Raw genomic sequence first — 57,671 nt, 5'->3', positions numbered from 1 at the left:
CAACTATCTTATTATCTCGGAATTTTTGGAAAGTTTGCTTTTAGCAAACCACAACATATTACGCCTAAAAATCTTCCAATTTCTGTAATTGTATGTGCAAAAAATGAAGAAGAGAATGTAAAAAAATTCATTCCTCTTTTGGCACAACAAAATTATCCAGATTTTGAAATCGTCTTAATTGATGATGCATCAAGCGATGAAACTCTTGAAGTTTTTGAAGAATTTGAAAAAGAATTCTCCAATATCCGTTTAGTAAAAGTGGAGAATAACGAAGCTTTTTGGGGAAATAAAAAATACGCTTTAACACTTGGAATCAAGGCAGCAAAAAAAGATTATTTATTATTTACAGATGCCGATTGTTACCCAACTTCTAAAGACTGGATTACAGCAATGTCTTCGCAGTTTACAATGAACAGAACAATTGTTTTAGGTTACGGCGGTTATGAAAAAGTAGAACGTTCGTTTTTAAATAAAGTCATTCGTTTTGAAACTGTTTTAACGGCTCTTCAATATTTTTCATGGGCAAAAGCGGGACTTCCATACATGGGAGTTGGCCGAAATTTGGCCTACAAAAAAGAAGAGTTTTTTAATGTAAATGGTTTTATTGATCACATTCAGATTCGTTCTGGCGATGATGATTTGTTTATCAATCAAGCAGCAAATAAAACAAATACGACTATTTCTTATACACCTGAAAGCTTTACGTATTCAAAACCCAAAAGAACTTTCAGAGAATGGTTTACACAAAAAAGAAGACATGTTTCTACTGCAGAACATTACAAGTTTTTTGACAAGATGCAGTTAGGATTGTTTTTCCTTTCACAATTATTTTTCTTTTTATTAGTTATCATTCTACTTGCTTTTCAATTTCAATGGATTGCAGTATTGGCAATTTTAGCAACACGTTACACCGTAGTTTGGACCGTAATTGGATGTTCTGCAGGAAAACTGAAAGAAAATGACCTTAAAATATGGTTTCCAGTTGTTGAGATAGCGCTTATATTAACGCAAATTAATATCTTTATAACTAATATCTTTTCAAAACCAGTATATTGGAAATAAATTCTAAAATAGAAAAAGCAAAAAAAGGCGATCAGATCGCCTTTACTTTTTTATTAGATCATTATTGGAATGAGGTGTACGCTTTTATGCTCAAACGAACCGAGAACGAGACTACCGCAGAAGATGTTACCATAGAAACTTTTTCTAAAGCTTTTGACAAAATAGCTTCTTACAATCCTGAATTTCAATTCAATACTTGGCTTATTGCGATTGCAAAAAATGTCTATATAGATTTACTCCGCAAAAAGAAAACCAATCTTTTTATAGAAATCACAGACAATGAAGATCAACAGGCTTACAATATAGCCGACCCTACTCCCTCTGCAGAAGATGCATTAATTAAAGAACAGAACCTTTCCCGTCTGCTTTTATGCATTAAAGAACTAAAACCCCATTATCAGGAAGTAATTCAACTTCGTTATTTCCAAGAAATGTCTTATCAGGAAATTGCCGTTAAGATTGATGAGCCTTTGAGCAGTGTAAAAGTTAAACTTTTACGTGCAAAAAAATTATTGGCAGAAATCATCGAACGTAACAGATAATTTACTATCTTTAAACAAAGAAAAATATACTATTCGTATTTTTATTCTTAAAAATCTATTATTATCACATACTAAAACTGCAATTTTCTCGTTGTAGCTCCAAACCTAAACCTTTTCTGCGTATGAATTAAAGTTACTTAACCTTAAAACCCAAAAATTATGTCTAAATTGAACATTTATGAAAACAAATGGAACGATCTTGTTTTCGAAAACAGAAACAAAGAGTATGGTGCTTATCAATTACGCCAAGAAAACCCTAGAACTACGGTTAATGCACTCTTTATGGGTTTATTGTTAATAACGGCTCTGGGAAGCATACCTGTATTGATTAGTAAATTTAAGCCACAAACTGTAGATCCAGCAACGGAAATTCCTACTTTTGATGACGAACACGTTGTAACACCTTACAATCCAACAACTGTAACGCCACCACCACCTGCTCCACCAGCACCTGTCGTTGAACAGACTGCAGCTACGAAAACGGAGTCAACACAGTTAGTTAATCCTGTAATCACAACTGCAGAAAATGCCGTAGAGAAAATTGCAGTAAACACAGACAATGCTCCTGTAGTAGAAAGTGTTCAAAGAACAGGAACTCCTAATGGCTCAACAACAGCTCCAGGAGGCGGAGGAAACGGAAGCATAGTTTCTGCAGCGCCATCAACAGGCGAACCAGTTTCTACAGCTATTTTAGACAAACTTCCTGAATATCCAGGCGGAATTGGTGAGTTCTACAAATATGTTGGAAACAATTTCCGCAGACCAGAACTGGACATGGAAAAAACATTAAGAGTTTATCTTTCTTTTGTTGTTGAAAAAGACGGATCTATCACTGACATTATTGTTTTAAATGATCCTGGTTATGGAATGGGAAAAGAAGCGATCAGAGTTTTAAAATCTGTAAAAGCAAAATGGAGTCCTGGAATTCTTGACGGAAAAGCAGTACGTACAGCATATAAACTTCCAATTACAATCAAAACGGAAGTGGAATAATTAAAAAAAGCAGAACTTAGGTTCTGCTTTTTTTATGGAATAAATCACACCTTAATTTTTCTTAATCTCTTAATGATTAGAAATAAATTTTATTCTCTATTTTATTTACTTTTACTCCTTCAAAACACCAATTACTTTAACCAACAAAAAATAAAATAATGGGAATATTTTCAGCTCTTATGGGCAATGCAGGTTCTGTAAGTCAGGAAGATTTACTTAAAAAATACGGACAGCTTCTAACTACAAATGAAGAAATCGAAATGGGTTTTAAACTTATTCGCGATACATTTATCTTCACCAATAAAAGATTGATTTTAGTTGATGTACAAGGAATTACAGGAAGCAAAACCGAATACAAATCGATTGCTTACAAAAACATCACAAGATTTAGCGTAGAAACAGCCGGCACTTTTGATCTTGATGCCGAATTGAAAATTTGGATTTCAAGTGAACAGCAACCTAGTATTGTAAAACAGTTTAACAAATCGGTTAATGTTTACGAAGTACAGAAAGTTTTAGCTTTTCACGTTTTAGGATAAAAACAAAACCCGGCATTTGCCGGGTTTCTTATTACAGTAAAAACTACTATTATTTCTTTTTTGCAGTAGTTGTTTTCTTTGTAGTTGTCGCTTTTTTAGTTGTAGTTGCTGCTGGAGCTGTATTTACAATTTTTTGCTGCACATAAACTTTATAAACTCCATCTTTTTCAGCTCTCTTTTTAGCATCATCAGCTCTTTTCTTAGAATCTGGGTGAGAACTCATCATTTGATCAATAAATGAGGCTTGAGATCCTTCACTCATCTTAGCTAAAATTCTAAAAGCAGATTCTTCAGCATTCACATTATAACCATTTTTCTTCATAAAATTATAAGCAAATAAATCGGCTTCAGATTCTTGTTTGCGACTGTATTTACTATCAATAATAGCACTTCCAATTTTTCCAAGCTGGCTGTCAGTAACAGATGCCACAGTAGCAGATTGTGAAGCTGCACCATCCATCAAAGCTTCTTTTTGATAAGCTGCTCTAATTGCATCTCTCGAATCATTATTCACAACGTGTCCAATTTCGTGTCCAATTACAGCAATTAACTCGTTATCATCCATAATATCCATTAATCCAGAATATACACGAACACTTCCGTCTGCTGTTGCAAACGCATTTACTTCTTTAATTTTATACACTTTATAATTTAAAGTAAATCCGTCAGTAGTAGCATGTTTTCCAAAAACTCGGTTCAACCTTAAAGTATAACCATCAGTTGGTCCAGCAATTTCATGTTCTGCATCTAGTTTATCAACTGCTTCTTTAGATAATTTAGCGGCATCTGCATTGCTAAAAGTAAAACCTGTCACTCCTTTTTGAACTGCCCCTATTGCTTTATCTCCAAAATTAATTTGAGCAGTCATTTTAGTTAATCCAAATGCTGCAAATAAAAGCCCTGCTATTATAAATTTCTTTTTCATGTTTTTTACAATTACAATTTAACAACAAATGTAAATAACAAAAATGCTATTTCATTTCACAAAAAGTTTGTTTTTTCAACAATTAAAGATATAAAAATTAAGTCAATGGCGAATAGTTTGATAATCAAAAAAAACGGCAGATCCTTTAGATCTGCCGTTTTCAAATTATATCTAAAAATTATTTCTTTTTTGCTGTAGTCTTTTTCGCTGGAGTAGTTTTGGTGGTTTTAGTAGCTGGAGCAGTGTTTACTATTTTCTGCTGTTCGTAAGCTTTATACAAACCGTCTTTTGTGGCTCTCTTTTTAGCTTCTTCAGCTCTTTTACCAGAATCGGGGTGCGAACTCATCATCTTAGTCATAAAAGAAGAATCTGCTCCTTCACTTAATTTTTGCAAAATCCTAAAAGCCGATTCTACAGCGTTAACATCGTAACCATTTTTTTTCATGAAGTTATAAGAATACAAATCAGCCTCAGATTCTTGTTTTCTACTGTGTTTACTGTCTATCATCGCACTTCCTATAGCGCCCAATTGAGAATTTGTAATTGCTTCCACTTTTCCTGATTGAGATGAAGCAGCATCCATTAATGCTTCTTTTTTATAAGCAGCTTTAATGGCATCTCTTGTATCATGATTAACAACGTGACCAATTTCATGACCAATAACAGCCAGCAATTCATTATCGTCCATAATATCCATTAAACCTGCAAATACACGAACACTTCCGTCTGCACAAGCAAAAGCATTAATATCTTTTACTAAATAAACCTTGTAATTTAACGTAACTCCTTCGCTTGTAGCATGTTTTCCAAACACACGATTTAAACGAATAGCATAACCATCAGTTGGTCCTGCAACGGGATTATTCGCATCCATTTCTTCAATCGCTTTTTTTGCCAAAGCAGCTGCATCTGCATCGCTAAATGTAAACCCTGAAACTCCTTTTCCTAGAGCTCCCATTGCCTTGTCTGAAAGTATTTGCGCATTTACTCCAGTAAGACCAAAAATCATAAATAAAACTCCTAAGACAATAAATCTTCTTTTCATATTTTAAACAATTAAGTGAATGACAAAATTAATTTTGAACGAATTTTAAGATGTCACTGAAAGTCAAATTTGTAACAGATTAGGTCTGAAATACGAAAAGTAAACGAAAAGTAAATTTAGCCCTCAAAATGAACTACATTCCGTATCTTTGTACTTTGATTATTAATATATGGAAACATCCGCTGCTAATATAACTACTGCAAAACCTAAATGGTTAAAAGTAAAACTGCCAATTGGACAAAAATATACTGAACTAAGAGGTTTGGTTGATAAATATAGTTTAAATACAATTTGTACTTCGGGAAGCTGCCCTAATATGGGAGAATGCTGGGGTGAAGGAACTGCAACTTTCATGATTTTAGGAAATGTCTGTACACGTTCTTGTGGTTTCTGTGGTGTAAAAACCGGAAGACCAGAAACAGTAGATTGGGACGAACCTGAAAAAGTAGCTCGCTCTATTAAAATCATGAATATCAAACACGCTGTTATTACAAGTGTGGACAGAGATGACTTAAAAGATGGAGGTTCTATTATTTGGATGGAAACTGTAAGAGCTATCCGTAGAATGAACCCTACTACTACTCTTGAAACTTTAATTCCGGATTTTCAAGGAATTGAAAGAAACTTAGATCGTATTGTAGAAGCAAATCCTGAAGTGGTTTCTCATAACATGGAAACTGTGAGACGTTTGACTCGCGAAGTTCGTATTCAGGCTAAATATGACAGAAGTTTAGAAGTGCTTCGTTATTTAAAAGAAAAAGGCATTAACAGAACCAAATCAGGAATTATGTTGGGTCTTGGAGAAACAGAAGAAGAAGTTTTTCAGACTATGACTGATTTAAGAAATGCCAATGTAGATGTTGTAACTATTGGTCAATATTTACAACCATCAAAAAAACATCTTCCTGTAAAAGAATTTATTACTCCTGAACAATTTGCCCGTTATGAAAAATTCGGACTTGATTTAGGTTTTAGACATGTAGAAAGCGGACCATTAGTTCGTTCTTCATACAAAGCACAAAAACATATTTTATAAAAAAAGTTTAACTGTTTAATCGGTAAATTGTTTAACCGTATCATCGATTAAACGATTTACCGGTTTACCGATTAAACAAATAACCAAAAAATTGAAAACAAGAATTGCCATTAATGGATTTGGAAGAATTGGAAGAAATTTATTTCGCTTACTTTTAAATCATCCTGATATCGAAGTTGTTGCTATAAATGACATTGCCGATAACAAAACCATGTCACATTTAATCAAATACGACAGTATTCATGGCGTTTTGCCTTTTGAAGTAAGTCATGACGAAAATAGTATTATTGTAGACGGAAGGCATTTTTTCTTTTTTCATGAAAAAAACATTTTAGATATCGATTGGAAATCGCATTCGATTGACATTGTTATCGAATCGACAGGGAAATACAAAACGCATGAAGAGTTAAACAGACATCTGGAAGCAGGTGCAAAAAAAGTAATTCTTTCTGCCCCGTCTGAAGTAGACACTATAAAAACTGTAGTTCTGGGAGTAAACGAGACTATTTTAGATGGAAATGAAGATATCGTTTCTAATGCAAGTTGCACCACAAATAATGCTGCTCCGATGATTAAAATTATCGAAGAATTGTGTGGTATTGAGCAAGCTTACATTACAACAATACATTCTTTCACCACAGATCAAAGTCTTCACGACCAGCCACATAAGGATTTACGCCGTGCAAGAGGTGCAAGTCAGTCAATTGTTCCAACAACTACTGGCGCAGCTAAGGCATTAACAAAAATTTTTCCTAAATTGCACAACAAAATGGGAGGTTGCGGAATAAGAGTTCCTGTTCCCGACGGTTCATTAACCGACATTACCTTCAATGTTAAACGTGCTGTTAGCATTGAAGAAATAAATAAAGCATTTAAAGAAGCCTCAAAAACAAATTTAAAAGGAATATTAGATTATACCGAAGATCCAATTGTCTCGGTAGATGTAATTGGCAATACACATTCTTGTTTGTTTGATGCACAACTTACTTCGGTTATCGATAAAATGGTAAAAGTAGTTGGCTGGTACGATAACGAGATTGGCTATTCATCAAGATTGATCGATTTAATTTTACTAATAAGAAAAAAATAAGATTCATTGTAAAAGCATTGCCATACATGAAATACTGTCTTTTTATTGTTGTTTGTTTTCTTAACTCGTTTTTGTATTCTCAAACCAAAAAGAATACAGATAGCGTTGCCTATTACAACAAACTAGCCAACAGTAATCTTGACAGTAAAAAGTATGGTCAGGCAGCTGCTTACACACAGAAATCAATCAGTTTTTGCGAAGTTCATGGCCAAAAAGAAAATGCTGCAAATCAGACCTTGAAACTGGGTAAAATTTTTTACAACCAAGGAAAGTTTGAAGAGGCACTAAAGAATTTCCACAAAACCGTTTCTTTATACGATTCATTAAAACCAAGCTGTATAAAGGCTTTGGCTTTATATTATATCGGTGTAGCCAATACTGCTAAAGGCGACTATAAAACAGCTGATGTTTATTACACAAAAGCTCAGAATTTACTAAAAGAGCTCAATATTACTGATCATGTTGAAGCTCTTAGTTACCAAAAAGCATTAGCACAAAAGAAGAATAATGATCTTGCATTGGCTGCAAAAACTTTCAAGAGCATCACTCAAAAACCAAACAATCCGGGCATTATAAGAACAAAAGTAGATTCTTACTATCAACTTGGATTGATTGAAACACAACTTCAAAGAAACGATTCTGCTATAATTTATTTTGACAAAGCACTGGAATACAACGAAAAAAGCAATGACTTACCCAAAAAGTCAAAGATTGTTTTAGCCATAAGTCAATACTATAAAGCCAATAAAAATTATGATATGGCTTATTCTTTTTTAGATGAGCATTATCAGCTTGAAAATTATCTTTTAAGATTAAAAAATGCTAAAGTTGATTTAAATGAATTCGAAAAATTCAAAAAAAATCAATCTTTAAACAATACTATCAAAAGAGAAAGCGAAGAAAAAATCCAGCTTAAAACCTATCGTTATTCTAAGTTAGTCAGCATTTTAGCTATTGCTTTAATTTCGATTTTATCTCTTTTGAGTTTAGCTTTATACAAAAACAATATTATTAGAAACCAAAACAACTTATTGCTTCGCGAAAAAAATAAGGAACTGATTTTAGCCAAAAACAAAGCCGAAAAAGCTTCAAAAGCAAGATCCGAATTTTTGTCAACCGTAAGCCATGAGTTGCGAACTCCATTAAATGCTATTAATGGAATCACCCATATTTTACTTGAAGATAATCCGAAGAAAAAACAACTAAAATATCTGGAATCTTTGAAGTTTTCAGGAAATTATCTGACCACTTTTATCAACGAAATCTTAGAAATCAATAAAATTGATTCAACCAAAGTTGAGGTAGAAACGATCAGCTTTAACCTGAAAGAACTTTTATTCAATATTCAGAGTTCATTAAAGGAACTAGCTACCGCTAATAAAAATTATTTCAATTTAGAAATAGACAAATCGATTCCAGACAGTTTAATGGGAGATCCGACAAAACTATCTCAAATTATCCTGAACCTAATCAACAACGCTTTAAAATTCACTCAAAACGGACATGTAAGCGTTATTGCTAAACTTTACTCTCAGGAAGACGACACGGCTACGATTTACTTTGAAATTGTAGATACGGGAATCGGAATTCCAGAAGACAAACTTCAAACTGTTTTTGAAAGTTTCTCACAGGGATCTATTGAAGTAAACCGAAAATACGGAGGAACCGGACTTGGTCTTACCATTGTAAAAAAACTTATCGAACTATTAGGAGGCGAAATAAAACTAAAAAGCGAAGTGGGTAAAGGCTCTACTTTTACCTTCAAATTAAATTTTAAAATTAACAACGAACCATTGGAAGTAGTAGAAGAAGTAAAACCTTATAGTGACACACAATTGAAACACAAATCTATTTTACTGATTGAGGACAATAAAATCAATCAAATGATAACCAGAAAAATGCTTGAAAACAAAAACATTAACTGTGAAATCATAGATAATGGAGAAGATGCTGTGGAGCTTTTAAAAGTCAAACGTTTTGATATGGTTTTAATGGATGTTCACCTTCCAGGCATCAACGGAACAACGGCTACCAAATTGATTCGCGAATTTGATAAGACAACTCCGATTATCGCTTTGACCGCTATTTCGCTTGACGAAAACCGCGATATGCTTCTTTCTTTCGGAATGGATGATGTTATTACTAAACCATTTGTTCCAGACGAATTCTATACCACTATTGCTAAATTTTTTGATTAATTTCCTAAGATTCTAAGTTTGATTTTACATACTCTAAAATTGTAGCATCAAAGTTTTGCTGGTGATTGATGAATGTACTTTTTATTGGAAGATAATACAATTGAGAAACAAGTTTAGAATCTTTTAAACGGACATAATCTTTTTCGGTTGTAATTATTTTTCTTCCGTTTGCTTTATTTTGGATGGCATCTAAATCAGCGTCCGAAAAATGATGATGGTCCGGAAACGTTAAACATTCATCATTATCATTTTTTAAATAATCGAAAAATGGCTTAGGCTTTGCAATTCCAGCCAAAAGCACTTTAGATTCTGATTTAATTTCACTGACAGCCATTTTTTCTGAAACACCAAAAATCACTTCATCGTAATCTATAAAAGTAAAAAAGATTTGCTGTGAACAATTCAACTTTAATTTTAGTCGAATTTCAGCTTGTTCTTCGTCAGATAAAACATTGGGACATTTGGTCACTACAACAATATTGGCTCTTTCTGCTCCGCTTCTACTTTCTCTTAGATTTCCAGTCGGAAGCATAAAATCATCTGCATATAAATCACCATAAGAAGTTAGCAGAATATAAAAACCAGCTTTTACTTTGCGGTGCTGAAAGGCATCATCTAGCAAGATAATTTCTGGCTTTTCATTTTGAGAAAGTAATTGTTGAATTCCGTTTGTACGATTGGCATCCACTGCCACCATCACATTTGGAAATTTTTGATAAAACTGAAAGGGTTCATCTCCCAAAATTTCGGCATTCGAATTTTGATCAGCCAAAACAAAACCTTTTGACTTTCTTTTGTAACCTCGGCTTAATGTTGCTACTTTATATTTATCAGATAATAATCTAATTAGATATTCTATTTGAGGTGTTTTCCCAGTTCCGCCAACACTAAGATTTCCCACAGCAATTACAGGAACATCAAATGAAGTCGATTTAAGAATTCCTTTATCAAAAAGAAAATTTCGGATTGAAGTAATGAATCCGTATAAAATGGCGAAAGGGAAAAATAATTTTCGAAGTAAGTTCATTGTTTTAATTTATTCAGAACATTAGATTTGATTAAAAACTGCATCCGTATCGTCCAGTTTTAGAAACAATTCCTATAGCATTTGTAGTTTCAATCCATCTTTTGGGAGTTAGCGAAAAGCTATTAGAACCCGCCATATTTTTAATTCCATCGAATTCGATGGAATTAAATTTTGGGTTATTAAATTTTTCCCAAAGACCAATGAATTCAATTGTGCTCCTATTTCGCATCCAGTTTTGCAGAATATAATCACTTCGCTTGCTATCTCGTTGTCTTGCAATATCAGTAAGAGACATGAAATCTTCTTTGTTGTTCTCATAAACCCCAACATCAATACCCTGAACATTTATTTTCTTATTCTTAGCCATACCATCATATTCATTTTACGAAAGTATAATTTTTTTCGTTAATTTGTTTTAGGTTTCAGTACAAGTCAAAGAACTTGAAGCATAAAATTTTAAACTTGAAACAAAAAAAATGAAAATCAAAAATATTACATCAGTTTTAGAAGAAATGGCGCCTCTTGCCTATGCAGAAGATTTTGATAATGTCGGACTTTTAGTAGGAGATTCAGAAACAGATTGTACTGGAGTTTTAGTCTGCCATGATGCTTTGGAAAATGTAATTGACGAAGCTATCACCAAAAACTGCAATCTTGTGGTTTGTTTCCACCCTATATTATTTTCAGGGATCAAAAAAATTACCGGTAAAAATTATGTAGAACGCGCAATTTTAAAAGCCATTAAAAATGATATTGCCATTTATGCCGTTCATACTGCACTTGACAACCATTCACAAGGAGTAAATAAAATTTTCTGTGATGCTTTAGGTTTGACAAATACCAAAGTTTTGATTCCGAAACAAAATTTCATTCAAAAATTAGTCACTTTTACTGTTCCAGATAATGCGGATAAAGTTCGAAATGCACTTTTTGAAGCTGGAGCTGGAACTATTGGAAACTATGATAATTGCAGTTTCAATACGCAAGGCTTTTTTACTTTTCAAGGAAACGAGGACAGCAATCCTGTAATTGGAGAAAAAGGAAAATTACATACAGGAGAAGAAATCAAAATCGAAGTTGTTTTCGAAAAACATCTTCAATCCCGCATTTTAAAAGCACTTTTTGCTAATCATATTTATGAAGAAGTCGCTTATGAAATTTACGATTTGAAAAATGCGCACCAGAATATTGGTTTAGGAATGGTTGGAGAATTCGAAAATGAAATGGATGAAAAAGATTTTCTTCATTTGGTAAAAGAAAAAATGATTGCCGACGGAATTCGTCATTCTGCATTTTTAGGAAAGAAAATTAAAAAAGTAGCTGTTTTGGGAGGTTCAGGAAGTTTTGCGATAAAAAACGCAATTCAGTCTGGAGCCGATGCTTTTTTGACGGCAGATTTGAAGTATCACCAGTTTTATGAAGCTGAAAACAAGCTAGTTTTGGCAGATATTGGTCATTTTGAGAGCGAACGCTATACAAAAAATTATATTGTTGATTTTCTTCGAAAAAAAATTCTTAATTTTGCAATCATTTTATCGGAAGAAAATACAAATCCAGTTAAGTACTTATAGAATATGACGAATACGAAAGAATTAAGTGTTGAGGACAAGTTAAGAGCAATATACGATTTACAGCTTATTGACTCTAGAATTGACGAAATCAGAAACGTTAGAGGAGAACTTCCTTTAGAGGTTGAAGATTTAGAAGATGAAGTTGCAGGTTTGAGCACTCGTTCAGAGAAACTGAAAGGTGAACTTGAAGTGATTGAGGAGCAAATCAAAGCAAAGAAAATTGCTATTGAGGAGCATAAAGAAGTGATCAAAAAGTACACAAAACAACAAGAATCAGTACGTAACAACAGAGAATTTAATTCTTTGACTAAAGAAGTTGAATTTCAAGAATTAGAAATTCAATTGGCTGAAAAGCAAATCAAAGAAATGAAAGCTTCTATCGAGCACAAAAAAGAAGTTATTTCTAACTTAAAAGAAAAACTTGATGCTAAAAGCTCTCATTTAAAACATAAAAAATCTGAATTGGATGCTATTATGGCCGAAACTCAAAAAGAAGAAATCTTCTTATCTGAGAAATCTGCTGAATATGCTGCACAAATCGAAGACAGATTATTAGCTGCTTACAACAGAATCAGAAGCAGTGTTCGTAACGGATTAGCTGTAGTTTCTATCGAAAGAGGAGCTTCTGCTGGATCTTTCTTTACAATTCCACCACAAACTCAGGTTGAAATTGCTTCAAGAAAGAAAATCATCACTGATGAGCACTCTGGAAGAATCTTAGTTGATACGCAATTAGCTGAAGAAGAAAAAGAAAAAATGGAACAATTGTTCTCAAAATTCTAATAAACGGTCCCGATTAAATCGGGACTTTTTTTTTGCTCTATTTTTTGCCACAGATTAAAAAGATTAACACAGATTAAATTATGCTTTTGCTGAATAAAATCTTTTTAATCCTTTTAATCTGTGGCAAAACATTTTTTACCTTTAGAAAAAAATTAAGTTTTGAAAATTAAAAAAGGAATCCGTTTTATCACATTAAAATCGGTTGGATCATACATAAACTTCTTGAGTTATGTTCGTCCGCAAAAAGCGATGGAACTTTCATATGCACTTTTTAGTCAGCCAAGAGTGGGAAGATTACAAAAAGAAACGCTTCCTAAAGTTTTAAAAAATACAGAAACAGAAACTTTTCATCATAACGAACATCATTTTCAAACCTACATTTGGAAGGGAAATGAAACCAAAATTCTATTGGTTCACGGCTGGGAAAGCAATGCTGCACGTTGGAAAAAAACGCTACCACATCTACAAAAATCTGGAAGCACTATTATCGCACTTGACGCTCCTGCACACGGACAAAGTAGCGGAAAAGAATTTAACGTACCGCTTTATGCCGAATTTATTAATAAAGCAGTAGAAAAGTATCAACCAGAAATTATCATCGGACACTCCATTGGTGGCGCTGCTTGCGTTTATCATCAATATTTATTTCCGAATACGAGCATTAATAAAATGGTGATTTTAGGAGCTCCTTCAGATTTAAAAACTTTGATTGATAATTACATTTCAATGTTAAGTCTCAACAGAAAAATGCTGCCTCTTCTGGAAAATAAATTCGTAAATCGTTTCAATTTTAAACTGGCAGATTTTTCCGGACAGAAATTTGCATCTGAATTTACAATTCCCGGATTGGTTGCTCATGACACTTCTGATAAAATTGTAGCTTTCGCTGAAGGAAAAAAAATAGCCAGTAACTGGAAAAACAGTCAATTCATAGAAACCAGTGGCCTAGGTCACGGAATGCATGACGATGATTTGTATGATAAAGTGATTGAGTTTCTTTTTAACGAGCAAAGCTCTTAGATACAAAGTGGCAAAGTTTCAAAGAGACAAAGTTTTTCACATTTCACACATAACTTATAACTTATAACTCAAAAAGATGATAGCCGTAATTTTTGAAGTAATTCCGAACGAAGGAAAAAAAGAAGAATATCTGGATATTGCCGCAAGCTTGAAACCAGAATTAAATCATATTGACGGATTTATTTCTATTGAACGTTTTCAGAGTTTAAGTGATTCTGGAAAAATTTTGTCTTTGTCTTTTTGGAGAGATGAGGAAAGCATTCAGCAATGGCGAAATCTTGAAATGCATCGCCTAGCTCAACAAAAAGGTAGAAATGGTATTTTTAGAGATTATCATTTAAGAATAGCTACTGTAGTTCGCGATTATGGAATGTTTGAAAGAAAAGAAACACCAGAAGATAGTATTGATTTTCATCATTCTTAAATTAGGGACAAAGTTACAAAGGAACAGAGGGACAAAGTTTTCCTAAAAATCTAAAATCTGAAATCTAAAATCTTTTTTTGCCTACTTTTGCAGTATGGAAGAAAATTTAAAACGTCTTAATAAATTTATTGGAGAAACAGGATATTGTTCTCGTCGTGAGGCTGATAAATTAATTGAAGAAGGACGCGTAACAATAAATGGCACTGTTCCGGAAATGGGAACCAAAGTTTCGCCAAATGACGAAGTGCGAATTGACGGAAAATTAATCGTTGAGAAAAACGAAAAATTGATTTATTTAGCATTCAACAAACCGGTTGGAATTGAGTGTACGACTAATTTAGAAGTTCAAAATAATATTGTTGATTATATCAATTATCCAAAACGTATTTTTCCAATCGGAAGGTTGGACAAAGCCAGTGAGGGATTAATTTTTATGACGAATGATGGTGATATTGTAAACAAAATTCTTCGCGCAAGAAACAATCACGAAAAAGAATATACAGTTACTGTAAACAAACCCATTACAGAACGATTTATTCAAAGAATGGGAAATGGGGTTCCGATTTTGGATACTGTTACCAAGAAATGTAAGGTTGAACAAATCAGTAAATATACTTTCAAGATTATTCTAACACAGGGATTAAACCGCCAGATTAGAAGAATGTCTGAATATTTGGGTTATGAAGTTACAGCTCTAAAACGTATCCGAATTATCAATATTTCTCTGGATGTTCCTATTGGAAGATATCGAGATTTAACCGATGCCGAAATAAAAGAACTAAATCAGCTAATTGAGCCTTCTAGTAAAACAGAAGAAGCCAGTCTTCCTAAAGTAGAAAGTCCAAATAAAACTTCAAGTAGAAGAACTCCATTTATTTCAAAGAATGACCCGAGGTTTAAAAAAAGAAATCAATAAAAAAAGTCCCATTTCGTGTAAATGGGACTTTTTTTTATCATTTATTTTTCATGATTTAAAAACTCGTAGTACAAAGCTTTAGATAAAAAACTACTGTTCTGATAATTTAAAATCAATTCTTCTCTCACAGATTCTGCGTATTTCCCGTCTAAATTGTTTTTCTTTAGATATGCTCTTCGGGCATCATCATTAAAATTTAATCCGCTTAAAAAAACAGGCTCTACTCCTTTGTTTACAGAAATATTGTAGTTGGTAATTAAACTTCCCCAGTTTACATAACTGCACAGAATAATTGTTCCGTAGAAATACCAAACCATTTGATTGAAAAGAAAAGCATTTGTTTTCTGTTTTTGGATTTTTTGAAAAGAAACCATCAAACCAATGATTGCTAAAATTAGAAAAGCATAAACTCCAAGTCGTTTATAGGTTAAGCCATAAAAAGAAACATATTCTGTATTTTTAATCATTGTACTTATAATCAAAACTACATTTAAAACCAACCAAACTTTTGCCAGTTTCTTCAAAGTTGTTGCTTTTTCATCAAAATTAAACCCTCCTTTAAAGTAAAACAAAATTACACCAACAGCCATCAAGATTGAAAAAATTACAGCATTTACACGTTCATGTGTATCTGAACTCAGATTCGCTTTTTCTACAACCTCAAAAAACTGTTCGTAATTGTATGTTCCAATAAAAACCAAAAGCATAATATTGAGTAGAAACAATGTGATTTCACCGCTTTTTCTTTCGAAATCCAAATCTAGAAATGAAAAAGTACTTTGATTTTTTAATTCAGAAATATTACTAAAATCATTACTTAACTTCGGATTGTATTCATAGCAAGTATCTGGAACCCAATAATTCCAAAAACTAAACGAAATATAAAATCCTAAAATAGATATTCCTATTAACTGTGGCATATTTAGATCTAATTCATAATCGGTAAATAATGAAGAAAAATGATTGCTTCCAAAAGAATAAACGATAAAAAACAATCCCAGGAATACCAACGGAATAACTACAAAAGCAACCAGTTTTTTAGCAAAATCATTGTGAATTTTTCGCTCTGGAAGCCACTGATTAAAAATAAATATTCTACCCACTGAAGCAAATCCGTTTAAGATTATTAAAGGAAAAACCTGAATGATTTTGAGTTCACCGTCTTGTGTTTTGAATTGTAAAAACAAAATTGATAAAGCCAAAGCAAAGAATGATGCAGCATCTCCGTACCAAGCAAAGGCAAAACAAGACAAAATAGAGGTCATTACAAGAACCAAATGTGATCTGTCGACAAACTTCTCCTGAAAGAAATAACTAATCAGGAGCGTAAGAACTACACCGAAAATAGAAATATTGATTCCAACAGATTCGTTGTAAAAAAGCAGTAAAAAAACCGCTGTACAGGCTAAAATAATTTGATGTTTTTTCATTGTTTTAAATTTAAAAGTACTTTGTAATTCAAAGTTTTTAGATAAAAAAAAGCGTTATTAGGATTTCATTAATTTTTCAAGGTACGATAAATGTTCTTTAAAAGCTGCACGCCCCAAATCGGTTACTTGATAAGAAGTTTTTGGTTTTTTGCCAACGAATTCTTTCTTAACTTCAATGTATGCGGCTTTTTCAAGCGCAGAGGAATGACTTGCTAAATTACCGTCGGTGATATTTAAAAGCGTTTTCATCTCGGTAAAATCTACCCAGTCGTTAACCATCAGAATAGACATAATTCCTAATCTGACACGGCTTTCAAAATCTTTATTTAGTTTATCAATAATTCCCATAGGGTTATTTGTATTTTTTGAACATCACTAATCCGTATACGATATGTAGGACTCCGAATCCTAAAATCCAGAAAATCAAACCATATCCTATATTAAAAAGTGCAATACATCCTAAAATCAGTTCCGAGAAACCTAGATATTTTATATCAGAAAATGTATATTTTTCAGCGTTTACAACTGCAAGTCCATAAAAAATTAATGTCGCTGGCGCCACAAAACCAAAGTTTCCATAGTACATTAAAGCCAGACAAAATATTCCGCCAGTTATTAGTGGCACTGCCAAATGAAAAAGCATTTTTTTTGTTGCAGAAGTCCAAATTGGCAAATTGTATTTTCGGCTTTTTCTAACAGTAAAAAAAGCAGCGAATACTAATGCAACCACCATGATTATGATTCCGATCCAGAATAATTCTGAAACCAGATTGGTCGAATATAACCTATGTTCATCGTTTAGGTAATCCATTCCATTTGCTTTGAAAAGCTCGTAAACATAGATTCCGCCAATTAAAGCCGAAAGACCCGCGAAAACTCCTGAAAGTCCGCTTAATGATATAAATCTTGAAGAGCGCTCCATCATGGAACGAATATGTGCTAAATCTTCTTGGTGCTTTTGATTCATAATTAAAGTACTTTGCATTACAAAGTTATTATTTATTTTGAATTGACAAATAAAAAAATGAAAAATTATTTTATTGATTTTGATTCCTGCAAGGTTTTCAAAACCTTGTAGGTATAAAGTGTCTTTTTGAGCAAAAATAGAAATATGCTTCTTTTTATATAATATACCTACAAGGTTCTGAAAACCTTGCAGGAGTGACAAGATCTTGTGAGTGCGTGAGGGATAGGAGCTGGCTACCGAAGTAGCGCGGATAGCCCGACCGTGTTTTACGAATGGCGCGCATAAGCGTAAAGATTGGTGCGCCATTTGTAAAACACGGTCACGCCCAAAACATAAAAACGAAAAAGCCTATTCTTAATGAACAGGCTTTTATTATTTTAGAACCATCTTCTACGTTTGAATAAAAATACGCCGAAAGAGGATAGTAGTATAGAAATTAAAAGTAGAATCCAAATTCCGTATTTGCTTTCTTCTAAACCGTTTGGGACGTTCATTCCGTACAAACTGGCGATTAATGTCGGGATCATTAAAATGATGGAAATCGATGTCATCTGTTTCATAATATTGTTCATATTATTAGAGATTACAGAGGCGTAGGCATCCATCATTCCAGTTAAGATGTTGTTGTAAATATTGGCCGTGTCTTGCGCCTGATTTAACTCGATTTCGACATCTTCTAACAATTCTGGGTCGTAATTGGCTTTGTGCGCTTTTAAGTTTTTTATTCTTTGAAATAAAACGTCATTGGCTTTTAAAGAAGTGATGAAGAATACAAAACATTTTTCAATTTGAAGCAAGGCTTGTAATTCTTCATTTTTGATTGATTTCTCTAAGTTATCTTCGGCCAATTTGATTTTGTGGTTGATTTGTTTCAAATATTTCAAATACCAAACGCTTGATGACAAAAGTAATCGTAATACTAAATTGAAATTATCTTCGATTTCGATGTTTTTGCGTCGTGAATACGATACAAAATCGGCAATGATTTCTGTTTTATAAAAACTGATGGTGACGCAGATATCGTCTTTAAAAATGATTCCGAGCGGAACGGTATGAAAAGGGATTTTGACATCGCCACTTTTTATCGGGATGCGCATGATAATTAATGTCCAGCCGTCTTCGATTTCGATACGAGGTCTTTCGTCAATATCCTCAATATCATTGTAGAACGCTTCGGGAATTTGAAGCTCTTCTAATAAGTACTTTTTATCTGTTTCTGTTGGAGATTCGATGTGAATCCAGCAATTTGAAGTCCATTTTTGGATTTCTACCAATCCGTTGTTGTTTGTGTAAAAGGCTTTCATTTCAAAATACAGGGTTTTATCGCAGCATTTTGAAATTCAAAAGCTGCTTTAATTAAATACTAACGAATAATAATAATCGTCCATTTGGAGAAGTGTTATTTTTTAAGTGCTGCAAAAGTATCCTTTATTTTTAAGAACCAAAACTTTAATCTATTAATTATATATTAAAACAGCACTTTGTGGAAATTCTAAACACATAGAAACATAGCTTTTGAAACTTTAGAAAAGGCGTTTCTCTTTTTTTAAACAAACAGAACTGAAAATATTTTTTGTTATGTGAAATAAATTTGTGTTAGAAATTTTACGCTAATTGCATAAAAAAAGCCTGCTCAATCGAACAGGCTTTGAAATATATTTTTGAAGCGATTTATTTGTTTCTTGCGCTTCTCATTTTTCTTGCTAAAAGTGTATTTTTAAGCAACATTGCAATTGTCATTGGCCCTACTCCACCTGGAACTGGTGTAATGAAAGCTGCTTTTTTACTTACTCCGTCAAAGTCAACATCACCTTTAATTACATAACCTTTTGGATTTGATGCATCATCAACACGCGTAATTCCAACGTCGATTACTGTTACTCCTTCTTTTACCATATCAGCTTTTAAGAATTCTGGAACTCCTAAAGCCGTGATAATGATATCTGCGTTTTTAGTGAATTCTGCTAAATCTTTAGTTCTGCTATGAGTTAATGTAACTGTAGAATCTCCAGGATTTCCTTTACGGCTCATTAAAATACTCATCGGACGACCAACGATGTGGCTTCTTCCGATAACTACGGTATGTTTTCCTGATGTTTCTACTTTGTAACGCTCTAACAATTGCATAATTCCGAATGGCGTTGCTGGAATAAATGTTTCCATCTCCAAAGCCATTCTACCAAAGTTTGTTGGGTGAAATCCGTCAACGTCTTTATCAGGATCGATTGCCAAAAGAATTTTTTCTTCGTCAATATGTTTTGGCAAAGGCAACTGAACGATGTATCCGTCAAGATTATCATCTTCATTCAATTCTTTGATTTTTGCTAAAAGCTCGTCTTCTGTGATCGTTTCTGGTAAAGCAACTAAAGTTGAATCGAAACCAATTTCTTGACATGATTTTACTTTACTTCCCACGTAAGTTAAACTTGCTCCATTATTCCCAACTAAAACTGCTGCCAAATGAGGTACTTTTCCTCCAGCTGCTTTTATAGCTTGAACTTCTGCTGCGATTTCGTTTTTAATGTCGTTAGATGTTTTTTTACCGTCTAGTATTTGCATTTTATCGTGTTGTTTCAGGTTTTGATTTTGTTTGCTTCGCCTGTTCGGCTAAAGCCTCGAGTCAAGTTTCAGGTTGAAAACGAAACTCTTGATATATTAAGTGAAAAAGTTTCAAGTTTTGGTCTCTTAACTTGAAACCTTAAACTTGAAACTCTTTTTATTATTTTGGCATTCCGCCTGGCATACCGCCCGGCATTCCTTTCATACCTCCCATCATTTTCATCAGGTTTTTTCCGCCTGGACCTTGCATCATCTTCATCATTTTGCTCATTTGGTCAAATTGCTTCATCAGCTGATTTACTTGCTCGACTTTAGTTCCCGAACCTTTTGCGATTCTGGCTTTTCTTTTTACGTCAATAATGGCTGGTTTACTTCTTTCTCCTGGAGTCATCGAGTGAATGATGGCTTCGATATGTTTGAAAGCATCATCTTCGATTTCTACATCTTTCATGGCTTTTGAAGCTCCTGGTATCATTCCAACCAAGTCTTTCATATTACCCATTTTCTTTACTTGCTGAATCTGCGTTAAAAAGTCGTCAAAACCGAATTCGTTTTTAGCGATTTTCTTTTGAAGTTTTCTTGCTTCTTCTTCATCAAATTGTTCTTGAGCTCTTTCAACAAGAGACACAACGTCTCCCATTCCTAAGATACGCTCAGCCATACGATCTGGGTAGAAAATGTCAATTGCTTCCATTTTCTCTCCTGTACCTACAAATTTGATTGGTTTGTTAACCACAGATTTGATAGAAAGTGCAGCTCCACCACGAGTATCACCATCTAATTTCGTTAAAATAACTCCATCAAAATTCAAGATATCGTTGAAAGCTTTTGCCGTATTTACAGCATCTTGTCCTGTCATAGAATCGACAACGAACAATGTTTCTTGTGGCTGAATTGCTTTGTGTACACGAGCAATTTCGTCCATCATTTCCTGATCTACTGCCAAACGTCCAGCTGTATCGACAATTACAACATTGAATCCGTTTGATTTGGCATGTTTGATTGCATTTTGAGCAATTTCTACAGGATTTTTATTTTCTGGCTCTGAGTAAACCTCAACTCCTATTTGGTCTCCCACAACATGCAACTGGTTGATCGCCGCCGGACGGTAGATATCACAAGCTACAAGTAATGGTTTCTTGTTTTTCTTTGTTTTTAAGAAGTTTGCTAATTTTCCAGAGAAAGTCGTTTTACCAGAACCTTGTAAACCTGACATCAAAATCACTGTTGGATTTCCCGAAAGGTTAACACCAGCAACGTCTCCACCCATTAATTCGGTAAGTTCGTCTTTAACTAACTTCACCAATAATTGTCCTGGCTGCAATGTTGTTAATACATCCTGACCAATTGCTTTGTCTTTTACTCTTGCTGTAAAATCTTTAGCAATTTTAAAGTTAACATCGGCATCAAGTAACGCACGACGAACTTCTTTTAAAGTATCGGCAACGTTTACTTCTGTAATTTTACCGTGTCCTTTTAATATATGGAACGCTTTATCTAACTTATCACTTAAATTATCAAACATATCATTTTCTTTATTTGAAGTGCAAAGATAATCTAATTAGATATTTCAGGCAATTTTTATTTTTAAAGGTTCAGAGGGAAAAAGTAACAAAGGGACAAAGGTTTTTTGCCACTAATTACACTAATTTCTCGAATTACTTAACTGCTGTTTTTTCTCTCGCAGATTACGCAGATTTTTTTGCTCGCAGATGCGCGAAGGCGCAAAGTTTTGTTTCACGCAGATTTAAAAGGATTTCAGCAGATTCACGCAGATTATTATTTAAAATATAAAAATTAAATCTGCCAGAATCTGCCGAATCTGCGTGAAACAAAAAAGGCGTAGAGAAAAAACCTCTGCGCCTTTGTAACTATGTCCCTTTGAACCTCTTTTAAAACTGAAAGTAAATAAACGGTTGCGAACCTGCAACTGCTGTTGCGTACACAATCCAATAAACGAATCCTAAGATTATGGCTTTGATTAGTAAAGGTGTTTTGTCGAAAACAGATTTCATTCCGTTTGTGAATGTTTCTGGTAAGAAATGCCAAACGTAACCGAATAACATTAATCCAAAGACATTTTTGTAACCTAGCACAATTGTTTTCCAAAGTTCTGGTTCGAATGTTAATTGTCCAATATTGTTAATTACTTGTAATGCTGTTTCGAAATCTCTTGCGCGGAAGAAAATCCAACAAAAAACCACAAAATGAAATGTGATTACAATTGAGAAAAATCTCCATAAGAAATTCGGGCTTTTATCTTTTTTAGAAGGAAAGAATTCCATAAATATTTTATGCACTGCCAAGGCTAATCCGTGAAGTGCTCCCCAAACTATAAATTGCGCTCCTGCTCCGTGCCACAAACCTCCTAAAAGCATTGTTGTAAACAAATTGAAATTGGTTACTAAAGTTTGTTTTATTTTGCTTGAAAGTAAAAATGATAGAGCAAAAATCAAAATACTTACTCCTGCAATGATAAGTGGAATTACACTCTCATTATAACAAGACATTCCCCAAAGCAACAATCCGAAGAAAAATAAACTTGGGAATAAATATCCTGCAAAAGAACCTTGTCTGTTTCCTCCAATTGAAATATATAAAAAGTCCTTTAACCAAGTTGAAAGCGAAATATGCCATCTTCTCCAAAAATCAGTAATCGAAGTTGATTTATATGGAGTTCTAAAGTTAACAGGTAATTTAAATCCTAACAATAATGCGATACCAATTGCCATATCTGAATATCCAGAGAAATCGCAGTAAATCTGAATTGCATATCCGTAAGAAGCCATTAAGTTTTCGAATGAAGTATAACTCATTGGCGTATCAAAAACACGATCAATAAAGTTTACTGATATGTAATTTGAGATTACTGTTTTCTTAATCAAACCTCCGATAATCAAAAATAAAGCATTATTAACATCTTCTTTTGTCAAGTTTAATTTTTGATAAATCTGAGGCAAGAAATCTTTCGCACGAACAATTGGTCCAGCAACTAATTGCGGGAAAAATGAAACGAAGAATAAATATTCGATGTAGTTTTTTGTAGGCTTGATTTCTTCTCTGTAAATCTCAATAATATAACTCATTGACTGGAAAGTATAGAACGAAATCCCAACAGGAAGAAAAACATTATGAAGTGCAAAATTACCATGAAACATATCGTTGTAAGTTACAATCAAAAAGTTCATGTATTTGAAATAGCCTAAAAGTGCTAAATTCAAAATAACACTAATGACCAGATATAATTTTTTAACACTGTCTCGGCTTTCTTTGTAAATAATCTGGCTCAAACCATAATCTACAACTGACGAAAGCAATAATAACAGAAAATAAATTCCGCTTGATTTATAGTAAAAGAATAGTGAGAAGAGAATAACATAAGTCAATCTCAAATAAAATGTTTTGCGTAGAAAACCATACACAAAATAGAAAATCAGGAATAATCCTAAGAATAAACCGGTATTAAATAAAAGCTTCTCGTCTGGATTATAAACAAACCAGCTTTCAACTTGTTCTATTGTAATTGCACCAAAATTTTGAATGAACCAATTATTAATGCTATCTATTGTTGTCAACTTAATTCTTTAATTTAAAATTATCGTATGTTTTAAAAAACGCCTGTGTAAACAAGTTTCCTTGTTTTTCATATCCTTTTTTAGAATAATGAACCCAATCTGGACCAATTAATCCCTGAACTTTTAGTTGTTTGATTCCGCTCATTCCTCCAAATTCATTGTATAAATTCCAAACAGCAAAATCGTCTTTTTGTGCTGTATCAATGATTTGTTTTGCATAATCATCAATATAATGATTTGGTTTTCTTCTCAACAAAGACGGTGGAGGTGTCATCACTATTATCGGAGCATCTATTTTCTGAGCTCTTATATTATGAATAAACTCATATAATTCTTTGATATAACTGGCAGCATCTAAATGATCGTAACTTTCATTTGTTCCCAAAGAAAAAACAAGTAAATCTGGATGCAATGATTTTAATTGTTCAAAGAATAACGGATATTTATTATAATCTGAATATTTGGCTCCATTTACTCCAATCCCGCTATAGATAATTCCGGGAGCATCTTTTTCCAAAACAATTCCATTTAATTCATAATCCTTAGCCTCTTTATTAGGAATCAGGAAAATTCGGCTTAACGCAGTTTCTGAATTATAATAATGTGAATATGAATCTGATTCTATGTTTAACGGAATAAATTCAGACATCGAAATAGTCTTTGGCCTTGTTTCGTTTGTAGCAATTCGCAATGTTCTACCTGCTCGAATATTATTTCCTTTTAAACGATTATCTCTTTTAATCTCTGCAATCGAAACATTGTATTTATCCGCAATCGTTCCAAGTACCTCACCTTTTTTAATTTTATGAGTAATTACTCTTCGCTCTGTCGTCTGGATTGAATTAATCTTAGAAGAAATAGCCAAATCAAACATATCCTGATTTTGAGGCGTTATGATTTTTATGGTATTGAATTTATATGAAGGATCTTTCACATTCATTTCCATTACAAATCCACCAGTGTCTCTCCAAAGTCCAATACCGCTTAAACCAACTGGGTTACTCTTGAATGGGAGAATATTTCTGTAACTTTCCCAAGCACGATTTGATTTGAAACGTTCATTATAAGAACCGTTCGTTTTTGCAAGCTGGTACGGAAAAACCAGACCACGTCCTGCATTTCCAAACTTTTGCTGCAAATTTTTTCTAATCTCGTTGGTCATCAAATCACTTTGAATATGCGAATCTCCAATATGTACAATATTGATTTTTTGATTGCTCTGACCTTCGTTTTGTTCTAATTTCTTAAAAAAATCCTTTAATACTTTCGCATTATAAATTTGACCGTCTATCGGAATTTCTGCTGCTGCAGTATCAACTTTCTGAATCATGCTTTTGGGTATTGGATCTACATCTGCTTTTGGAGTCTTTTCATTGCTAGTAAGGAAAAGACAACAAAAGAAAACAATAAGTTTATTTATCATACGCTGTCTTTTGTTATTGAAACGGAATCGGGTCTGGCTCTTCTTACTGGTTTTGGCTTAGTTCCGTTAGCATCTCTTTTTTCTCTTAGCACTTTGTATTCTTCGTATCCTTTGTTTAACTGTCCGTACAACAAATTACCGATTGCTTTTGCTCCACGCTGGTTAAAATGCGTGTAATCTTTATTGGCTTTTGCCGGAGCTTCATCTACCCATTTAATCATCGATCCGTCTCCACCCATTAAAGTATATAAATTTACAAATCCGGATTCAGTTTCCAATGCATAGTGTTTTTGCGCTTTCATTAATGGAACAACTGCAGAATCGGTTTTCATTTCCAATTCATATTTAGTCGATTTATCAGCTGTTGACACAATTAAAATTGAAACTCCTGGAAACGATTCTTTGATTTTATTTACGGTTTTAGTCATTCCTTTTTCATACCAAGAATAATTTTTGGTTCCGTAATTTAAAACGTTGGTTCCATAATGCAGAATAATCAAATCGTATTTCAGACTGTTATTAAAAGCGCGCATTACATCTGCATTAAACATTGAAATTGGAAGTCCTGAATTTCCTCTCTGCGAAAAATTATCTACGTGAACTCCTGCTCCGTTATCAAAATTAAATCCGTAAATCGGAATGGAATCTGCTTGTACAAAGTTGGCTTTGAAAGCTTTTAAACTTCCCGATGAAACTTTCAAGGTGTTCACTAAACTGTTTGGAGAAAGACTTTTTTTGATAGTATCTTTTCCGATAATGAAATTCACTTTTCCTGTTTTAGATGAGCGACCATAAAATAATGTTGCATTATCTAAAGAAGTAGAATATTTATTTAAACCTGCTTCATATTGAACCCAAGTTGGGCGTGATGCATCGTTGGCAAAAAACACATGCCCATTAACTCCAAAAGGACTTGTTGGTTTTTTGACATTTAAATACGATTGTGTTTTCCAGTTTTTAGAATACGTTGATTTTACAGAACCTCTCGAAGCAGCAGATTCTGATGTAATGGAAACAAAACCTACTCCGTTTCCTCCAAAACGTTCCTGATAATTGGTACGAACGTCCTGCACAATTAAATCTCCATCGGTCATAGAATCTCCGTAATAAGCAATTCTAACTTTGCTCTGCGGATTTTTTTCTAACTGATATAATTTTTCATAGAAAGAAATCAGGTATTGATATCCTTTATAATTTTCGAAGGTTTCTGACGGAAATTCGATTCCTTCTGTCTGATCAAAAACAATTTTCTGACCCTTTAATTTTCTTTCACTTGCAGTAATACTGTCATCATCTGTAGCAAGTGAATCTTTAGCCACAGACTCTAAAAGCAAACTGTCTATTAATATATTTTTAGAATCTAATTTACTTTCCGAAAATATTTTGTCCGGAAGGATTTGTTTGAATCCAATAAAAGCAACCAGCGCCAAAGCAACGATTGAAAAAGACTGAAAAAAATAAGATTTTGTATTCACTTAATTATTATAAAAGTATAAAGTACTGCACTCAAAAATTAAACCAATTAAATAATTGTTAACTTATTGCAGTGAAATTTTTTGCAAAGATAGAATAACATTTTATTTCTAATTCATTTTAACAAGAAACTAAATCAAAAAAAAGAGGTTAGAAAAATCTAACCCCTTTATCAAAAAAAAAATAAAAAAAACAAAGCTAATGATTAACTAGATTTTTGATGTTTTTATTTAAAAAATCTCTCCCTATATAAATACTGGAATATTAATTCTTTTTAGAATGTCGTAGTGCTGTTTGCTTGGTAAGCAAAATTAAAAGTATAGAATCCAGATACTGAAGTTAATTCAGGAGTTGCTGGCGCATCTTTATAGTAACTTAAGATTTCGAATTTTGCATATTTGCCATCACGCGTTTTTACAACAAATACTTTCCCTGCAATTGGCGAAATAATATGAGTTGTCGCATTATAGCTATACCATCCGTTTCCACTTCCTGTTGGAATTGCATAAGCCGCAGTACCATCTTGAACAAAAGTAGATGCTGCAGGGAACAAGGTTACACTTCCAAAAGTACCTGAAACAATACTTACTGCACCAGACCCTGTTCTGTTTGGCTCAGCGTCTGCTTTTTTTACGCCACCATTTACAATAATAGTTGTTTTATTGAAAGCAATGTCCCAATTATCGGTAGTCACTACTTTATTTTCTGAAAAACTAAACTTTGTATATTCTGTTCCAGATGCATCAAGATTTGAAACTTTTGTTGTTACTACTGGAATTACTTCATTTTTATCATCATCGCTGCTGCAAGATGCTGTAAAAATAAATAATGCTAATAACGATAATTTTAGGATTTTTGTTTTCATTTTGTAAAAGTGTTAAATAAATGTTGATTAAAAATTATATTGAATTCGTGCAAAAAGTTGCCTTCCTGCCAGATTAGTAATTTGCGTTGGGTCTGTAAAATCAAGTAAATTATTTGCTCCCGCTTGAAGCATGAATTTATCACCGATATATTTTGAAGCTGATAAGTTTGTTATAAAATAATCATTGACAAAAGTGTCGTACTTGTCTAAAATCTGATTTCCATTGGTATCGAACATTCCGTATTTGCTTCTATAGAAAACACGTAAGTTGATATCTGTCTTTATATTTGGAATAGTATAAGCGAATTTAACATTAGCCGTATGTTTAGATCTGTTGTACAATCCAAAATAATCTGATTTTTTAATCTGAATGGTTTGCAAATCTGAGTTTCGGATATATTGATAATCTTGAAAATTATCCAATACTGATTTGTCTTTTGCTGTTAAATATTGGTATCCAAATGACACTGAAAAGTCTTTCGTAAAATCATATGTTGAGTTAAACTCTAAACCATAAGTAAAAATCTGACTGATATTAAAATAGCTAAAAACATTCTGTCCATTTGTTTTCTGCGCTACGACACGAGTATCAATTAAATTTTTTATTGAATTATGGAAAGCATTTACATCTACTCGTAGTTTATTCTTTTTATAAAAAGTTCCAAAATTGAAGTTTATCGAACTTTCAGCTTCTAATGGACTATTAAAATTAACACCTTCCGCTCTTGACAAAAGCTGCCCTTGTTGATCCAACTGACTCAAACGTGCTTCTGCCACATTATACCCTAAAACAGTGTAACCTACTGACGGATTTGTAAAATCGAAATACAATTGACGAAAATCAGGAGCTTTGTAACCATATCCTATCGATGATTTTAAAGAAAAGTTTTCTTTTATCTTATAATTTACAGCCAATTTTGGACTAAACTGCGAAGCATATACACTATGATTATCATATCTAAATCCAGCAATAACATTCAATTTTTCTGTCGGATTACTGTCATATTGCAAAAAGATATATTGAGAATTAAACTCTACATTTTTATCAAAATAAGTTCTGTCCAAAGTCTCATAATTCATCCCCAGACCTCCTGTTATTTTATCTCTTTTAAGAGAAAGCGTTGTTCTAATTTCTGGACGAAGAAGCCATTGATTGTAATATGCATCTTCATAGCGAACATTATTTTCGTCATTTAAAAAAGAATCATTCTTATAATTTGTAGCATATAATTCGTATTCTGAATAGAATTTATCATTCCACTTATGCTCCAGTTTAACTTGCGAGTTCCATTCATTTTCTTTTGCATCACCACTATAATTTTGAGAATCTATTATAGCTTTGTTATCCATTTTCATATTATAAAAACGGTTGCTTACTATTAATTTTAAATTCTCTGAAAAGTCGTAGTATATTTTAGGCTGAACAGTAAAGTTGTAAAACGGTTCCACATTTTTTAGAGGGGTATCTTTATTTAAATCATAACCCTCTGTAGCATAAAAATTTGCGAATACATTAGCCGAAAACTTCTTCTTTTTCCAAAGCAAATTAGTATTAGCATCGCTAGTATTAAATGTAGCATACCTGTATGAAAGACTTCCTGAAAACATATCCTTTTTAGGCTTTTTTGTAATTACATTTATAACACCTCCCATAGCTTCAGAGCCATATAATGCAGAAGAAGCTCCTTTTACAATTTCTATTCTTTCTATGTTTCCAACTGATACCCTGGATAAATCCAAAACTCCAGCACTTCTTCCTACCAACGGAACACCATCAATTAAAATCATAGTATAAGCAGCATCTAGTCCTTGCATTTGAATTCCCTCGAAACCACTCTCATCTGGAATTAAAATAATCCCTGTTTGTTCATTTAAAATTTCATTTAATCTTGTAACACCAGATTTAATAATTGCTTCTGATGTAATAATGGTCATTGGCAATGGCAATGACGAAAGCACTCTTTCTGTTCTAGTCGCAGTAGTAACCTTAACTTCTGATAATTCATTTGTTTCAACGCTATCTTTCTTAACTTCCTGAGAAACTGACATTTGACAAAAAAGCGTAAAAGCAAAAAGAGTAATTTTAATTTTCATTATTTTTATTGAGTCTTAATAATCGATGCAAATATATGATTATTTTTAATTGTTCTAAATTAAATTTATATATTTGCAAAAAATTTAAAACAAAACAATAAGTTATGATTTCGAAAAGTCTTTTAATGTCAGCCGCTGTGGCTTTAACATGTAGTCTTGGTTTTAGTCAGGACAAGAAACAACAAGATATTAAGTCTATAAAATCTATGTGTGGTTGTTATGAAGTGAAATTCAATTTCACTGAAACATTCTCATACCCAAAAGATTCACTTACTTATAAACCGTCTGAGACAAAACATGAATCGGCTTTAGAATGGGTACAATTATTAGAAGATACTCCAAACAAAATTGTAATGCAGCATTTACTAATTGTAAGCCCTGATATGATTATCAAACACTGGAGACAAGACTGGCTTTACGAAAACACAGACTTATATACTTTTGACAAAGGAAATTCTTGGAAATACAAAAAACTAGATAAAAAAGCCGTTAAAGGGCAATGGACTCAAAAAGTATATCAGGTAGATGATAGTCCAAGATACGAGGGATCTTCTACATGGGTACATGTTGATGGACAAGATTACTGGGTAAATGTTGCTGATGCTCCGCTTCCAAGAAGAGAACAGACAAAACGTAACGATTATAACGTTTTAAAAAGAAGAAATATTCACGAAATCACTGCAACAGGATGGAATCATGAGCAGGATAACGACAAATTGGTTCGTGACGATGCTGGAAAAGATATTTTGTTAGCTCAAGAAAAAGGATTTGACGTTTACACTAAAGTAGATGATTCTAAATGTATCGCTGGGCAAAAATGGTGGGCAGCAAACAATGTACTTTGGAAAAACGTTCGTGATAAATGGCAAACTCTTTTTGACAGACATAAAGACCTAAACTTAGAAGCTAAAGTAGACAGAAAAGCACTTTACTCTCTATTGTTTGATTTGAAACCAGATACTGCAAAAGCAGAAACAGATAAAATCATTGACAAGTTTGTTAAGTAATTAGAATTAGTTGTTATAAAAAAGCCGGAAGTTTTAAGACTTCCGGCTTTTTTTGATTTAATTAATATTCATCTTCTTTGAATCCAGTTCTTTTTGTTCCAACATAATCGTACTTAACTCCTGGCTCGTTACTATATTCAACAGTAAATGAAATCCTGTCAACAGTATGTCCACCTCTTGATGTTCCTCCCATTTTTTCAATTTTACCATTTGTGATAGTAACTGTTTTACTAGTCTGTCTCAAATTTGCCGTATTAACATCAGAAATAAAACTACCATCCTTCATGTTTATTGAATATTTGGCTTTCAAAAGCTGTGAAGTAGGTTTTGTTTGTGACAATCCATTGTCATCAATAAACATAGTGTTATCATTTGCTGATGTATTATAGGTTGAAAATCTGATAAATTTACTAACACCTTCAACTTTAACATTGATAAACCAATCACCTGCAAAATCCTGTGTAGTAGTTCCACCTGGTTCAGGATCTCCACCAGCATCACAGGAAGCGAATGAAAGCGAAATAAGAATACCACAAAGTATTTTTATAATATTATTTTTAAAATTTTTCATTTTTTATTTTTCTTTTTGAAAACGTTATTTATTTTAACTAAATACAATTACTTATTCCACCAAATTTTAACCGTTGAAGCCAACAATTCTGGAGTATTAGCATTATAACTTCTTTCTGACAAAGGATAAGGGATTCTTTTAGGAAAAGTTCCATAAGCAACAACTACATCTGGGCTTGCAGAAAAGGCAAATTCACCTCCTATATAAGTCGAAACATTTTGCGCAACTGGAGAAGTCTTAGGGTAATCTGTTCTGTTTTTTTCAAAAAATGCTTCAAAGCCATTTTCAGGAAAACTAGCCACCCATTTTTGAACAATAATTGCTTCTAATTTTTGTTGAAAAGTACCCGCTGTTGGATAAGTATAAACTCCAGTAATAAAATTATTTGCAATTCCAGCACCTATACCATTTTTTCTAAAGTTTTCAATTACAGCTGCATCATATTTTGCTTTTCCACTAACTCCTGTTCTTTCTAATGCTTCTGCTTGTAAAAACAAACTCTCTTCTAATGATAATAAATAGACTGGTTTTTTAGCTCCTTCGTAAATAACAGCAGGAATAGAAGAAGTTGTTGGTCCTTTTGCATATCCTAAACTTGAATTAGTATCATAGTTTCCTTGATCTTGAAAAACATATGCTTTTGGACTTGCTGAGTTCCAGTAAACAAATGGGTCTTTTCTCGGATCAGCCTTGTCGGTTAAGAATTGACCTAATGTTCTACTCATTCTAATATTTGTTCTGACATTTAATTTATAATTAAACTCAAATAATGGATTTTCATAATTTGGTGATCCTATAAAATTAGATTCGGCCGCATCTGTATCTAAGAAAGAAACATTTGGATCTTTCAATAAAGCTGCAATACCATTATCAGACACAGCTTTATTTTTCTCTGATTGTCTAATATAAATTTTCAATTTTAAGGTATTAGCAAATTTTCTCCAATTTGTCATGTTTCCAAGAAAAATAAAATCGTCTTTACCTGGAACAATTCCTTTCGAAGTTTTCAAATCTTTAGACAAAGCATCATCCAGATCTTTAATCATCAAATCATATACTTCTTGTCCTGTATTAAACTTTGGAGTAAGTATTTTTGGATTACAGGCTTCTACATAAGGAATATCTCCATAAAAATCTGTCATTACCTGAGATGCCTGAACATACAAAGTAGTAGCGATTAAATAATAATTCCAATTTCCTTCGGCCAAAGCCTTTCTTTGTATAGTCTTTATGTCACTAAGCCCATCATACATACTAGTCCAAGCAACATTGTAATCGTTTGTCGTAATGTTATAGGAATCTATGTTTCTAAATTGGTTAGCTGAAGCCGATTGAGTATAATACTGTGCCCAAAAGCCGCCAATTATTGACATTATTCCTCCTTCTGCTCCAACAATTCCAATAATTCCTGCGGGAAGTTGAGTAGATAATGGCGTTTGATCTGGAGTCAATAAATCCGGATCTTGATTAATGTCTAAATCAGTACTGCATCCAATGAATACAGTCGATAAAATAAGTATATTTATAATAATTTTTTTCATTTTGATATTGCTTTTAGAATGTTACTTTAAGACTTGCTCCATAAGATCTTTGAGAAGGGTTTGTTGCAAATTCTCCGGCTTCACTCAATAAACCATCTCCATAAGTTGATAATTCAGGATCTATGTAAGGATTGGCTGCAGGTGTCCACATAAACAGATTCTTTCCATATAGACTAATACTTGCATTTGATATTTTAAATTTTTGAGTTAACCCAGTTGGTATACTGTATGATAGAAATACATCTCTCAAACGAATAAATGTTTTATCAATAACATGTCCAGCTTCAATACCTGGATTTGAAGACGTATTCCAAAAACTAGTTACCTTACTTGTAGTCATTGGTACTGTATTTTCTACATAAGTAATATTTCCAGACGCATCTTTTACTTCAACTACAGAGTTCGGAATTATATATGTATTTCTATCATTGAAAGCTGTCTCTATTCCATTCCCAGTAAATTCATTCATTCTTTTTGTATAAGAATACATCTTCCCTCCTTGTTTCCAGTCAAAACTACCACCTAGAGTAAAGTTTTTGTATCTGAAGTTATTTTTTAATCCCATAACAAAATCCCTTTGAGATGTTCCAACATTGCTTTGGTCTGCAGCTGTCGCGTAATATCCTGTAGTAGGCGACACTATAGGATGGCCATCTGGTGTTAATCTAGGAGTAAATGCAGTGAACATGCCTAAGGGTTGCCCTTTTTCAGCCACAAAATTAACTCCATACATAGATGCTAAAGTCAGTTTATCTAAACCATATGCAATATCAAGAACCTTTGACCAGTTCTTAGAGAATGTAGTAGTAAAATCCCATTGAAAGTTTTTTAGTTTAACAGGAACAACATTCAACACAACTTCAATACCTCTATTTTGAAGATCCAAGATATTATCTGTTTGAGAAGTAAACCCTGTTGAAGCAGCCAAAGGTCTTGAAAATAATAAATCGGTTGTTTTTTTATGATAAACAGATAAATCTAAATTTACCCTTTTTCCAAAAAAGTTGCTTTCAAAACCTAATTCATATTCTGTTGTTTTTTCTGGCTTAAGATTTGGATTACCTAAATTACCACCTAATTCATAACCATTTACTCCTCCAATTGGAAGTAAAATATTTCCAAATCCTAAAGCAGCATTAGCTGGTATCATTGAACTACTCGTTTGATAATACCCCGTATCATTTCCTATAGAAGCCATACTACCTCTTAATTTTATAAAGTGTCTTGAATTATCTAATACAATTCCACTAACACTTAAAGAAGGATAGAAATAAGAGTTTTTCCCTTGAGGAAGTGTAGACGTCCAGTCATTTCTACCTGTTACTGTTACATAAAGTTTTTCTTTATATGAAACCTCAGCCGATCCAAAAACCCCATAACTTCTTCTTAAGTAGTCATCTTGTACCACAATTGGGGATAATATTGTATTGGAAAGTTCATAAAAATTAGGAACATCTAAATTTGTAACAGATGCTCTTAATGAAGACCCGCTTCGCTCATTAGTATTAAATCCTGCCATTGCATTAAAAGCAAAATTATTACCTACAGGAGTTATGTATGTTAAATTAAAGTTTGTATCTTTTTCTATATTTTCGGCAGTTTTTTCTGTAACACCACCAACTACAGCAGCTTTTCCATTGTCAGCATTTGCAGAACCTGGCAAATAATTCATTATTGCCCCATACGATTTTATTTTCTCATTTCTGTAATCACCTCCAATTTGATAAGTTGCAGTTAATTTATCAGTGATTTTGTAACTTAAATTTACATTCCCAAAAAAACGATTCCCCTTAATGTTTGTAGAATTCTCTTCCAAATCAAAATATGGATTATTTACGTAAGGAGAATAAAGATCGCTTGGGGTATTGTAAGGATTGTTTTTATAGTCTTTCAATCCAACAATATTAATGTCTCTAGGAGTCTGAACTAATGCCTGTGCAACAGTACCACCTTCAGTACCACCTTGACCTGTATTTACTACATTTTGATTCTTATTAACATAATTAATACTAGTTCTAACACTGAATTTATTTGATGAAACACCTGCATTTAATCCAATAGTATTTCTCTTATAAGCATCTGCTGTTGTTGGGAAAATACCATCTGAGTCAACTGTTGAAGCATTTAAAGAGAAATTTGAATTTTCCCCACCACCACTTACACGTACACTATTTGTAAATGTTGTACCTGTAGTATAAAAATCCTTAACATTATTTGGCAACGCTACATATGGTTTTGTTTGTTGCACTCCATCTATCATAGCGCCCCATGGTCTTATTTCTCCATTATATTTAGCACCCCATGAACCATTTTCATTACTTGCTGTGTTCTTGACATTTGCAGCACCAGCCCAATCTGAGTAAGAAAGGCCACTCCATCCTTGCCCAAAATCATTTTGTAAGTGAGAAACTCTGGCTACCTGATTAAAGTCAGTAGACGTTAAAAAATCAATACTAATTTTTGTTTTATTTTTTGCTGATTTTGTGGTAATTAAAACAACTCCATTTGCTGCTCTAGAGCCATACAATGCAGATGCAGCTGCTCCTTTAAGAATCGACATACTTTCAATGTTATTAGGATCCAAGTCACTTATACCGTTACCTGCATCAAAACTTCTTGTGTTGTTTATTGACTTCCCATCAGCTGTTGTACCTCCTCCATTACTACTATTATTGATGGGCGTTCCATCAACTACATATAACGGGCTACTATTTGACAAGGAGTTAAAACCTCTAATAATAACTTTTGATGAAGCTCCTGCTTGTGCCGGTGTACTAATATCAGCTCCCGCAACTTTTCCTGACAATGACTCAAAAACGTTAACATTAGCGACATCTGTAAGATCTTTATTACTCACACTTGTTGTAGCATAACCAAGAGATCGTTTTTGTTTTTTGATTCCCATTGCTGTAGTCACAACAACACCTTCCAGTTCCTGTGCTCCTCCATCAACCATTTTCACATTAATAACTGAAGAACTTGCCACAAGCTCTTGAGTTTTCAATCCAATATAACTAAATACCAGAACCTGATTGGACAAAGCACTAATCGTATACTTTCCATCAAAATCAGTTTGTGTTCCTTGTTTCGTCCCCTTAATTAATACGGTAACACCTGGCAAAGGCATTCCGTTATTGTCCGAAACTTTTCCTGTAATTTTTTTTTGCTGGGCAAAAGTAAATTGCAACGCAAGCACAAAAAAAAGTACGACTACTCTTTTTAATTTTTGTTTCATTATTTTTTTGTTTTGAGTTATTAGGGGCCGAACTTAGAAAATTAAAATAATTTTAACAAGAATTTTATACTATTTAACATTATTATTTGGAAAATTAATACTACAAAAAAAACAAAAGAACCAATATAAAAGAAATAAAAAACTTACAAAATACTTAAGAAAGGATAAAAAAAGCACGAATTTTAAGGAATTGATTGCAGTAACCTTAATTCTATACAACAAAAACATATGAGGAAAAAAATGGAATTTTTAAAGCGAAAAAAAGCCGTCTAAAATCTAGACGGCTTTTTAATCCTTACCATTTCAGAACTAAATAGGGTACTAATTCAAAATAGTTAAAAATAAATGTAAGGAAAGTATTTTCAAATTATATTATGTTGCGTTAAAAGACAGCCACAATCTATAATGAATAATAGCTTTATTAATAAAGTACAAAACCTTTCAATTGGAAGAAATAATAGTGCAATATTGGAGTGGTATAATTGCTTTTGGAATACAGAGACAAACGTAAAACATAAAAACGTAATTTCCTACAAAAAATATTTTTCAAGTCAAAATATGTCTTATCTTAATACTTCTTATACTTATAAGGGATATAAAAAAAACCGATAGTAATTTTAACTATCGGCTTTCAAATCTTTACAGTAAGATCAACTTAGTAAAGTATATTATTTAGATTCTGCACACTCAGAATATGTGATAACGTGTTTTGTTAAATCTGTCCACTTTGGCTCTGGATTAGCAGAGATTAATTTCTCGCAGCTTCCCCATAATGGAGCAAATTCTTTTTTGTAATCTTTTTTCTTTAATAAAAATGCAGGCGAATCTTTCTTAGCAACATAATAAGATTTAGCATCTCCTCCAACAAATTTAACTCCTCCAACTCCTAAAGAAGCTGTTTCTTTTGCATAAGGATCGCAGTAGATTTTAAACTCTTTACTGAATGCAGGATTTAAAAGTTGCATTAATAATTTTGATTCTCTTTTCTTAATTTTTACATCAGCAGTTTCAAAATAAGCATAACCTTCTTTTATATATTCTTGGTTTAATTTATCATCATTCCATTTTTGAAAATCTGAAATAAAATCAAGACTTTTTCCTAATTTATCTAATCCACTTGGTGGTAAGTACATATATTTAATGTCTTCTGGTTTTAGTTTGTGTTTTTTTCCAGCTGCATCTTGCAATTTAATGTATTCAATTAATCCTTTGTCTCTGTCGATATCACGAATAGTTCCGCTAAGTTCAGTTCCGTCAGCTAAAGTAATGTAAGCTGTTTTACTGTGTGAAAATCCATAAGACGGATTAATTAAATCCTGCGCATTCACTGCTGTGAATGCAAAAAGCAACATCATTAATAGTAAAGTTTTTTTAATCATTGGTTTTTGGGTTTTAAAATTGTGCCTACTCTCACGATTTTCAGCTTCCTCGATTATTTTTATAGTAAAAAAAATAATTATATCTCTGTATTTACTAGTCTCAATCGCTATTAATTATCCATAATTTTCTTACTGTAAACATAATTATAAAAACGATATATACAAGCCCTAATTATTCTTTTTTGGATGAAAATTCTCAATTAAAATCCTTAACAATATCCTCAACATAACTTATCTTTCTCTAAACTTAGTTTCAAAATTCATCTTGATTTTGAACAAAAAAAAAGAGCCGATAATTAACAATTATCGGCTCTTCAATATCTTTATTAAAAAATTACATTCGTTCTGGAACTTCGATTCCTAATAACTGGAATGCTGATTTTATTACCTCAGCAACTTTTTGAGAAAGTTGTACTCTGAATATTTTTTTTGTTAAATCAACCTCTCCTAAAATATGTACAGATTGATAGAATGAATTATACTCTTTTACTAGATCATATGTATAATTTGCAATTAATGCTGGACTATGATTTTGAGCAGCATTCTGAATTACTTCTGGGAAAAGTTCGATTTGTTTTACCAATTCTTTTTCTTTTTCATGCAATTCTTCAATTTCAATTTTATTACTAAAATCAAAATCGGCTTTACGGATTATTGATTGAATTCTCGCGTATGTGTATTGAATAAATGGCCCTGTGTTTCCAGCAAAATCAACGGATTCTTCTGGGTTAAACAAAATACGTTTTTTAGGATCTATTTTTAAAATATAATATTTCAAAGCACCTAAGCCTATTGTTTTATACAGCTTCGCCTTTTCTTCGTCAGAATAACTATCTAGTTTTCCTAAATCTTCTGAAATTTGTTTTGCTGTATCTGTCATATCTTGCATCAAATCATCTGCATCTACCACAGTTCCTTCACGGCTTTTCATTTTCCCAGATGGTAAATCAACCATTCCGTATGATAAGTGATATAAATTGGAAGCCCAATCAAAACCTAATTTCTTCAAGATTAAGAATAACACTTTAAAGTGATGGTCTTGCTCGTTTCCAACTGTATAAATCATTCCACCAACATCTGGCATATCTTTTACACGTTGAATAGCAGTTCCTATATCTTGCGTCATGTAAACTGCTGTTCCGTCAGAACGCAATACAATTTTACGATCCAAACCTTCATCAGTCAAATCAATCCAAACAGAACCGTCTGGATCTCTTTCGAAAACACCTTTATCTAAACCTACCTGAACAACATCTTTTCCTAATAAGTAAGTGTTACTTTCGTAGTAATATTTATCAAAATTAACTCCAAGATTAGAATAGGTTGTTGCAAAACCTTCATAAACCCATTCGTTCATTTTTTTCCAAAGTGACATAACTTTTTCATCGCCAGCTTCCCATTTCTTAAGCATTTCTTGTGCTTCAATGATAATTGGTGCTTGTTTTTTAGCTTCTTCTTCTGTTTTTCCAGCTTCTACTAAACCGTTAATTTCCTGTTTGTAAGCTTTATCAAACTCTACATAATATTTACCAACTAGTTTATCTCCTTTTAAACCAGAAGTTTCAGGAGTCTCTCCGTTTCCGAATTTCTCCCAAGCTAACATCGATTTACAGATATGAATTCCTCTATCGTTTACAATTTGGGTTTTATATACTTTTTTTCCAGAAGCTTTTAAAATCTCTGCAACAGAATATCCTAACAAATTGTTACGAACGTGTCCTAAGTGCAAAGGTTTATTGGTGTTTGGAGATGAATATTCTACCATAACCGCTTTCTCTGTAGGATCTGGCGCTACAAATCCAAATTGTTTTTGATCTTTTATTCCGTTAAAGAAATTTAAATAATAGCTATCAGAAATTACAATATTTAAAAATCCTGAAACTACGTTAAAACGTGCCACTTCATCAACATTTTCAACTAAATAATTTCCGATTTTGTTTCCCAATTCTACAGGATTGCTTTTTGTCAATTTTAGTAATGGAAAAATCACCATTGTAATATCGCCTTCAAACTCTTTTCTGGTAGTTTGAAATTCGATTTTATCAACAGTAACATCAAATAATGCTTGTATTGCTTTTTGTATAGAAGGTGTTAGAATTTGTGCTAATGACATGTAAACTGATTTTTAAAGTGAGCAAAGATACTGCTTATTCATCAATTAGAGAAAATCAAAAACATATTAAATTCAGGAAAAGAATCGGAATTTGATAAAAAACCCCAATTTTCAATTATTAAAATTATAAAAAAACCAAAAGCTTAAAGTCCTACAAAACAAGGAAAGACGAAAATTTTTATATTTTTTTTATAATTTCTTGTAACATATCAAATACATAAGAGTCTTAATAGAGACTTCAAATTTTGTTGGAGGCATCAAAAAAAAGAAAAACAAAGAAAACTAACAAAACGAAAATCATCATCAATCAAATCAAAATAATCAACAAGCAATCATGAAATTAAAATTCTTATTGTTCGCGTTATTGGGGGTAATCGCGACAACACAAGCTCAGAATACGGGAACCGTTTCTGGAAAAATCACAGAAAAGTCAAACGGAATGCCTATTTCGTATGCAACAGTTTCACTTAAAGAAAATGGAAAAGTAGTTTCTGGCGTAAATACAGATGATAATGGAGACTATTCATTTAAAAATATCGCTTTAAAAAGTTATACCATCGAAATTCAATATATCGGATTTAGAAAATATATTGGTTCTGTTCTTTTGAGTGATACTAAAAAAACAGCAACGATCAACATTGCACTTGAAGAAGAAGCAACGCAATTAAAAGGCGTAAATGTTATTGCGGAACGTTCTACAATTGAACAAAAAATTGATAGAAAAGTTGTGAATGTTGGAAAAGATTTAACCACAGCAGGAGCTTCGGCATCAGATATTATGAACAATATTCCTTCTGTTAATGTAGATCAGGACGGAAAACTTTCGCTTCGTGGAAATGACAATGTTCGTGTTTTAATTGATGGACGTCCGTCTAATATTGACCCAGCACAATTATTGAAACAAATTCCGTCAACTTCTATTAAAAAGATTGAGTTAATTACCAATCCTAGCGCCAAATACAATCCAGAAGGAATGTCTGGAATTATCAATATCATTTTGCATAAAAATGCTAATACTGGATTTAACGGAACTTATAGTGGCGGAATCACATTTGGAAAAACGGCTAAATACAATCAGTCTTTAGATTTAAATTACAAAACCGGAAAAGTAAATTTCTTTGGAAACGTGGGACAAAACTTTGGAAAATATAAAAATGATGGTTTAGTTAAAAGATACGATCAGGATATCACGCAAAAAATAGATGTTTTGAATGATAATGATTCTTATTTGTACAAAATCGGAATGGATTATTTAATCAACGATCACAATACTTTGTCTATTTATACTAATCAAAACAAGTCTACAGGAAAAGGATATGTAGACACAAATATTGATTATAATAATGATGATCCTAACTTTTTAAATGTTTTTCAAAAATCGAGATATTGGGGACCTGAAACGACTGGTACATACAACTTGGCTTATAAACATATCTTTAAAAAAGAAGGTCATACTTTAGATTTTGAAGGAAATTATAGCGACACCAAAGAAGATCAAAATGCAAGCTTCGATACTCAGACTACTGCTTCTGACAATTCGACAAATAGTGTAGTTTATGATGATGTTATTAGAGCAGACCGAAAATTAGGCACGTTTAATGTCGATTATGTAAATCCGTTAAACGAAAAGACAACTCTTGAAGCAGGAGCTGAAGCAAGAATTACAAGAACGGATAATGATTATGCGACAGGAAATCCTCTGGCGGCTACTCCATCATCAAATTATACTTATGATACAGATATTTATTCTGCCTATGTAACATTTGGACAGAAATACAAAAAATTTAGCTATCAGGTTGGAGCTCGTTTTGAGAGTTATAAAGTTCAAACCAATTTAAATCATGGCGAATCTAAATTTGATGACGATTATATTACCTTATATCCGTCTGCTTATTTTACTTATAACTTAAACGAAAAAAATACTATCCAATTTAGCTATAGCCGTAGAGTTGACCGTCCTAGTTTAGAACAAACTAAACCTATTCGTGAATTTTCTACACCCTTATTAACTTCATTAGGAAGTCCAGATTTAAGACCTCAGTTTACCAACTCAGTAGAAGTAAACTATACCAAAACTCTTGAAAAAGGAAGTTTTACAGCAGGAGTTTTCTTTAGAAGTATAAATGACCAAATTAGCAGAGTATTATATCCTGATAATACAGACCCAAGCGGTAACAGACAAATTCTAACTTTTACCAATTTTGATCATAATACTTCATATGGTTTTGAAGCTTCATTTAATTATAAAATTACAAAATGGTGGGATATTTCTCCTTCGATAGATTTCTCTAGCATTAATCAACAGGGAGTTGTTTATGTTTTTGATCCTAAAGAAAATGAAAGCAGTCCAGAAAACAGAACCGTTACTGTTGCTGCATTTAATGGACGTATGAATTCTAACTTTAAAGCAAACAAACGTTTAAGCTTTCTATTATTCGGATTTTTTAGAAGCGGTGTAAATGGAGTTCAAAATAATAGTCACGATATGTACAAAATGGATATTGGTTCACGCTATACATTGCTAGATAACAAGATGAACATCAGCGTACGATTTAATGATGTTTTCAACACAATGAAATACGCTTTTGACAGCGTTTATCCTTATCCTGTTACAGGACAATTTAAATGGGAAAGCCAAACCGTTTATGTAGGTTTAACTTACAACTTTGGAGGTGGAAAAATTAAGAATTTACAACGTAAACAAAGAGACGATAACACTAATAAAGATGGAGGCGGAATGTTCTAATCTTGTCTAGAACAATTTTTTAAATAATTTTTGAATATTTCTTGTAGAAAAAAAGTCTGGAGATGCCACTCCAGACTTTTTTTATTTATAGGAAATTACGAAGTTCTTTTATCTCTTCTGGATTTGCAATCTCAGAATCATTTGTGATGGCTGACGAATGATAGAAAGTCAGATCTAATTTTTCTTGTACTAATTTAATGTTGGAAGATCTTAATCCGCCGCCTGGCATAATTTCGATTCTATCTCCTGCCAATTTTTGAAGTTTTTCTAAAGTCCAAACTCCTTCTGTAACATTTATTCCCTGACCAGATGTTAGAATAGTTTTGAATCCACATTCGATGACGTCTTCCAGAGATTTCTCAACATCTTTTACCACATCAAAAGCGCGATGAAAAGTACAAGAAAGCGGATGTGCCAGATGAACCAATTCTTTATTTTGTTTTTTATTTACTTTTCCATTTTCTTTTAAAATCCCGAAAACGAAGCCATCAACCCCTAGTTTTTTAAATTGTTTAATATCTTGTTTCATTTCTGTAAGTTCTTCGTCAGAATAAACAAAATCGCCGCCTCGAGGTCTTATAATAACATGCATTTTTATATCGAGCTTCTCACGGACTTTTACCACTAAAATAGAATTTGGTGTTGTACCACCCAATTTCATATTTTCACAAAGCTCAATTCTGTCTGCACCACTTTCCTGCGCAATAATTGCCGATTCGTAATTAAAACACGCTATTTCGAGTTGATTTTTTTTCATTGGAATTAATTCAAAAGTATTTCAAAATACGAATGTATAAAAAAACCTGTTCAGCAAAACTGAACAGGTTTAAAAAATATAAGTAAGATGATTATTTTACCATTTAATAATAGCACTTGCCCAGGTAAATCCGCTACCAAAAGCTGCTAAAACTACAGTATCTCCAGATTTGATTTTTCCTTGTTCCCAAGCTTCTGTCAAAGCGATTGGAATAGATGCTGCTGTAGTGTTTCCGTATTTCTGAATATTATTATGAACTTGATCGTCTGTCAGTTTGAATTTATTTTGAATAAATTGCGAGATTCTCAAATTCGCTTGGTGCGGAATCAACATATCAATATCTGAAACTTGAAGATTATTTGCTTCCAATCCTTCATTGATTACTTCTGCAAAACGAACCACTGCATTTTTAAATACAAATTGTCCATTCATATATGGATAATAACTTTCGTCATTAGGATCATTGTCCGCAATAATATCGGTCACCCAACGTGCTCCCATTCCTGGTGCCTGCAAAGCTAATTCTTCGGCATGTTCTCCTTCAGAATGTAAATGTGTGGAAAGAATTCCTTTTGTCAAATCTTCTTCACGACTTAAAACTGCCGCTCCTGCTCCATCACCAAAAATTACAGAAACTCCACGTCCACGAGTAGTCATGTCTAATCCTGTAGAATGAACTTCGGAACCAATTACCAAAATGTTTTTATACATTCCAGTTTTAATATATTGATCTGCAACAGAAATTGCGTAAACAAATCCTGAACATTGGTTTCTAACATCTAAAGCTCCAACAGTTCTTAATCCCAAATCTCTTTGTACCAAAACTCCTGGTCCTGGAAAATAGTAATCTGGACTTAGTGTCGCAAAAACGACAAAATCAATATCTTCTTTGGCAACGCCAGAACGTTCGATTGCAATTTTAGCTGCTTTCACTCCCATTGAAGTTGTGGTATCTTCTCCACGAATAATGTGTCTTCGCTCCTGAATTCCGGTTCTTTCCTGAATCCATTCGTCATTGGTATCCATTATCTTAGACAAGTCATCGTTAGTTACCACATTAGAAGGAACATAATATCCTAAACCAGCTATTTTTGAATGATACATACTCTATTATTATTTATTAAAAAATTGGAATGCAAATTTAAGCATACTTTAAAATATACGTACACAAAATACTATTTTTTTCGTAATTAGCAATTTAATATAGTTTAATTATCTATTGCTTTAAGACATTTTATATTTTAAAAATACAACAATTACCATTAAAACCTGAAGAAAATCTAAAACGGCTTTATCATTTGTTTAATGTTTTCCAAATTCAAATGATCTAAAAAGAAACCCGGCAATCTCTAAAACTGTCGGGTTATTTTTTTATAAATAGTTTAAAGCCAAAAACACTTCTTGTTCAATCGGCAAATCGATTTCACTTTCAAAAAAGATTAATTGTCTTTTATATACCGTTTCAATCAGATAATGACTTCCTCTAAAATAAGTTCGTCTGATTTTCACCATCAATTTAGATTCAGAAACCATTTTAAATTGATGCGGATAAACTAAAGTTTTGTGGGTTTCATCTTCATATGACAGTAATAAGTGTGTGGGAATCTCATTAACTTCTCCAAACAACGAAGCCACATATTTTATTTTTGGATCTTCATAAATTTTTGAAGGATCGTCTTTTACCAGCAATTCACCATTTCGCATTACAATAGCCTGATCAGCAAAAGACAAAGCGTCTGTACTATCATGGGTTGCAATAATACAGGTAATTCCTTTTTGCTTTAAATAACGAAACAAATTACGACGAAGCGCATTTTTTCTAAAAGCATCGATTTGACTAAAAGGTTCATCCAACAAAATTACTTCTGGTTCTAAAGCCAAAACTCTAACTAGAGCGACACGTTGTTGTTGTCCTCCACTCAAAAATTTCGTTTTCACGTGCGCAAATTGATCCATCTCGACCATTTCAAGCAATTCCTGAACACGAAGCTTTTTCATGTTGGCAAAACCATTCGAAAGAAACTTACCAACATTTTCTGCAACAGTCTCATACGGAGACAAATCAAAATCCTGAGCCAGATATTTCATATATGGCATTCCTGGGATCAAATTAAATTTTGGTCCTAAAATTGGTTTATCACCATAAAAAATCTGCCCCTCGTCTAAGTCATACAAACCATAGATAAGCTTAAGAAGCGTACTTTTTCCGCATCCGCTCTCGCCGATAATAGCAATGTTCTGCCCTTTCTCGATTGTAAAAGAGATGTTTTTTATAACGGGTTTATCTGTATAAGTAAAAGATATATTTTGAATGTCAAGCATGTGTTGTAATATGAGAGGTCAAATTTACAATGTTTAATTTCTAAAGTCAAAAAAAAGCTGCTTCATTTAAGAAACAGCTTTTTTTATATTTTATTTTATCTGAAATTATTTTCCAGCTTCTGCTTTTGCGTCATTTACCATTTTGTCGTTGGCTGTAATTGAGAATTCAACACGACGGTTTTGAGCTCTTCCTTCTGGAGTATCATTTGTAGCAATTGGATCTGCAATTCCTAAACCTGAAGTTTTGAAACGGCTTGATTTTAATCCTTTACCCACTAAATAAGCTTGCACAGAAGCAGCTCTTTGTCCTGAAAGTGTTAAGTTATACTCTGGTTTCCCTGTACTATCAGTATATCCAAAAATCTGAATATCAGTATCTCCGTACTCATTAAATACTGGAACCAATTTATCTAAATTCGCTTTTGCTTGAGCAGTCAAAGTAGATTTGTTAGTATCAAAACGAACTGAGTTTTCATTCAAAGTTAAGTGAATTCCTTCTCCAACTCTTTCTACAGAAGCACCTGGCAAAGCCTGATCGATTTCACGAGCTTGCTTATCCATTTTGTTTCCGATTAAAGCTCCAGTTCCACCACCAACAGCAGCTCCAATTGCAGCTCCTAAGGCAGCGTTTCCACCTTTCCCTAAATTATTTCCTAAAACAGCACCAATTACACCACCAGCAACAACACCGATTCCAGCACCTTTTTGTGTATTATTTGCATTTTTTACTGAATCACAACTAGCAAAAAAACTAGTGAATACCAATAAACTACATAAACCTAAAACCGTTATCTTTTTCATCTTTTATTTCTTTAAATATTAATTAGCTCTTTGAAATTGGTATACCACATCTTTTACCTGACCACCTACATTGATGTTGTCAATTAATTGGAATGAACTTTCAGTTACACCTGCAACTTTAAGCAAATAACCATCTCTTACTTTCTTCGCTTTTTCGCCAGCATCAAGAATTTTAAGAATAAACATACCCTGATTGTTGATACTCCACACAATTGGCGAAGAAAATCCGGTACAACTTGGCGATGTTAAAGCCATAGTTCCTTTATTATTATTTGAAATAAAACTCCATGTACTTCCGATAAAACATTTTGAATCTGCCAGATCAAATGAATTTACTTTGATATACTCAGAACCTGGATAAGACACATTAGTAAGCACCCAATTCCCTTTTAACGCTACCTGAGTAGGTCTGTCTAATTTTTTAGAAAGCGTTGTGTCTGTTGAAGCCGTCGACGAAGCTGATTTACACGCGAAAAACATCACGGCAACCAAGCATAATAAAATACTCTTCTTCATTTTATACAATTTTTTTTGGATTAATATTTTGCCTTTTTAACAATTATTGTACGACAAATATACGATTCGTTGAGATATTTTTCATTCTACAATCTATTTATTTTCTTTCAAAATTAACACTTCCGACATTTTGTCACCCTTCAAACAATTGGTATTTTATTTGAAGAAATGAAAATCATCAAGTTAAATCAAAAAATCAAAAAATATGACAACAGGTAAAATTAATGTTTCGGTAGAAAACATCTTTCCCTTAATCAAAAAGTTCTTATACAGTGACCACGAAATCTTTCTTAGAGAGTTAATTTCAAATGGAACTGACGCTACTTTAAAATTAAAACACCTTATCAGTATTGGTGAAGCTAAAGTAGAATACGGAAACCCAATTATCGAAGTAAAAGTTGATAAAGAAGGTAAAAAAATCCATATTATTGACCAAGGTTTAGGTATGACAGCTGATGAGGTTGAAAAATACATCAACCAAGTTGCTTTTTCTGGAGCCGAAGAATTTTTGGATAAATACAAAGATTCTGCTAAAGATTCTGGAATTATCGGACATTTTGGTCTTGGTTTCTATTCTGCTTTCATGGTGGCTGAAAAAGTTGAAATCATTACAAAATCATACAAAGACGAACCAGCTGCACACTGGACTTGCGACGGAAGCCCTGAATTTACTTTAGAGCCAGCTGACAAAACTTCACGCGGAACTGAAATCATCCTTCATGTTGCCGAAGATTCTCTTGAATTTTTAGAAGATTCTAAAATCAGTGGATTATTGAATAAGTATAACAAGTTTATGCCTATTCCAATTAAATTTGGAACTAGAACAGAAACACTTCCTGCTCCAGAAAATGCCCCAGAAGATTACGTAAATGAGACTGTTGAAACAGACAACATCATTAACAATCCAAATCCAGCTTGGACAAAACAGCCTTCTGAACTATCTGATGAAGATTACAAAAACTTCTACAGAGAATTGTATCCAATGCAGTTTGAAGAGCCGTTATTCAACATTCATTTAAATGTAGATTACCCTTTTAACCTAACTGGAATTTTGTATTTCCCTAAATTAGGAAATGACATGCAAATCCAGAAAGACAAAATTCAGTTGTACCAAAACCAAGTTTACGTTACTGATAACGTAGAAGGAATTGTACCTGAATTCTTAACGATGCTAAAAGGTGTGATTGACTCACCAGATATTCCGCTAAACGTTTCTCGTTCTGGTTTACAAGCAGATGGTGCCGTTAAGAAAATCTCAAACTATATTACTCGTAAAGTAGCAGATAAACTAAAAGCTTTATTTAACGAAAACCGTGCTGACTTTGAAGCAAAATGGAATGACATTAAAATCGTTCTTGAATACGGAATGCTTTCTGAAGATAAATTCTACGAAAAAGCTGGTGCATTTGTTTTGTATCCAACTGTAGACGACACTTACTTTACTTTAGAAGAATTAAAAGAAAAACTAAAAGAAAACCAAACTGATAAAGATGGTAAATTGGTAGTTCTTTATGCAGGAAACAAAGACGCACAGCATTCTTACATTGAAGCAGCTAAAGGAAAAGGTTATGAAGTATTGTTATTAGATTCTCCGATTATTTCACACTTAATTCAGAAAATCGAAAACGACAACAAAGATGTAACTTTCGTACGTGTTGACTCTGATCATATTGACAATTTAATCAAAAAAGAAGAAAACACGATTTCTAAATTATCTGAAGAAGAAAAAGCAACTTTAAAAACTTCATTAGAAGCATACATTCCAAAAGCATACAGCGTACAATTGGAAGCTATGGACTCTCAAGCAGCTCCTTTCCTAATTACGCAGCCTGAATTTATGCGAAGAATGAAAGAAATGAGCCAAACAGGTGGAGGCGGAATGTTCGGAATGGGTAATATGCCAGAAATGTACAATTTAGTTGTCAATACAAATTCTGATTTAGCTTCAAGCATTTTAAATACTGAAGACAAAACGCATCAAGAACACTTGGTAAAACAAGCTTTAGATTTAGCTAAATTATCTCAAAACTTATTAAAAGGAGAAGCGCTTACTGCTTTCGTAAAAAGAAGTTTTGAAATGATCAAATAAGCATACAAATACTTTTATACTAAAAGCTGTCCAATTTGGGCAGCTTTTTTTATTGAATCTGATCAAAGATTAATTTTTATAAATAAAAGCACAAATTTTCAATTCATAATTTTTCCTTTATAAAATCGTTATACAATCTAATGAACGCTTACAGGAATTTTTATTTAATTCATTGTTTTTCATTACATTTGACTGCCTTTTATCTAACACAAAAACAAAAAAAACATTATGAAAAAGACCGCATTTTTTATCGCAACCATTTGCCTTACAGCATTTCTGTATGTTTCCTGCTCAAACGACCACAACGAAAACACAACCACAACTGATCTGACCGACCTTGGAGTCTCAATTGCTGTTGACACTTCTAACGAAATGGATCTCAACACTGGACTTTTAGTTTCTACAACATCAACAACAGGAAAAACTACCGAAACTTCCGCATCAGTTTGTGCCACAATTACCGTAACAACAACCGAAGGAGGATATCCAAAAGTATTTACAGCAGATTTCGGAACTGCTGGATGTAAGGATGACAACAACTTAACAAGAAAAGGAAAACTAAAAATAACCCTTACCGGACCAGTCACTACCGCAGGAAGCAAAATGACAATTGAAAGAATTGACTATTCTATCAACAACCTTAAATTAGAAGGCACTATAGAATACACCAATACAACAACGGTAGCCACAATTCCACAATGGACCCGTAAAGTAAGCAATGGCAAGCTAACCGATTTACAAGGAAAAACGTATACCAATTCTGGAACTTACACCACTAGACAAACTGCTGGAGTTGACACTCCTGTCTTTTCAGATAATGTTTACGAAATAACAGAAGGAACTCATACTGTAACAGGAACAAACGGCAACACTCTAACTTTAACAGTTAAAGAACCTTTGATAAAAAAATATTCTTGTTTATTTATTTCTAAAGGCCAGCTAAAAATTGAAGGAGGTATTTTAAATGGAGTGGTAGATTACGGAAATAACGAATGTGACGCCATTTACACCTACACACACGAAAATGGATCTTCATTTACCTTATCAATGTAAAATCTCGTAGAACATAGTTTAAATCCCAATTTAGAAATAGATTGGGATTTATTTTTTACAAAAATAAAACTACCAGATATTTACATTCAAACTATTTTCTTTATTTTGCACCCAAATCTAATAAACCACCAATGAAAAAAACATTAATTGCTTTTGTTACACTTGCTTTACTAGCATCATGCAGCAAAAAAGAATCTACCGGTAATGTGCACATTACAGGAAACATTAAAGGATTAAAAAAAGGAACTTTATATATCCAAAAAATTGTTGACACAAGTCTTATCGCTGTAGACAGTATTAAAATTGACGGAAATTCAGCTTTTGAAAGCAATATTACATTAGATTCACCTCAAGTATTATATTTGTTTTTAGACCGTGGTGTTACCAACTCTTTAGACAACAATATTTTATTCTTTGCCGAACCTGGAAATATCAATATTGACACTAATTTGGACAACTACATTGCTGGTGCTAAAATTACAGGATCAAAAAACCATGAGCTTTACGAGCAATATGCAAAAATCAACAGTCGTTTTGTTGACGAAAATCTTTCATTGGTAGAACCTCGCTTCAAAGCAATAAAAAGACAAGATCAAAAAGCAGTAGACAGCATCACAAAACTGCAGGAATCTAATATCAAAAGAAAATACTTATACGCAACAAATTTTGCATTAAACAACAAAGATCATGAAGTTGCACCTTATATTGCATTAGCAGAGATCTACGATATCAATTTGAGGTTTCTTGATACAATTCAAAAATCAATGACACCAAAAGTAGCCAAATCATTCTACGGAAAGAAACTGACAAAATATGTTGATGATTTAAAGAAAGAACAGAAAACAGAAAAAGCAGAATAATTTCTATTTGATCACAAAATAAAAAAGCCCTGAAAATTTCAGGGCTTTTTTTATATCACTGTTTGGGTTTATCCTGCCATTAAACCTCCAAGAATTGCAAATAAAAAGAATAGAGCATAGATCGCTAATAAAACAATCATAAGAATACCTATGAACTTATAATGCGATTTAAGATAGCCAAACGAAGCCGTCAAAGCTTCTGAATCATTATCTCTAAAAGCTTTTTTTGCATTTGAACTAAATTTAAACAAATAAAAAACCGGAAAGAAATAAAAAGCCGCCATCAAAAAATAAATAGCTCCCATTGCCGCGCCAAAAGAACCTCCGTAAGCCCCCATTCCTGGCATTGTGCTTCCCATTGCAGAAAATATTGCTCCTGCAAAAACCGCAATTAAAAGTAAAAGTCCTATTCCGATGAAACCTAGAATAGATAAAAAATAAGCCCATTTAGCTATTTCCTTAACAAAATCTTTTGCTGTACTGTCCAGCTGTAATTCAAATTTCTCAAATGCTGAAGTTTCTTCCATTAGTAAAACGTTTTTAGGTTATTTAACAAACATAGGAAAAATATTCTTAAATATAAATTTCATTTAAAAAATTCCAAGTTTCAGATTTCAGGTTCCAAGCTTCAAGTCTCAGGTTGGAATTTGGATTTTTTTATTTGGAATTTAAATTTGAATTTTGAGCAAAAAAAAACCATTCACTAAGTGAATGGTTTTGGAGCCGATAGAGGGACTCGAACCCACGACCTGCTGATTACAAATCAGCTGCTCTAGCCAGCTGAGCTACATCGGCCTATTTTGCGAGTGCAAAGATAGAAATGTTTTTTAATATTCCAAAAAAAATTTCACACTGCCCTCTATAATTTAAAAAACCACCACATTTCTGTGATGGTTTCCGTTTTTTTGAGCCGATAGAGGGACTCGAACCCACGACCTGCTGATTACAAATCAGCTGCTCTAGCCAGCTGAGCTACATCGGCGTCATTACGGGTGCAAATATAAAGCGGTTTTTCGTTTTCCCAAAATAAATTTGCACTTTTTTACACTTTTTTTTTCTTATAATGCGTTGATTTTTTCAACCAATTGATTAGCAGTTTGTTCTAATTCAACATTAATTTGTTTGAAGTGTGCTTTTTTATTTTCAACGTTCTTTGCGTTCACTTTTGTAATCAAAGTATCGAATGCAGCGATAGCCTCATCGATCAAAGCATTCGTTTCCGGAGTTGGATTTCCTGTTGTTGACATCTCAAACAAGTAAACTGCCTCAATAATATCTCCTAATACGAAGTTGATGTCTTTCTTTAAATTTTTAACGTTTGCCATTTTTATTATAATTTTAATTTGCGTCTGCAAAAGTACAGATTATCTTTAGAATATATGTTAAGAAATGTAAATTTCTAAAATTGAAGCTTTTCCGTTCAAACTAAATGCATTTATCGCAGCCGGAACCAAAACAGTATCTCCTTTTTTGTAACTGTTTTTAAAACCATCATATTCAATTTCAAAATCACCTTCAATACACATATAAACCGTAAAAGTTTCTCCAGTCTTAGAAACTTCTAATTTATTTTCTAAAGGAAGAAAATTAGTTGTGAAATAAGGACAATCTACAACTGTATTTGAAGTATTTACTTTAGAGTCGTATTTCTTCTGCGTTTCTACTCTATTATAATTGATCGCATCCAATGCTAAATCAACATGCAATTCTCTTTTGTTTCCTTGTGCATCTACACGGTCAAAATCATACAATCTATAAGTAATATCAGATGTTTGTTGAATTTCGGCAACAACTAAACCTGCACCAATTGCGTGAACTGTTCCTGTTTCTAAAAAGAAAACGTCTCCAGATTTTGCTTTCACATCGTCTAAGATTGAAACTAAAGTATTGTCGTGTAAATGTTTTAAATATTCTTCTTTACTAGAATCTTCTTTAAAACCAACAATAATTCTTGCATCTGCATCTGCCTGCATTACGTACCACATTTCTGTTTTTCCGAATGAGTTATGACGTTCTTTTGCTAATTTATCGTTTGGATGAACCTGAATAGAAAGATCTTCTCTGGCATCAAGATATTTGAAAAGTAACGGAAACTGTTTTCCGAAACGCTCATAAACTTTAGTTCCTAAAATAGCATCTGGTGTTTCATTAATCAAATCCATTAAAGATTTTCCTTTTAAAACTCCATTCGCAACCACGCTTACATCTCCTTCTACAGTAGATAATTCCCAGCTTTCTCCGGTAATTTTAGAAACGATTGGTTTGTTTAGAATTGTTTTTAGTTTTTCTCCTCCCCAGATTCTTTCTTTCAAAATCGGTTCAAATTGCAAAGGGTATAAATTTTGGCTCATGTTTTTAGGCTAATCTATTTGTTTAATTAATTTTATTGTGATACTATTTACTTCATTTATAATACCAATTCCTTAACTATTTCTAAGGCTTTTGGTATGTGTTTAGCGGCATTTACGCTGTCAAATATTGAAATCACCAAACCATTTTTATCGATAATATAAGTTACACGTCCTGGCAATAATCCGAACAAATTGTTTCGGACACCAAAAAGCTTTCGTAATCTTTTATCCCGATCCGAAAGCAAAATAAAAGGCAATTGATGTTTAGCAGCAAATTTGTGATGTGATTTTACACTATCACTGCTAATACCGATTACCTCAGCTCCCAAATCTTTGAAATCTTCATATTGATCCCGAAAACTACAAGCTTCTGTTGTACATCCTGGTGTATTATCTTTTGGATAAAAATAAATGACCAATGGTTTTCTTCCTAAAACACTCTGGCTTTCAAAAGTTTCTCCGTGATTGTCTTTCGCCGTAAAATTCGGAACTATATCTCCTATTTTTAATGACATTTTTTATTCTCCTTTATAAGTTACAAAATTGCGTTCCGTTTCGTTCAAAACGACTTCCAAATCAAAGTCGGTATGAATTCGTTGTCTAATTTTATTCCATATCACAACAGCAATATTTTCTGCAGTCGGATTTAAATCTAAAAACTCTGGCACATCCAGATTTAGATTTTTGTGATCAAACGGAATTTCTACTTCTTCTCGTATAATATCCGCTAATACTTTCACATCTAAAACAAAACCAGTTTCCGGGTCAATTTTTCCTGTAACACTTACTGTTAAACCATAATTGTGACCGTGAAAGTTAGGATTATTGCATTTTCCAAAAACTGCATCGTTTTTTTCAAATGACCAATCCTTTCGATGTAGTCGATGTGCAGCATTAAAATGTGCTTTTCTTGATATAGTTACTCTCATTTAGGCTTTTGGTTCGTTTGGATTAAAGTTTATGATCTTCTAAATAATGATAAAATTCATCAAAAATTATTTTAAACCAAACCGTATATATTTCGGGCTGTTTCTCAATATCTGCTTTTACATCTTCAATTTTCATCCATTTCCAATCTTCCACTTCTTCGGTATTGATTTTTGGAGCATCATTATAATAACCAATCATTACATGATCCAATTCATGTTCTGTCAATCCGTTATCAAAAGGTGCTTTGTAGATAAAATGAAACAGCTCTTTTAAGTCTGTTTTAAAACCCATTTCTTCAAACAATCTTCTGCTTCCCGCTTCAATATTGGTTTCGCCTTCACGCTGATGACTACAACAAGTGTTAGTCCACAACAAAGGAGAATGATATTTCTGATGTGCTCGCTGTTGCAGCATGATTTCATTTTGCTCGTTCAAAACAAAAACTGAAAATGCACGATGCAAAAGCGCTTTTTCATGTGCTTCTAATTTTGGCATCAAGCCAATCTGTTCATCGTTTTGATTAACTAATATTACGTTTTCTTCTGTCATAAGGCGTCTTAAGCAAACAAAAATACGAAAAAAGAAATGGCTTAAAAATCCTAATTGCGATTGCAAAAAATCTAAGTTTTACGTCAATTTCTATTTTCTTGATTTACAACACAATAAATCCTATTCAAAATTAAAAGCTGTTAAAATTAAGACATAAAAACTAGATTGTCTTCTTTTACGTAACTAATAAAAAGTTAAAACACACTTAAAAAAATCTGAATTGTTTTAAAGTCAGTATTTCGAGGCTTAATCTAGTTGTATCTTTGATATACAATTCTAATAATCCTAAAAATTTACTGATTCAACCTTAAACTTTTACCGTTTATTTATGAAATCAAAAACTCAATTTATCAGCCTTTGTTTTTTATTGCCGCTTTTCATTTTACAGGCTTGCGGTCAAAACAACAAAAAATACATTAAACCCACTTCTATGGAAAATGTAATCAATAAACCCGGAAATCCTTATTATTCTAATACCGACACTACAAAATTGAATGTTACAAATGCAGAATGGAAAAAGGTTTTACCAGAAGATGTTTACGCAGTAATGCGCGAAGCCGATACCGAAAGGCCTTTTACTGGAAAATATTGGAATACGGATGAAAAAGGAACTTATTACTGCGCTTCTTGCGGAAACAAATTGTTTAGATCTACAGCAAAATTTTCGAGTAGCTGTGGTTGGCCAAGTTTCTTTGAACAGGACAATAAAAAAAGTATTGTTTTTAAAGAAGATAATTCACTTGGAATGGAACGAACTGAAACTCTTTGCGGACGTTGTGGCGGCCATTTAGGACACATTTTTGACGATGGTCCAGAACCAACTGGAAAACGTTATTGCATGAACTCGATTGCTCTTGATTTTATTCCAGATTCTAAATAAATAATATCACAACAGAAACTTAATCTACAGCTTTGTCAAATTTTAAAACTTTGACAAAGCTTCAGAATTTTTAGTCTTTATTGAAACAAAATATCATTATGAAAAATATACTTTTAATATGTTTTCTGGCGCTTTCGCTAAAGGGAATTTCACAGAATAAAAAAGGATCTAATCTAGAAACAATTACGCTTGGTGGCGGCTGTTATTGGTGCGTTGAAGCCGTTTACGAAAATTTGGATGGCGTAAAATCTGTTGTTTCAGGATTTTCGGGAGGAACCGTTCCGAATCCAACTTATGAGGAAGTTTGCACAGGAGAAACAGGTCATGCCGAAGTTGTTCAGATTACTTATGATAAAACTGTAACCGATATTAATGAAATCTTCAAAGTATTCTTTACTGTTCATGATCCAACAACTTTAAACCGCCAAGGTGCTGATGTTGGAACACAATATCGTTCCGTGATTTTCTATAAAAATGCCGAACAGAAAAAAGCTGCCGAAAGCATTATTGCAGAATTAAACAAAGCAAAAGTGTACAAAAATCCGATTGTGACTAAAGTTGAACCTTTGAAAGCTTTCTACAAAGCGGAAGATTATCATCAAAATTATTATGCAAATAACAAAAACCAGCCGTATTGTAAAATGGTGATTCAGCCTAAACTAGAAAAATTTGAAAAGGTCTTTAAGGATAAAATTAAAAAGAAATAAAAGTCAAAGAAAAAGGGAAATGATAAAATTCATTTCCCTTTTTCTTTGACTTCAATTTTGTCAAAGTTTTAAACTTTGACAAAGTTCAATAACGATAAATTACTGTTTCGCTATTTTTTTAAATCGCATCATTGCTACATCACCTTCATTCAAAATCAGCTTTCCATCTTTATCAATAGAATAACTGGTAATTTTTTTCATCTGTTGCAAAAACTGTTGTTCCCCTCCACCCTCACAAAACATCATTGTTGTTGGGCCTGGCTCTCCAAAAGTTAAAGTTTTACCATTTAAAGTATAAGGAGCGCTGTAACCATTGCAACCATTATTCCCGTAAACTTTAGTTTCTTTTTGATCAAAAGTAATCTGTGGTTTTTTATTCGGATACAATCCTTCAAAAGCAATTCTTGGTCCCGAAATATATTCTAATTCCCAAGTTGTATCAAATAAGTTTCCTGAACTTTTGTCTTTTGTTGCCATACATGAAGTCAATAATAAAGTTAAAACCGAAACGACTGCGAGTGTGTATTTTTTCATAAATGTATTTTTAAGATTTTTATAATTTGTTTTTGAAGACTGTAATTATTCTCTAAACATTCTTTTGTCAATATTCGTGCCCAGTTATACTTTTAATACAATTAATATTTTCGCATAAACTGGAATTTTCTATCTCTAAGTTACATTATTTTATTCATTTTACTATTAATCAAATGTTTAAATTCAAATTAGAGAATTGTTTTTTTCACTTCGAATATGTAGAGAAACAGCAATAAACCAAAAAATTCATTTCATAAAAAAACCTGCAAAGCAATATTTGCAGGTTTTTTTTTTGATATTTTTTATGGACCAATACTACAACTGATCAATTTCAATTTTAGTTAATTCTGATAATTCTAAAATTCTACCAACATCTTCTTTATTAGCTACAAAAAACAAGTAATTATCTCCATTTGTATTGTAACTCATCAATTCTAAATTTAGTTTCTCTAAAGCCGATTGAATATAAGGAAACAAATCATGGCTGTATGTCTCTTTCGGATACTCAAAAGTGAAATCTTCTCCAATTAAATCAGAAATAAAATACTCCGCATCTTCGGGATCAAATTTCCAGTCGCTGTTCCAGGCATCAATACTTTCAAAAAGCAAAAAATGCTCCTCAACAACATCATGATAATCTTCTTCTGGTCTATTAAAATTTTTGAATAGTTTTTTAGATTGTTTTTTCAGTTCTTTTTCTTCGATATTTCCTCTGGAAATTAATTGTATAAATTCCTGAAAAGTACTCTCTGTTACTTCTTCAAATGCTACTAAATTTTCATCTGAAGGAAGCTCAACTGTTTTAGGAATTTCAACATTTAAGTACTGACAGATTCCTTGTAAAACCAATTTAAAATCTCTAATTCCGATTTCCTCACTTTCATTTTTCGGATTATCGGGATCTATCAATTCACTTTCTAGCAATCCTTTTGTATAATCGAAAAAATGCCTTCCCGAATACAACATTTTAAAATCGTTTATTTCTAAACTATTGGTACAGCAAAAAAAGATTACAAAATTTTTAATAGATCGTTTAAAGAACTTTTTCTCTTCTTCGGTTGGCTCCGAATAAAACTGAATATGTATAAAATCATATTCCAAACCTTCATTTATATTTTCCTCAGAAAGAGTAGCAATATTCATTTTTTTATAAAGCTCATTTAAAACTTCATA

The 57,671-nt window shown here is 32.7% G+C and carries 52 protein-coding genes and 2 tRNA genes (1 of these 54 running past the window's edge); 19 read left to right on the top strand and 35 right to left on the bottom strand.

Features of this window, described 5'->3' with window-relative positions:
* The 4 genes from VGE71_RS17865 to VGE71_RS17850 all read left to right on the top strand — a co-directional run.
* Positions 1–1,062 carry the 3' portion of a glycosyltransferase gene (locus tag VGE71_RS17865; RefSeq protein WP_331139522.1) on the top strand. It extends 45 nt beyond the left edge of the window, so 1,062 of the gene's 1,107 nt are visible here — the last part of the coding sequence; the start codon falls outside the window, past its left edge; it ends in the stop codon at positions 1,060–1,062.
* A complete protein-coding gene (locus tag VGE71_RS17860; protein WP_331139521.1) occupies positions 1,053–1,604 on the top strand; it encodes an RNA polymerase sigma factor in 552 nt (183 codons plus the stop codon). The genes VGE71_RS17865 and VGE71_RS17860 overlap by 10 nt, the downstream gene beginning before the upstream one ends.
* A gap of 159 nt (positions 1,605–1,763) precedes the next feature.
* On the top strand, positions 1,764–2,597 hold the full coding sequence (locus tag VGE71_RS17855) for an energy transducer TonB (RefSeq protein WP_331139520.1): 834 nt from the start codon (positions 1,764–1,766) through the stop codon (positions 2,595–2,597).
* A gap of 158 nt (positions 2,598–2,755) precedes the next feature.
* Positions 2,756–3,136, top strand: coding sequence for a PH domain-containing protein (locus tag VGE71_RS17850; RefSeq protein ID WP_144217866.1), 381 nt, complete (start codon positions 2,756–2,758; stop codon positions 3,134–3,136).
* Between the two features lie 49 nt (positions 3,137–3,185).
* Here VGE71_RS17850 and VGE71_RS17845 read toward each other — a convergent pair whose 3' ends face one another.
* Together VGE71_RS17845 and VGE71_RS17840 are read right to left on the bottom strand one after the other, a co-directional pair.
* Positions 3,186–4,061 carry a M48 family metalloprotease gene (locus tag VGE71_RS17845; protein WP_331139519.1) on the bottom strand — a complete coding sequence of 292 codons (876 nt, stop codon included), beginning with the start codon at positions 4,059–4,061 and terminating at the stop codon, positions 3,186–3,188.
* Positions 4,062–4,239: 178 nt separating this feature from the next.
* Positions 4,240–5,106 carry a M48 family metalloprotease gene (locus VGE71_RS17840; protein ID WP_331139518.1) on the bottom strand — a complete coding sequence of 289 codons (867 nt, stop codon included), beginning with the start codon at positions 5,104–5,106 and terminating at the stop codon, positions 4,240–4,242.
* A 169-nt stretch (positions 5,107–5,275) separates the two neighbouring features.
* On the opposite strand from VGE71_RS17840, the gene lipA reads away from it, so the two are divergent.
* From lipA to VGE71_RS17825, 3 genes are all read left to right on the top strand, one after another.
* Positions 5,276–6,142, top strand: coding sequence for a lipoyl synthase (gene lipA / locus VGE71_RS17835; protein ID WP_331139517.1), 867 nt, complete (start codon positions 5,276–5,278; stop codon positions 6,140–6,142).
* 91 nt (positions 6,143–6,233) lie between these two features.
* Positions 6,234–7,232, top strand: a complete 999-nt coding sequence (gene gap / locus VGE71_RS17830; RefSeq protein WP_331139516.1) for a type I glyceraldehyde-3-phosphate dehydrogenase — start codon at positions 6,234–6,236, stop codon at positions 7,230–7,232.
* Positions 7,233–7,258: 26 nt separating this feature from the next.
* Complete coding sequence (locus tag VGE71_RS17825; RefSeq protein ID WP_331139515.1) at positions 7,259–9,430, top strand: ATP-binding protein; 2,172 nt, start codon at positions 7,259–7,261, stop codon at positions 9,428–9,430.
* Between the two features lie 4 nt (positions 9,431–9,434).
* Here VGE71_RS17825 and lpxK read toward each other — a convergent pair whose 3' ends face one another.
* The gene (lpxK, locus tag VGE71_RS17820) at positions 9,435–10,457 is read right to left on the bottom strand and encodes a tetraacyldisaccharide 4'-kinase (RefSeq protein ID WP_331139514.1); all 1,023 of its coding nucleotides are present in this window, start codon (positions 10,455–10,457) and stop codon (positions 9,435–9,437) included.
* A 31-nt stretch (positions 10,458–10,488) separates the two neighbouring features.
* A complete protein-coding gene (locus VGE71_RS17815; protein ID WP_331139513.1) occupies positions 10,489–10,824 on the bottom strand; it encodes a KilA-N domain-containing protein in 336 nt (111 codons plus the stop codon).
* A 109-nt stretch (positions 10,825–10,933) separates the two neighbouring features.
* On the opposite strand from VGE71_RS17815, the gene VGE71_RS17810 reads away from it, so the two are divergent.
* From VGE71_RS17810 to rluF, 5 genes are all read left to right on the top strand, one after another.
* Positions 10,934–12,028, top strand: coding sequence for a Nif3-like dinuclear metal center hexameric protein (locus VGE71_RS17810; RefSeq protein WP_331139512.1), 1,095 nt, complete (start codon positions 10,934–10,936; stop codon positions 12,026–12,028).
* Between the two features lie 3 nt (positions 12,029–12,031).
* Positions 12,032–12,811 carry a zinc ribbon domain-containing protein gene (locus tag VGE71_RS17805; RefSeq protein ID WP_331139511.1) on the top strand — a complete coding sequence of 260 codons (780 nt, stop codon included), beginning with the start codon at positions 12,032–12,034 and terminating at the stop codon, positions 12,809–12,811.
* Between the two features lie 159 nt (positions 12,812–12,970).
* Positions 12,971–13,831, top strand: coding sequence for an alpha/beta hydrolase (locus tag VGE71_RS17800; protein ID WP_331139510.1), 861 nt, complete (start codon positions 12,971–12,973; stop codon positions 13,829–13,831).
* Between the two features lie 76 nt (positions 13,832–13,907).
* Positions 13,908–14,255, top strand: a complete 348-nt coding sequence (locus VGE71_RS17795; protein ID WP_144217842.1) for an antibiotic biosynthesis monooxygenase family protein — start codon at positions 13,908–13,910, stop codon at positions 14,253–14,255.
* Between the two features lie 94 nt (positions 14,256–14,349).
* Positions 14,350–15,171, top strand: coding sequence for a 23S rRNA pseudouridine(2604) synthase RluF (rluF, locus tag VGE71_RS17790; RefSeq protein WP_331139509.1), 822 nt, complete (start codon positions 14,350–14,352; stop codon positions 15,169–15,171).
* A gap of 41 nt (positions 15,172–15,212) precedes the next feature.
* Here rluF and VGE71_RS17785 read toward each other — a convergent pair whose 3' ends face one another.
* From VGE71_RS17785 to VGE71_RS17735, 11 genes are all read right to left on the bottom strand, one after another.
* Positions 15,213–16,601: a DUF4173 domain-containing protein gene (locus VGE71_RS17785; RefSeq protein WP_331139508.1), complete on the bottom strand. Its 1,389-nt coding sequence runs from the start codon at positions 16,599–16,601 to the stop codon at positions 15,213–15,215.
* Positions 16,602–16,658: 57 nt separating this feature from the next.
* Entirely contained in the window at positions 16,659–16,949 is a 291-nt protein-coding gene (locus VGE71_RS17780; RefSeq protein WP_331139507.1) for a transcriptional regulator, read from the bottom strand.
* Positions 16,950–16,953: 4 nt separating this feature from the next.
* A complete protein-coding gene (locus VGE71_RS17775) occupies positions 16,954–17,568 on the bottom strand; it encodes a hypothetical protein (protein WP_331139506.1) in 615 nt (204 codons plus the stop codon).
* A 377-nt stretch (positions 17,569–17,945) separates the two neighbouring features.
* On the bottom strand, positions 17,946–18,872 hold the full coding sequence (locus VGE71_RS17770; RefSeq protein WP_331139505.1) for a magnesium transporter CorA family protein: 927 nt from the start codon (positions 18,870–18,872) through the stop codon (positions 17,946–17,948).
* Positions 18,873–19,239: 367 nt separating this feature from the next.
* Entirely contained in the window at positions 19,240–20,127 is an 888-nt protein-coding gene (locus VGE71_RS17765) for a bifunctional 5,10-methylenetetrahydrofolate dehydrogenase/5,10-methenyltetrahydrofolate cyclohydrolase (RefSeq protein WP_331139504.1), read from the bottom strand.
* Between the two features lie 160 nt (positions 20,128–20,287).
* On the bottom strand, positions 20,288–21,652 hold the full coding sequence (gene ffh / locus VGE71_RS17760; protein ID WP_331139503.1) for a signal recognition particle protein: 1,365 nt from the start codon (positions 21,650–21,652) through the stop codon (positions 20,288–20,290).
* Between the two features lie 367 nt (positions 21,653–22,019).
* A complete protein-coding gene (locus tag VGE71_RS17755; protein WP_331139502.1) occupies positions 22,020–23,702 on the bottom strand; it encodes an MBOAT family O-acyltransferase in 1,683 nt (560 codons plus the stop codon).
* 1 nt (position 23,703) lies between these two features.
* A complete protein-coding gene (locus tag VGE71_RS17750) occupies positions 23,704–25,125 on the bottom strand; it encodes a GDSL-type esterase/lipase family protein (protein ID WP_331139501.1) in 1,422 nt (473 codons plus the stop codon).
* On the bottom strand, positions 25,122–26,600 hold the full coding sequence (locus VGE71_RS17745; protein ID WP_331139500.1) for an SGNH/GDSL hydrolase family protein: 1,479 nt from the start codon (positions 26,598–26,600) through the stop codon (positions 25,122–25,124). Before VGE71_RS17745 ends, VGE71_RS17750 begins: the two co-directional genes overlap by 4 nt.
* A 272-nt stretch (positions 26,601–26,872) precedes the next feature.
* On the bottom strand, positions 26,873–27,463 hold the full coding sequence (locus VGE71_RS17740) for an HmuY family protein (RefSeq protein ID WP_331139499.1): 591 nt from the start codon (positions 27,461–27,463) through the stop codon (positions 26,873–26,875).
* A 27-nt stretch (positions 27,464–27,490) separates the two neighbouring features.
* The gene (locus tag VGE71_RS17735; RefSeq protein WP_331139498.1) at positions 27,491–29,557 is read right to left on the bottom strand and encodes a TonB-dependent receptor; all 2,067 of its coding nucleotides are present in this window, start codon (positions 29,555–29,557) and stop codon (positions 27,491–27,493) included.
* 104 nt (positions 29,558–29,661) lie between these two features.
* Here VGE71_RS17735 and VGE71_RS17730 point away from each other — a divergent pair, with 104 nt between their 5' ends.
* Positions 29,662–30,564, top strand: coding sequence for a DUF6607 family protein (locus tag VGE71_RS17730; RefSeq protein ID WP_331139497.1), 903 nt, complete (start codon positions 29,662–29,664; stop codon positions 30,562–30,564).
* A gap of 61 nt (positions 30,565–30,625) precedes the next feature.
* On the opposite strand, the gene VGE71_RS17725 is transcribed toward VGE71_RS17730, so the two are convergent.
* The 5 genes from VGE71_RS17725 to argS all read right to left on the bottom strand — a co-directional run bounded on the left by VGE71_RS17725 (position 30,626) and on the right by argS (position 39,403).
* The gene (locus VGE71_RS17725; RefSeq protein WP_331139496.1) at positions 30,626–31,135 is read right to left on the bottom strand and encodes a lipid-binding protein; all 510 of its coding nucleotides are present in this window, start codon (positions 31,133–31,135) and stop codon (positions 30,626–30,628) included.
* A 47-nt stretch (positions 31,136–31,182) separates the two neighbouring features.
* A complete protein-coding gene (locus tag VGE71_RS17720; protein WP_331139495.1) occupies positions 31,183–32,676 on the bottom strand; it encodes a SusD/RagB family nutrient-binding outer membrane lipoprotein in 1,494 nt (497 codons plus the stop codon).
* 13 nt (positions 32,677–32,689) lie between these two features.
* On the bottom strand, positions 32,690–35,911 hold the full coding sequence (locus VGE71_RS17715; RefSeq protein WP_331139494.1) for a SusC/RagA family TonB-linked outer membrane protein: 3,222 nt from the start codon (positions 35,909–35,911) through the stop codon (positions 32,690–32,692).
* A gap of 668 nt (positions 35,912–36,579) precedes the next feature.
* Entirely contained in the window at positions 36,580–37,290 is a 711-nt protein-coding gene (locus VGE71_RS17710) for a hypothetical protein (protein WP_331139493.1), read from the bottom strand.
* 334 nt (positions 37,291–37,624) lie between these two features.
* A complete protein-coding gene (gene argS / locus VGE71_RS17705) occupies positions 37,625–39,403 on the bottom strand; it encodes an arginine--tRNA ligase (protein WP_331139492.1) in 1,779 nt (592 codons plus the stop codon).
* Between the two features lie 334 nt (positions 39,404–39,737).
* On the opposite strand from argS, the gene VGE71_RS17700 reads away from it, so the two are divergent.
* Positions 39,738–42,149, top strand: a complete 2,412-nt coding sequence (locus tag VGE71_RS17700; RefSeq protein WP_331139491.1) for a TonB-dependent receptor domain-containing protein — start codon at positions 39,738–39,740, stop codon at positions 42,147–42,149.
* Between the two features lie 85 nt (positions 42,150–42,234).
* On the opposite strand, the gene VGE71_RS17695 is transcribed toward VGE71_RS17700, so the two are convergent.
* The 5 genes from VGE71_RS17695 to VGE71_RS17675 all read right to left on the bottom strand — a co-directional run bounded on the left by VGE71_RS17695 (position 42,235) and on the right by VGE71_RS17675 (position 46,545).
* Positions 42,235–42,906, bottom strand: coding sequence for a copper homeostasis protein CutC (locus VGE71_RS17695; protein ID WP_331139490.1), 672 nt, complete (start codon positions 42,904–42,906; stop codon positions 42,235–42,237).
* A 96-nt stretch (positions 42,907–43,002) separates the two neighbouring features.
* The gene (locus VGE71_RS17690; RefSeq protein ID WP_144217800.1) at positions 43,003–44,010 is read right to left on the bottom strand and encodes a 3-oxoacyl-ACP synthase III family protein; all 1,008 of its coding nucleotides are present in this window, start codon (positions 44,008–44,010) and stop codon (positions 43,003–43,005) included.
* Between the two features lie 267 nt (positions 44,011–44,277).
* The gene (locus VGE71_RS17685) at positions 44,278–45,228 is read right to left on the bottom strand and encodes an ABC transporter ATP-binding protein (protein ID WP_331139489.1); all 951 of its coding nucleotides are present in this window, start codon (positions 45,226–45,228) and stop codon (positions 44,278–44,280) included.
* A gap of 105 nt (positions 45,229–45,333) precedes the next feature.
* Entirely contained in the window at positions 45,334–46,029 is a 696-nt protein-coding gene (locus VGE71_RS17680; RefSeq protein ID WP_144217796.1) for an OmpA family protein, read from the bottom strand.
* 18 nt (positions 46,030–46,047) lie between these two features.
* The gene (locus VGE71_RS17675) at positions 46,048–46,545 is read right to left on the bottom strand and encodes a lipocalin family protein (protein ID WP_144217794.1); all 498 of its coding nucleotides are present in this window, start codon (positions 46,543–46,545) and stop codon (positions 46,048–46,050) included.
* 205 nt (positions 46,546–46,750) lie between these two features.
* Between VGE71_RS17675 and htpG the strand changes: the two genes are divergently transcribed.
* The 3 genes from htpG (at position 46,751) to VGE71_RS17660 (ending at position 50,547) form a co-directional block, all read left to right on the top strand.
* On the top strand, positions 46,751–48,634 hold the full coding sequence (htpG, locus tag VGE71_RS17670; RefSeq protein WP_144217793.1) for a molecular chaperone HtpG: 1,884 nt from the start codon (positions 46,751–46,753) through the stop codon (positions 48,632–48,634).
* 228 nt (positions 48,635–48,862) lie between these two features.
* Entirely contained in the window at positions 48,863–49,687 is an 825-nt protein-coding gene (locus VGE71_RS17665) for a hypothetical protein (protein ID WP_331139488.1), read from the top strand.
* Between the two features lie 131 nt (positions 49,688–49,818).
* Positions 49,819–50,547: a DUF4369 domain-containing protein gene (locus VGE71_RS17660; protein WP_331139487.1), complete on the top strand. Its 729-nt coding sequence runs from the start codon at positions 49,819–49,821 to the stop codon at positions 50,545–50,547.
* Positions 50,548–50,615: 68 nt separating this feature from the next.
* Here the strand turns inward: VGE71_RS17660 and VGE71_RS17655 are convergent, their stop codons facing one another.
* The 8 genes from VGE71_RS17655 to idi form a co-directional block, all read right to left on the bottom strand.
* Positions 50,616–51,074, bottom strand: coding sequence for a DUF5362 family protein (locus VGE71_RS17655; RefSeq protein WP_331139486.1), 459 nt, complete (start codon positions 51,072–51,074; stop codon positions 50,616–50,618).
* Positions 51,075–51,265: 191 nt separating this feature from the next.
* Positions 51,266–51,342 (bottom strand) — tRNA-Thr (locus VGE71_RS17650).
* Between the two features lie 113 nt (positions 51,343–51,455).
* Positions 51,456–51,529 (bottom strand) — tRNA-Thr (locus VGE71_RS17645).
* A 76-nt stretch (positions 51,530–51,605) separates the two neighbouring features.
* On the bottom strand, positions 51,606–51,872 hold the full coding sequence (locus VGE71_RS17640) for a hypothetical protein (RefSeq protein ID WP_144217785.1): 267 nt from the start codon (positions 51,870–51,872) through the stop codon (positions 51,606–51,608).
* A gap of 57 nt (positions 51,873–51,929) precedes the next feature.
* Positions 51,930–52,898 (bottom strand): type I phosphomannose isomerase catalytic subunit, encoded by a 969-nt coding sequence (locus VGE71_RS17635; protein WP_331139485.1) that lies wholly within the window; start codon positions 52,896–52,898, stop codon positions 51,930–51,932.
* 56 nt (positions 52,899–52,954) lie between these two features.
* Positions 52,955–53,413: a peroxiredoxin gene (locus VGE71_RS17630; protein ID WP_331139484.1), complete on the bottom strand. Its 459-nt coding sequence runs from the start codon at positions 53,411–53,413 to the stop codon at positions 52,955–52,957.
* 3 nt (positions 53,414–53,416) lie between these two features.
* Positions 53,417–53,827: a 6-carboxytetrahydropterin synthase gene (locus VGE71_RS17625; protein ID WP_331139483.1), complete on the bottom strand. Its 411-nt coding sequence runs from the start codon at positions 53,825–53,827 to the stop codon at positions 53,417–53,419.
* Between the two features lie 22 nt (positions 53,828–53,849).
* The gene (idi, locus tag VGE71_RS17620) at positions 53,850–54,377 is read right to left on the bottom strand and encodes an isopentenyl-diphosphate Delta-isomerase (protein ID WP_331139482.1); all 528 of its coding nucleotides are present in this window, start codon (positions 54,375–54,377) and stop codon (positions 53,850–53,852) included.
* A 328-nt stretch (positions 54,378–54,705) separates the two neighbouring features.
* Between idi and msrB the strand changes: the two genes are divergently transcribed.
* A complete protein-coding gene (gene msrB, locus VGE71_RS17615; protein ID WP_331139481.1) occupies positions 54,706–55,257 on the top strand; it encodes a peptide-methionine (R)-S-oxide reductase MsrB in 552 nt (183 codons plus the stop codon).
* Between the two features lie 98 nt (positions 55,258–55,355).
* Positions 55,356–55,964, top strand: a complete 609-nt coding sequence (gene msrA, locus VGE71_RS17610) for a peptide-methionine (S)-S-oxide reductase MsrA (RefSeq protein WP_331139480.1) — start codon at positions 55,356–55,358, stop codon at positions 55,962–55,964.
* A gap of 99 nt (positions 55,965–56,063) precedes the next feature.
* Here the strand turns inward: msrA and VGE71_RS17605 are convergent, their stop codons facing one another.
* Together VGE71_RS17605 and VGE71_RS17600 are read right to left on the bottom strand one after the other, a co-directional pair.
* Positions 56,064–56,498, bottom strand: coding sequence for an META domain-containing protein (locus VGE71_RS17605; protein WP_331139479.1), 435 nt, complete (start codon positions 56,496–56,498; stop codon positions 56,064–56,066).
* Between the two features lie 315 nt (positions 56,499–56,813).
* On the bottom strand, positions 56,814–57,671 hold an 858-nt coding region (locus VGE71_RS17600), incomplete at its 5' end, for a DUF6630 family protein (RefSeq protein ID WP_331139478.1).

Origin of the sequence: Flavobacterium sp., from assembly GCF_036405015.1 — a bacterium.
Lineage (GTDB): Bacteria > Bacteroidota > Bacteroidia > Flavobacteriales > Flavobacteriaceae > Flavobacterium.
Note: the sequence above shows the minus strand (reverse complement) of the source record. Positions and strands in the feature narration are given on the sequence as shown.

Excerpts from the sequence above, each read along its gene's own strand:
- VGE71_RS17855 (WP_331139520.1), top strand. The coding sequence starts at position 1,764 with ATGTCTAAATTGAACATTTATGAAAACAAATGGAACGATCTTGTTTTC.
- VGE71_RS17850 (WP_144217866.1), top strand. The coding sequence starts at position 2,756 with ATGGGAATATTTTCAGCTCTTATGGGCAATGCAGGTTCTGTAAGTCAG.
- VGE71_RS17845 (WP_331139519.1), bottom strand. The coding sequence starts at position 4,061 with ATGAAAAAGAAATTTATAATAGCAGGGCTTTTATTTGCAGCATTTGGA.
- VGE71_RS17840 (WP_331139518.1), bottom strand. The coding sequence starts at position 5,106 with ATGAAAAGAAGATTTATTGTCTTAGGAGTTTTATTTATGATTTTTGGT.
- lipA (WP_331139517.1), top strand. The coding sequence starts at position 5,276 with ATGGAAACATCCGCTGCTAATATAACTACTGCAAAACCTAAATGGTTA.
- VGE71_RS17825 (WP_331139515.1), top strand. The coding sequence starts at position 7,259 with ATGAAATACTGTCTTTTTATTGTTGTTTGTTTTCTTAACTCGTTTTTG.
- lpxK (WP_331139514.1), bottom strand. The coding sequence starts at position 10,457 with ATGAACTTACTTCGAAAATTATTTTTCCCTTTCGCCATTTTATACGGA.
- VGE71_RS17815 (WP_331139513.1), bottom strand. The coding sequence starts at position 10,824 with ATGGCTAAGAATAAGAAAATAAATGTTCAGGGTATTGATGTTGGGGTT.
- VGE71_RS17810 (WP_331139512.1), top strand. The coding sequence starts at position 10,934 with ATGAAAATCAAAAATATTACATCAGTTTTAGAAGAAATGGCGCCTCTT.
- VGE71_RS17805 (WP_331139511.1), top strand. The coding sequence starts at position 12,032 with ATGACGAATACGAAAGAATTAAGTGTTGAGGACAAGTTAAGAGCAATA.
- VGE71_RS17795 (WP_144217842.1), top strand. The coding sequence starts at position 13,908 with ATGATAGCCGTAATTTTTGAAGTAATTCCGAACGAAGGAAAAAAAGAA.
- rluF (WP_331139509.1), top strand. The coding sequence starts at position 14,350 with ATGGAAGAAAATTTAAAACGTCTTAATAAATTTATTGGAGAAACAGGA.
- VGE71_RS17785 (WP_331139508.1), bottom strand. The coding sequence starts at position 16,601 with ATGAAAAAACATCAAATTATTTTAGCCTGTACAGCGGTTTTTTTACTG.
- VGE71_RS17780 (WP_331139507.1), bottom strand. The coding sequence starts at position 16,949 with ATGGGAATTATTGATAAACTAAATAAAGATTTTGAAAGCCGTGTCAGA.
- VGE71_RS17775 (WP_331139506.1), bottom strand. The coding sequence starts at position 17,568 with ATGAATCAAAAGCACCAAGAAGATTTAGCACATATTCGTTCCATGATG.
- VGE71_RS17770 (WP_331139505.1), bottom strand. The coding sequence starts at position 18,872 with ATGAAAGCCTTTTACACAAACAACAACGGATTGGTAGAAATCCAAAAA.
- VGE71_RS17765 (WP_331139504.1), bottom strand. The coding sequence starts at position 20,127 with ATGCAAATACTAGACGGTAAAAAAACATCTAACGACATTAAAAACGAA.
- ffh (WP_331139503.1), bottom strand. The coding sequence starts at position 21,652 with ATGTTTGATAATTTAAGTGATAAGTTAGATAAAGCGTTCCATATATTA.
- VGE71_RS17750 (WP_331139501.1), bottom strand. The coding sequence starts at position 25,125 with ATGATAAATAAACTTATTGTTTTCTTTTGTTGTCTTTTCCTTACTAGC.
- VGE71_RS17740 (WP_331139499.1), bottom strand. The coding sequence starts at position 27,463 with ATGAAAACAAAAATCCTAAAATTATCGTTATTAGCATTATTTATTTTT.
- VGE71_RS17735 (WP_331139498.1), bottom strand. The coding sequence starts at position 29,557 with ATGAAAATTAAAATTACTCTTTTTGCTTTTACGCTTTTTTGTCAAATG.
- VGE71_RS17730 (WP_331139497.1), top strand. The coding sequence starts at position 29,662 with ATGATTTCGAAAAGTCTTTTAATGTCAGCCGCTGTGGCTTTAACATGT.
- VGE71_RS17725 (WP_331139496.1), bottom strand. The coding sequence starts at position 31,135 with ATGAAAAATTTTAAAAATAATATTATAAAAATACTTTGTGGTATTCTT.
- VGE71_RS17720 (WP_331139495.1), bottom strand. The coding sequence starts at position 32,676 with ATGAAAAAAATTATTATAAATATACTTATTTTATCGACTGTATTCATT.
- VGE71_RS17715 (WP_331139494.1), bottom strand. The coding sequence starts at position 35,911 with ATGAAACAAAAATTAAAAAGAGTAGTCGTACTTTTTTTTGTGCTTGCG.
- VGE71_RS17710 (WP_331139493.1), bottom strand. The coding sequence starts at position 37,290 with ATGATTAAAAAAACTTTACTATTAATGATGTTGCTTTTTGCATTCACA.
- argS (WP_331139492.1), bottom strand. The coding sequence starts at position 39,403 with ATGTCATTAGCACAAATTCTAACACCTTCTATACAAAAAGCAATACAA.
- VGE71_RS17700 (WP_331139491.1), top strand. The coding sequence starts at position 39,738 with ATGAAATTAAAATTCTTATTGTTCGCGTTATTGGGGGTAATCGCGACA.
- VGE71_RS17695 (WP_331139490.1), bottom strand. The coding sequence starts at position 42,906 with ATGAAAAAAAATCAACTCGAAATAGCGTGTTTTAATTACGAATCGGCA.
- VGE71_RS17690 (WP_144217800.1), bottom strand. The coding sequence starts at position 44,010 with ATGTATCATTCAAAAATAGCTGGTTTAGGATATTATGTTCCTTCTAAT.
- VGE71_RS17685 (WP_331139489.1), bottom strand. The coding sequence starts at position 45,228 with ATGCTTGACATTCAAAATATATCTTTTACTTATACAGATAAACCCGTT.
- VGE71_RS17680 (WP_144217796.1), bottom strand. The coding sequence starts at position 46,029 with ATGAAAAAGATAACGGTTTTAGGTTTATGTAGTTTATTGGTATTCACT.
- VGE71_RS17675 (WP_144217794.1), bottom strand. The coding sequence starts at position 46,545 with ATGAAGAAGAGTATTTTATTATGCTTGGTTGCCGTGATGTTTTTCGCG.
- htpG (WP_144217793.1), top strand. The coding sequence starts at position 46,751 with ATGACAACAGGTAAAATTAATGTTTCGGTAGAAAACATCTTTCCCTTA.
- VGE71_RS17665 (WP_331139488.1), top strand. The coding sequence starts at position 48,863 with ATGAAAAAGACCGCATTTTTTATCGCAACCATTTGCCTTACAGCATTT.
- VGE71_RS17660 (WP_331139487.1), top strand. The coding sequence starts at position 49,819 with ATGAAAAAAACATTAATTGCTTTTGTTACACTTGCTTTACTAGCATCA.
- VGE71_RS17655 (WP_331139486.1), bottom strand. The coding sequence starts at position 51,074 with ATGGAAGAAACTTCAGCATTTGAGAAATTTGAATTACAGCTGGACAGT.
- VGE71_RS17640 (WP_144217785.1), bottom strand. The coding sequence starts at position 51,872 with ATGGCAAACGTTAAAAATTTAAAGAAAGACATCAACTTCGTATTAGGA.
- VGE71_RS17635 (WP_331139485.1), bottom strand. The coding sequence starts at position 52,898 with ATGAGCCAAAATTTATACCCTTTGCAATTTGAACCGATTTTGAAAGAA.
- VGE71_RS17630 (WP_331139484.1), bottom strand. The coding sequence starts at position 53,413 with ATGTCATTAAAAATAGGAGATATAGTTCCGAATTTTACGGCGAAAGAC.
- VGE71_RS17625 (WP_331139483.1), bottom strand. The coding sequence starts at position 53,827 with ATGAGAGTAACTATATCAAGAAAAGCACATTTTAATGCTGCACATCGA.
- idi (WP_331139482.1), bottom strand. The coding sequence starts at position 54,377 with ATGACAGAAGAAAACGTAATATTAGTTAATCAAAACGATGAACAGATT.
- msrB (WP_331139481.1), top strand. The coding sequence starts at position 54,706 with ATGAAATCAAAAACTCAATTTATCAGCCTTTGTTTTTTATTGCCGCTT.
- msrA (WP_331139480.1), top strand. The coding sequence starts at position 55,356 with ATGAAAAATATACTTTTAATATGTTTTCTGGCGCTTTCGCTAAAGGGA.
- VGE71_RS17605 (WP_331139479.1), bottom strand. The coding sequence starts at position 56,498 with ATGAAAAAATACACACTCGCAGTCGTTTCGGTTTTAACTTTATTATTG.